This is a genomic window from Buttiauxella sp. BIGb0552 (assembly GCF_004366275.1).
GTDB lineage: Bacteria > Pseudomonadota > Gammaproteobacteria > Enterobacterales > Enterobacteriaceae > Buttiauxella > Buttiauxella gaviniae.
The window spans coordinates 576,250-633,920 of record NZ_SODY01000001.1; the positions used below are offsets into that span (position 1 = coordinate 576,250).

Consider the following 57,671-nt stretch of genomic DNA (forward strand, 5'->3'; position numbering starts at 1 on the left):
TTCATTCAGGTAGTCATCAAAGCGTGCGCGCAACTGACTATCCAGTGCTTCACCCGCCTCCACTTTGTCGGCACGATCCATATAAATATCGAAACTGGCCTGTGCTTGTTTAATCAGCTTTTCTGCCTCAGCGATATTAAATTTCATATCATCCATGTCGGCCACACGCCCAGCGGCCCCTGCATGAATGATATTCAGTCGCGCGCTACGCAAATTGGTAGAGCTTTCCGAAAGCCCAATCCGCACCTGGATTTCGTTGGTCACGTCCTGTAGCGCTTTGTCGCTCTGGATCAAAAAATAGCTCGCAAGCCCTACGCATAAAGCGAACAGCACTAAAATTCCAACCAGAATAGAGGTAAACAGCGGCACTAATCGGATGTTGTGCCAGAAACGAACAGCCCCTTGTGGGGAGATTTTTGTAGTTGCCATGTCCTTGGTTTCTCTTTTTGTAAAAAGGTGTTTCTGTAAAAGAGTCATCGGCCATGAAATACAAAAGATTGAACAAAAAGTTGTCGTTTTGTGGAGGGGTTAACAAATCATCGATGAATAGTTATACAGATCACAGTTTAGCCCTGAAATTAGTAAGGCTTACATTCAGGTTAAACCGGAGTAAACTGACTGTAACAGTAAATGGCGTAACCGCGTGCGGTCGCTCAAAGGACAACAATTAAGCGTTATGAAATTTAAATCTGCAATCAAACCCTATCGCGCTGCAGCCGGTGGCTGGGGCTCTCTTGAAGCAACTACCCGCTTTGTTATCGACAGCAAACATGCCATAAAAAACCTGCGCAACCTGATGCGCATGAACAAAGCCAAAGGGTTTGACTGCCCAGGCTGTGCATGGGGCGATGACAATAAAAGTACTTTTAGCTTCTGCGAAAATGGTGCGAAAGCAGTGACATGGGAAGCAACTCGCCGTTTTATCGATAACGAGTTTTTTGCTAAACACAGTGTCAGCAATCTGTATCAACAAAGCGATTATTTCCTTGAGTATCAAGGACGATTGACTGAGCCGTTGCGTTACAACCCGCAGACTGACCATTACGAAGCAATTAGCTGGGATGACGCACTGGCGCTTATCGGTCGGCATATTAAAGCACTGGATAATCCCGACCAGATGGAACTGTACACCTCAGGACGCGCCAGTAACGAAGCGTCTTATCTGTACCAGCTATTCGGTCGCATGATGGGAACCAATAATTTCCCAGACTGCTCGAACATGTGCCATGAAGCCAGCGGCAGCGGGCTTAAACGCAGCATTGGCGTCGGCAAAGGCACCATTCATTTAGATGATTTTGATAAGGCCAACGCCATTTTTGTGTTTGGCCAAAACCCCGGTACTAACCACCCACGTATGTTGCATAGCTTGCGTCACGCTGCTGAAAATGGCGCACAAATTGTGACCTTCAATACCCTGCGTGAACGCGGTCTTGAACGTTTTGCCGATCCGCAAAAGCCGTTAGAAGTAGTGACACCACTGGCCGGTAAAATCAGTAGCTACTATTACCAGCCGAATCTGGGCGGTGATATGGCAGCGATTCGCGGTATGGCAAAAGCGCTGCTGGAAACCCATCGTCAGAAACTTGAGAACGGTGGCACGGGTATTTTCGATGAAACCTTTATTGCTGAACACACTCATGGCGTGGACGCATGGTTTGCTGAAATCGACAACACATCCTGGGAGCATATTACCCATCAATCTGGATTGAGCGAACAGCAACTACGTGATGCCGCGACTATCTGGCAGCAGGCCGAACGTGTGATTTGCACCTGGGCAATGGGCATTACCCAGCACAAACACTCCCTGAACACCGTACGTGAAATCGTTAATCTGCAACTTCTGGGTGGCCATCTCGGAAAACCTGGTGCGGGCCTGTGCCCAGTGCGCGGTCACAGTAATGTGCAGGGCAACCGCACGATGGGCATTGATGAAAAACCATCGGCTGCATTACTTGATAGTCTTGCCGCACATTTCGGTTTTGAACCTCCGCGCGCGCAAGGCCATAACACCGTTGAAGCTATTGCGGCAATGCTACGTGATGAAGTCAAAGTCTTGATTACACTTGGTGGCAATCTTGCAGCAGCCGCACCAGATAGCCCTCGCACCGAGGAAGCTCTGCAACGTTGCGGCCTGACGGTACATATCAGCACCAAACTTAACCGCAGCCATGTCGTACCCGGCAAAGAGTCACTAATTTTGCCAACGCTTGGGCGTACTGAAGAAGATATGCAGGCCAGTGGGCGGCAGTTCATCACCGTTGAAGACTCATTCAGCATGGTGCACGCATCTGAAGGTATCGGGAAACCGATTGCTGCAACACAGCGTTCAGAAACCGCCATTGTTTGCGGGATTGCTAACACGGTTCTGGGGCAAGAAAAGCTCGACTGGCTGGCATTATCAGCGGATTACAATCTGATTCGCGACCATATTGCGGCCACCCTTCCAGGCTTTAAAGATTTTAACCAACAATGTGAAAAACCAGGTGGTTTCTACCTTGGTAACGCAGCGGCGGAATTACGTTTTAATACCCCAACGGGGAGAGCAGAATTCAGCGCGGCCCCTCTTCCAGAATCATTATTTGGTGATTTAAAAGCCCCGTTTGCGCTGCAAACTTTACGTTCGCACGATCAATATAACACCACAATTTATGGGTTGGACGACCGTTATCGCGGTGTTTACGGCCAGCGTGAAGTCCTGTTTATTAACCCGGAAGATCTTGCGGCACTTGAGTTGCACGAGGGTGACCTGGTAGATATCGAAACGATATGGAACGATGGCATCTCGCGCAAAGTCAGCGGTTTTAAAATCGTGCCTTACAACATCCCACGCGGCAATCTGGCAGCCTATTACCCTGAAACGAACCCATTGGTTCCTCTGAGCAGCGTCGGCGACGGCACCGGGACACCAACGTCGAAATCAGTACCGGTAAAAATTTGCCGTACTGCTCCTGTTGAAAGCCTGCGTATAGCTTAAACCTCCAGTTCCTGTGCATTTGTCGGGTAGCCCACGCCACCCGACCTCTCAACCCAATACGCTACCAACTCGCAATAAATGCGAGATTTTCCATTAACAACTTTGCAATACCATAACGGAAGATTATGATACCCCCAGCATTAACCATTTGGTTCATTGTGCATAGATTGCTTTCGAGTTAACGCTAAGCACAGTCACCATATGCGTTTTTGTTTATACCAAAAGGTACAAATCAGACGATCTCCTGCAACAAGGAGACGTTGTTGCATATGAAGCTGAAGGAACACGCTTCAACAGGAGAATGTTATGGCAAATCTTACTCCCCCGCGCGGCCTGGCTCTTGGGCTGCTGTGGGTTCTTGGCGGGTTAATGGCACTTATTGGCCTCGCGATCGGTATTGGCGGGGCTTATTTAGTTGCCCTTGGCGGCAGCTGGTATTTCTTGCTGATGGGCATTGTGATGCTCGTTTCCGCCATTTTGATTATCAAGAAGAAAATCACCGGGCTGGTGCTCTATAGCCTGGCATTCGTCTGCTCAATATTTTGGGCGATTAGCGATGCCGGCTGGGACTTCTGGCCGCTGTTCTCGCGCCTGTTTACCTTTGCGGTGCTCGCCTTCCTGGCTGCCATTGCGTGGCCCATTTTACGCACAGCCAAAAGCACGGTTCCGGTAAAAAAAGGGCCGGCCTATGGCATTGCCGCTTTGCTCGCGGTTTGTATGTTGGTAAGCGCAGGCTGGATGTTTGTGCCGCAGGTGCAGGTTGCCGCCAATGAAGACGTCCCGGTAAAACCCGTCGCACCTGATGAAGTACAAAAAGACTGGAAGCATTGGGGTAACACAACCCATGGCGATCGTTTTGCCGCTCTTGATCAAATCAACAAGGGTAATGTCTCGGAGTTGCAAGTAGCCTGGACTGCGCACACGGGTGATATACCCCAAAGTAACGGCTCAGGCGCTGAAGACCAGAACACACCGTTACAGGTTGGCGACACACTTTTTGTCTGCACACCGTACAGCAAGGTTCTGGCGCTGGATGTCGACTCAGGTAAAGAAAAATGGCGCTATGACAGCAAAGCCACTGCACCAAACTGGCAGCGCTGCCGTGGTTTAGGCTATTTCGAAGAAACGACTCAACAAGCTGCCGCTACTCTTGCCGAACCAGCGCAGCCCGCAGCTTGCCCTCGCCGTCTGTTCCTGCCTACTACCGATGCGCGCTTAATTGCGATCAACGCTGACAACGGCAAGCTGTGCGAAGACTTTGGCGACCACGGTACGGTCGACCTGAAAGCTGGCATGGGTGAAGTTAAACCGGGCTATTACCAGCAAACCTCTACACCTCTTGTTGCAGGTAACGTGGTGGTAGTTGGTGGCCGTGTGGCAGATAACTTCTCCACCGGTGAGCCTCCGGGTGTGGTACGCGCTTATGACGTTCACACCGGTAAACTGGCGTGGGCATGGGATCCGGGTAACCCGGCAATTACCGGTTTACCGCCAGAAGGACAGACCTACACACGTGGCACGCCAAACGTATGGTCAGCCATGTCTTATGACGCAAAACTGGGGCTGATTTATCTGCCAACCGGTAACGCCACGCCTGACTTCTTTGGCGGTACGCGTACTGCACAGGACGATAAATACAGCTCATCTATTGTTGCAGTTGAAGCAACAACGGGCCAGGTGCGCTGGCATTTCCAGACTACCCACCACGATTTGTGGGACTTCGATTTACCCTCACAGCCACTGCTTTATGATTTACCAGACGGTAAAGGCAGCACTACGCCAGTGATTGTACAGACCTCCAAACAGGGCATGATTTTCATGCTCAACCGCGAGACTGGCGAGCCGGTAGCTAAGGTAGAAGAAAGACCTGTGCCACAGGGTAAAATCGAAGGTGAGCGTTATTCAAAAACCCAGCCGTATTCAGTCGGGATGCCAATGATTGGCAACGAAACCCTGACAGAATCGGATATGTGGGGTGCGACACCAATCGATCTGCTGATTTGTCGTATCGAGTTTAAAGGGATGCGCCACGAAGGGGTTTACACGCCACCGGGCCTTGACCGCTCCTTGCAATATCCAGGTTCGCTGGGTGGGATGAACTGGGGCAGCGTTTCTGTTGACCCGAATAACAGCCTGATGTTCGTCAACGATATGCGTCTGGGGCTGGCGAACTATATGGTTCCACGCGCCAACGTGGCGAAAAACGCCAGCGGTATCGAGATGGGTATCGTTCCAATGGACGGCACACCGTTCGGCGCAATGCGTGAGCGTTTCCTCTCACCACTGGGTATTCCATGCCAGAAACCACCGTTTGGCACCATGTCGGCAGTTGATCTGAAGTCGGGGAAAGTCGTCTGGCAGGTTCCGGTGGGTACGGTACAAGACACCGGGCCACTCGGGATTCGTATGCATTTACCGATTCCAATTGGCATGCCTACGCTTGGTGCATCGCTGTCGACTCAGTCGGGCCTGTTGTTCTTCGCAGGTACGCAGGATTTCTATCTGCGTGCGTTTGATACTGCAAACGGCAAGGAAATTTGGAAATCCCGTCTGCCTGTTGGTAGCCAATCAGGGCCGATGACCTATGTGTCACCAAAAACCGGTAAACAATATATTGTGATTAACGCAGGCGGTGCACGTCAGTCTCCTGACCGTGGTGATTACATCATTGCTTACGCGTTGCCAGACGCGAAATAAACCATAAAAAAACGGGTGCTTATCGCACCCGTTTTCAGTTACTTCACATCCACCTGATAGAAAATGTGCTTACCAAATGGGTCGACTTCATAGCCGGTCACTTCTTTGCGCACCGGTTCGAAAATCGTCGAGTGCGCAATCATCACCGCAGGCATTTGATCATGCATCATCTGCTGTGCTTCTTTATAAAGTGCGACGCGTTTTTCGTGATCGCTTGAAGTACGGGCTTCAAGAATCAACTTATCAAACGGCTGATAACACCATTTTGCCGAGTTGGAACCGCCATCCGCTGAACGACAAGTAAACAGTGGGCCGAAGAAATTGTCCGGATCCCCTGTGGCCGTGGTCCACCCCATCAGCGCCGCCTGGTGCTCGCCACTTTTCACACGTTTTAAATACTCGCCCCACTCAAAGGTGACAACTTTTGCCGTGACGCCAATTTTCGCCCAGTCAGCCTGAATCATCTCCGCCATACGTTTAGCGTTAGGGTTATACGGGCGCTGTACCGGCATTGCCCACAGATCGATGGTCAGGCCATTAGCAAAGCCCGCCTCTGTGAGTAACGCTTTGGCTTTTTCCGGGTCGTATTCGTAATCTTTGAGCGAATCATCAGCACTCCACACACCTGGTGGCAGCAGATTTTTTGCAGCCGTTCCGGTGCCACGGAATACCGCGTCAATAATCGCCGGCTTGTTAATAGCCATTGCCAGCGCCTGGCGCACTTTCACATTATCCGTTGGTGCTTTTTGGGTATTGAATGCGAGGAAACCAGTATTCAACCCCGCTTTTTGCATCAGGTTGATGTCAGCATTTTCCTTCATGCGCGGCAAATCGGCTGGATTTGGGAATGGCATCACCTGGCACTCATTTTTCTCAAGCTTTGCTAGACGCACTGAGGCGTCCGGGGTAATGGAAAATACCAGCTTGTCTATTTTTGCCTTTCCCTGCCAGTATTCAGGGAATGCGGTGAACAGAATACGTGAGTCTTTTTGGTACTGCGCCAGGCGGAAAGGCCCGGTGCCGATAGGGTCCATATCCACACGCTCTGGAGTACCTGCTTTTAGCATCGAATCAGCGTACTCGGCGGAAAGTATCGAGGCGAAATACCAGCCAAGGTCAGCAATAAATGGTGCTTCTGGGTGAGTCAGCGTGAAGTGAACGGTATTATCGTCAACTTTATCAATCGAGGTAATTAATTTGCCAAACTCGAGACTTTCAAAATTGGAATAGTTTCCGTTAGAAACGTTGTGATAAGGATGTTTTGGATCTTTCTGGCGCATAAACGAAAAAATGACATCGTCAGCGTTAAAATCACGGCTTGGTTTAAAGTATTTATTGCTCTGGAATTTCACCCCTTTGCGCAGATGGAAGGTATAAACTTTGCCATCTTCGCTAACATCCCAGCTTTCTGCGAGGCTTGGCTGTAACTCGGTAGTGCCTACTTTAAAATCCACTAAGCGGTTATAAACCGGTACGGCGCTCGCATCAACACTGGTTCCCGATGTATATAACTGCGGGTTAAAGTTTTCCGGTGAGCCTTCGGAGCAATAAACTAGTGTTTTAGCTGCAACAGTAGAACTGACTGTCAGCGCGGCTATTATCAATGCAAGTTTTGTGGTTGTTGTTGTGATGGAAGTTTTCATGCCTGCCCTATTATTTATAATTTTCACCCAGGATAGTGCTTGTACAAAGCGACTTAATAAATAACATTAAAAGTCGATTTCAAACAAATGAATATATCCAGTAAAGAGGAAGTCATGGCATCACAACTCTCAGAACAATTAACGCAACGTTTCTTCCGTTATCTGGCGATCACCAGCCAAAGCCAGGCTGGTGCCAACACCCTACCAAGCACTCCAGGTCAACATGAAATGGCACAATTGCTGGCAAGTGAACTCCGCGAACTCGGTCTTGACGATGTGGTTATCGACGAACATGCCACTGTTACTGCGGTCAAAAAAGGCACGATTGACGGCGCGCCACGCGTTGGGTTTATCACACACATCGACACCGTCGATGTCGGGCTGTCGCCGGATATTCACCCGCAAGTGCTGCGCTTTAATGGCGAGGATCTTTGCCTTAACCCACAACAAGATATCTGGTTGCGCACCGCTGAACACCCGGAAATTTTGGCCTATCCAAACGAAGAGATCATTTTTAGCGATGGCACCAGTGTGCTCGGCGCAGATAATAAATCTGCCGTAACCGTGGTGATGACGCTACTGGAAAACCTGACGCCTGAGATGAAGCACGGTGATATTGTCGTCGCCTTTGTACCTGATGAAGAAATTGGTCTGTGTGGCGCAAAAGCCTTAGATCTGGCCCGTTTTGACGTTGATTTTGCCTGGACTATCGACTGTTGCGAATTAGGTGAAGTGGTATATGAAAACTTTAATGCCGCGCATGCTGAAATTCGTTTTACAGGTGTGACCGCGCATCCGATGTCTGCAAAAGGCGTCCTGGTGAACCCGCTATTAATGGCGCATGATTTCATCAGCCATTTTGACCGCCAACAAACGCCGGAAAATACCGAAGGCCGCGAAGGATATATTTGGTTTAACGGCATGAACACCACGCAAAATGACGCCATACTGAAAGCCAATATTCGTGATTTTGATACTCAGAATTTTGAAGCGCGTAAACAGCAATTACGCGATGTAGCCGAAAAAATTGCCGCGCAACATCCAACCGCAAAAGTAGATGTATCAATCAGCGATACCTACAGCAATATCAGTAATGCCATCAAAGAAGATCGCCGGGCAATTGATTTAATTTTTGACGCCATGAAAGAGTTGAATATCGAACCTAAGATCATTCCAATGCGTGGCGGCACCGACGGCGCTGCCCTTTCTGCAAAAGGGTTATTAACGCCAAACTTCTTTACCGGCGCGCATAATTTCCATTCTAAATTCGAGTTTTTACCACTACGCGCATTTAAAGCTTCTTATAACGTGGCGCTGAAGTTGTGTTTGTTAGCGGCTAAATAAGTCTGATCTTTGGCAACACGGTGGATGAATCCGCATTCATCCACCTTACGAAAAGAATAATGGCTATACGCCGTTAATCGATGCCCCTCCGTCCACTAAGGACGCGGTGCCCGTCACAAACGAAGATTCATCAGACGCGAGCCATAATACCGCTCGCGCTATTTCTTCTGGTTTCCCTACCCGTTTGAGCGCGTGCAACTCGGTAATGAATGCCTGCGATTCCGCCGTATCATTCATATCGCGATACATATCGGTATCCACCGCGCCCGGTAAAACAGAGTTAACGCGAATATTTTGCGGGCCATATTCTGAAGCTAATGCCTGAGTCAGGCCAATTAATCCGGCTTTGCTGGCAGCATAAGAGGCCACTTGTGGGAATGCGAAGGAGTAGCCGACGAACGTCGAAGTAAAGATGACCGAGCCACCGCCGTGTTTGAGCATTTCGGCAATTTGATGTTTAGCTCCGAGGAAAGATCCGGTCAGATTGATGGCAACCGCATTGGCAAACCCTTCCGCTGAGACTTCAGTGCTCGGGCCATTTTCACCTAACGTCCCCGCATTATTGAAGGCAATATCGAGTCGCCCCCACGTTTCCACCGCTTTCGCTACCAACGCTTTGGCGTACGCTTCTTCGCGCACATCACCGCTAACTGCAACGGCGTCACCACCGGCAGCCTTGATTTCATCAACCAGCTGAGCCAGTTCGGCTTCACGTCTGGCACCGACGACCACTTTTGCGCCTTCAGCGGCGAACAGTTTGGCGGTGACATATCCGATGCCAGAACTGGCTCCGGTAACAATGGCAACTTTATCGGCTAATCGTTTCATGAGAGGACCCCAGTGGAGCGGTCAGAATTTGACCGCTCATGGAGTATAGAAGCGGAGTTGGGCTTACGCCGTAATCTGATCCATCGCCTGCAAAATTCGCTTATCAGAAATCGGATAAGGCGTACCCAGCTGTTGAGCAAAGAAGCTGACGCGCAACTCCTCAATCATCCAGCGGATCTCCTGCACGTCTTCATCAACCCGGCGTGCTGGCGGCAATTTATTTAGCCACTGCTGCCAGGTTTGCTGCACATGCTCAACTTTCAACATTTGCACACGGTCGCGGTGTGGATCGACGGCCATTTTCTCGAGGCGCTTCTCAATAGCATTCAGATAACGCAGCGTATCACCAAGGCGTTTGTAGCCGTTTCCGGTAACAAAACCGCGATAAACCAGCCCGCTCATCTGCGCTTTCACATCCGACAGACCCAGCGCCATGGTCATATCCACGCGCCCTTTCAGCCGCTTGTTGATATTGAAAACAGCCGTCAGTATCTGTTCAACCTGTTTGGCAATTTCCACCACGGTTTCGTTGAGTTCTGCACGCACTTGCTCATGCAAAGCCGCAAAGCCCTCTTCGCTCCAGACCGGGCCGCCCGCTTTCGCAATCAGCTTGTCCACACCGCAAGAAATACAGTCGTCGATCAAATCCATGACTTTGCCGTACGGGTTGAAGTACAGCCCTAGTTTGGCTTTATTCGGCAGTTTTTCATGCAGATATTTGATCGGCGAGGGAATGTTCAGCAGCAGTAAGCGGCGCAAACCACGCCACATCGCCTGCTGCTGTTCGAGCGGGTTATCAAATAGTTTGATAGCCACGCTCTCTTTTTCATCGACCAGCGCCGGGAAGGCCTTCATGCGGTAATTGCCGCGTTTCTGCTCGTAGCTTTCCGGAAGCTTACCAAAGCTCCAGATATGCAGGCCGCTTTGTTCAATACCGTCATCGGCAACCGCCGAGAGCGTTTGCTGGACTTTATCTTTCAGGCCGCCTTTTAACTCGGTGAGGTCTTTACCCTCTTTGAGCTTTTTATTGTGCTCATCGACGATGCGGAACGTCATTTTCAGGTGATCGGGCACCTGATCCCAATGCCAGTCTTCGCGGTCGATAGTAATGCCCGACATGCGGCGGAATTCACGCTCTAAACTTTCCAGCAGCGGCAATTCCAGCGGCTTCGCACGGCCTAAAAACGCTTCGGCGTAGTTTGGCGCCGGCACAAAATTGCGGCGTACCGGTTTTGGCAGCGATTTAATCAGCGCAATCACCAGTTCACGGCGCACACCTGGAATTTGCCACTCAAAACCGGCCTCTTCGACCTGGTTTAACAACGGCAGCGGGATATGCACCGTCACACCATCGGCGTCAGCACCTGGTTCAAACTGGTATGTCAGGCGTAGCTTGAGATTGCCCTGATGCCAGAAGTTCGGATAGTCGAGCTTGCTGACTTGCTCCGCACCCTCTTTGATCAACATGCTCTTTTCGAAATTGAGCAGATCCGGCGTTTCTTTGCTGGCCTGTTTCCACCAGTTATCGAAATGACGTGCAGAAATGACGTCATGCGAAATGCGTTGATCGTAAAACTCAAACATCGTGTCGTCGTCGACCAGAATGTCGCGGCGACGGGATTTATGCTCAAGCTCTTCAATTTCATTGCGCAGCTTAAGATTGTCGCGGAAGAACGCGTGGCGCGTCTGCCAGTCACCTTCCACCAGCGCATGGCGAATAAACAGCTCGCGACACAATGCCGGGTCAATCTGGCTGTAATTGACGCTGCGCGCCGCAACAATTGGCAAACCGTAGAGTGTGACTTTTTCGGTTGCCATCACCGCGCCCTGCGATTTCTCCCAGTGCGGTTCGCTGTAAGAACGTTTTAATAAATGCTGCGCCAGCGGCTCTACCCATTCCGGGTCGATGCGGGCGGCGATGCGCCCCCACAGGCGGCTGGTTTCTACTAGTTCGGCGACCATTGTCCATTTTGGCGGTTTCTTGAATAAACCGGAGCCTGGGAAGATAGAGAAACGGGCGTTACGCGCCCCGGTGTATTCCTGTTTATCGGCATCTTTCTGACCGATATGGGAAAGCAAACCGGTCAGCAAGGCACAGTGAACGGAGCGGAAATCCGCAGGTTCGCTGTTAATCGGCAAGCCCAGCTCTTTCACCACCTGGCGCAATTGGGTGTAAATATCCTGCCATTCACGCACACGCAGGTAGTTCAGATAATCGAGTTTGCACTGGCGACGGAACTGGTTCGACGACAGCTCTTTTTGCTGCTCGCCAAGATAATTCCACAGGTTCACAAAGCTAAGGAAATCAGACTCTTTGTCCTGGAAGCGGCGGTGTTTTTCATCCGACGCCTGCTGTTTGTCCATCGGGCGTTCACGCGGGTCCTGAATCGACAGGCCAGCGGTGATGATCATCACTTCACGCACACAGCCAAATTTCTGCGCTTCCAGCACCATACGCGCAAGACGCGGGTCGACCGGCAGTTGTGCAAGCTGACGGCCAGAAGGCGTCAATTTGTAGACGCTGAGATCGGCTTCGCTGGTAATCGCGCCAAGTTCTTCAAGCAGGCGCACACCGTCCTGAATATTGCGTTTGTCCGGCGCTTCCACAAACGGGAATGCGGCGATGTCACCCAGCCCAAGCGATGTCATCTGCAAGATAACGGACGCAAGGTTAGTACGCAGAATTTCCGGGTCGGTAAATTCCGGGCGTGACAGGAAATCATCCTCCGAATAAAGACGAATACAGATCCCGTCAGAAACACGCCCGCAACGGCCTTTACGCTGGTTGGCCGACGCCTGCGAAACCGGTTCAATCGGCAAGCGTTGTACTTTGGTGCGGTAGCTGTAACGACTGATACGCGCGGTACCCGGGTCGATAACGTATTTGATTCCCGGCACGGTCAGCGAGGTTTCCGCAACGTTGGTCGCCAGCACAATACGACGCCCGACGTGCGACTGGAATACGCGGTTTTGCTCGCTATTGGATAAACGTGCGTACAACGGCAGCACTTCGGTGTGCGGCAGATTCAGCTTGTTTAATGCATCAGCGGTATCACGGATTTCGCGCTCGCCGCTCATGAAAATCAGAATATCTCCGGCACTTTCGTGGCCGAGTTCATCTACCGCATCGAAAATAGCCTGCAACTGGTCGCGATCGGTATCGTCAGCATCTTCAACTATCGGGCGATAACGCACTTCCACCGGGTAAGTACGGCCTGACACTTCGATGATTGGCGCGTTGTTGAAATGGCGCGAGAAGCGCTGCGGGTCGATGGTCGCAGACGTAATAATGATTTTCAGATCCGGGCGACGCGGCAGCAACTCACGCAAATAGCCCAGCAGAAAATCGATGTTCAGGCTGCGTTCGTGCGCTTCATCGATGATGATGGTGTCGTACTGCATCAGCAGGCGATCTTGCTGAATTTCCGCCAACAGGATGCCGTCGGTCATCAGTTTGACCATGGTATTTTCACTGACGTGGTCAGTAAAACGCACCTTATAACCTACGCACCCACCCGGTTCAGTTTGCAACTCTTCGGCAATACGGTTGGCAACGGTTCGCGCTGCAAGGCGGCGAGGCTGCGTATGGCCGATCAGCCCTTTAACGCCACGCCCCAGTTCCATGCAAATTTTTGGCAGCTGCGTAGTTTTACCCGAACCGGTTTCACCCGCCACGATAACAACCTGGTGGTCACGGATAGCGTCGAAAATGTCCTGTTTTTTCTGACTTACAGGCAGGTTTTCTGGGTAGGTGATTTTTGGGCGCGAAGCTTCACGCAGCAGAACCTTACCGGCGGCGGAGTCAATCTCTTGCGCCAGTGAATCAAGCACAGCTTGCTGCGATTCAGGATTTTTCACCTTCTTCGCGCCATGTAAGCGGCGCGAGAAGCGTTGTCTGTCGCGTAGCATTAAGCCATCGAGGCGAGAGAATAATGAGGACAGTGAGGGTTTTATGTTTTCCATTACGTAATCATCACGGCAGCGCACTGCCTGGTAAGTCTGTATCGTCAATTGGCGCTAGATTAGCACATCACACCTTTCAACGCCTTGTTCAATAAAATCGAACATTGAGTTCGATATATTGCGCTATCACTGCAATCGGATTGTGAATAAAGTACTTCACAGCGAACGGGCAATCAGTCCCGAATGAACACAACAAAGGAATCACCCATGAGCAAAGTATTAGTCCTGAAGTCCAGCATCCTGGCAGGTTACTCACAGTCAAATCAGCTGTCTGACTATTTTGTAGAGCAATGGCGTGAAGAGCATAGCGCAGATGAGATTACCGTGCGTGATCTGGCTGCTAACCCAATTCCAGTACTGGATGGCGAGTTGGTCGGTGCGTTGCGCCCAAGTGATGCGCCACTGTCACCACGTCAGCAAGAAGCTCTGGCGCTGTCTGACGAACTGATCGCTGAGCTTAAAGCTCACGACGTGATTGTTATCAATGCACCAATGTACAACTTCAACATTCCAACACAGTTGAAGAACTATTTCGACCTGGTAGCCCGTGCTGGCGTGACTTTCCGTTACACCGAAAAAGGCCCAGAAGGTTTGGTAACCGGCAAACGTGCTGTGGTTCTGACCAGCCGTGGCGGTATTCACAAAGATACCCCAACCGATCTGTTGGTTCCGTATCTGAACCTGTTCCTGGGCTTCATCGGTATTACTGATGTGAACTACGTGTTCGCTGAAGGTATCGCATACGGTCCTGAAGTAGCGACTAAAGCGCAAACTGACGCGAAAGCGGCAATTGACAGCATCGTTACTGCGTAATTTCTAGATGTTAATTTTTGAAAACGGCAAACATCATGCATGTTTGCCGTTTTTTATTGTATTTATTCGCAAGGATTCACAGCACCAATCACGTCCGCAGCGGCTTCAAACACTATGCAAATTTGCGTGAGCCCACTACGCAAGCAATGACTCCAAGTGTGACGATTAGCATCAACACACTGACCGTTTCATGAAGCAGTGTTGCCGAAAGTGCAAGACCAAAGAAAGGTTGCAGTAGTTGTAATTGGCCTACGGCTGCAATGCCCCCCACCGCGAGCCCTTTGTACCAGAATATGAAACCGATAAGCATGCTAAAAAATGAGACATAACCAAGCGCAAGCCATGCTTGAGTGCTGATGCTGGAAAATGTTGCTGGCATCGTCGCCCCTGAGGCTATCAGCATAAAGGGAAGTGAGATAAGCAGTGCCCAACTGATAACCTGCCACCCTCCCAGCTCTCTTGAGAGTTTCGCCCCCTCGGCATAACCTAGGCCACACACCGCAATAGATGCCAGCATCAGTAAATCACCCGTTTGCGAAATCGAAACGTTCTGGGAAAGAGCAAAACCCACCACCAATAAACTACCAATAATTGAAAACACCCAAAAGGCCTGGTGAGGACGTTCACCACCACGAATAACGCCAAAGATGGCGGTAGATAACGGTAATAGTCCAAGAAAAACAATCGAATGGGCTGAGGTGACATATTGTAAGGCCATCGCTGTCAATAATGGGAAACCAATAACCACGCCCAATGCGACAATCACCAATGAACCAATTTGAGACGTCTTCGGACGTTGCTCCCTGAAACTCAGTACCAATATCAGCGCTAACACACCCGCAATAGATGCGCGGATAAACGTAAGGAATAAAGGATCGATTTCGTGTACTGCCAAACGTGTTGCCGGGAGCGAACCACTAAAAATAACCACGCCAATCAATCCGTTTAGCCATCCTGATAATGAACCTGCACTCTTTTTATAAACCACATTCACCTCAATCTCAGCAGTACGTGAAGGGTGCTCCACGGCATCTCCTATATAGACAGGTTGCATGATAGGCGGCACAATCCATGACAATCAAAATATTGTCATGGATACATTCAGTGAAAGCGCGATATAAAGCGATTGTTGATGACTATGCTGCTGCCATCCGTTTAGGCCAACTGGCAGCAGGAACCCAGTTACCTACTCACCGGGCATTATCTGCTGAAAAGCATATTTCGCTCGCTACGGCGACTCGCGTATACGCTGAGCTTGAATTTATGGGATTGGTGAGCGGGGAAACCGGACGCGGCACTTTTGTCAGAGAAATATCTCTTCCCGCCGGATTGGGGATCGATCAGCAAATTGTGGCGACCGAAGTACTGGATTTGAACTTTAACTACCCCGCACTTCCTGAGCAAACTGAACTGTTGCGAGATGCTTTACGACAACTCACCACCACCGGTGACCTGGAAGCACTGTTGCGTTATCAGCCTCATGCTGGCCGTTGCAGCGAACGTGAAACCATAGCATCCCATCTGGTCCTCGCAGGGATAAACGCTTGCGCGGACGATATTCTTATTGTTAGCGGTGCCCAGCATGGCCTGGCCATTACCGTTTTAGGGCTTTTTAAACCTGGAGATGTGATAGCTGTCGACGCGCTGACCTATTCAGGCTTTAAGACGCTGGCGGTAGCATCTAACCTCGAACTGGTAGCAATTCCTGTATCTTCCACAGGCCCGGACCTGAATGCTTTGCGCAAAATATGCCAGCACAGGCGAGTACGCGCCGTCTACACTATGCCCACTCTACATAATCCACTGGGGTGGGTACTCAGTTCCGATCAGCGTAAAGAAATCGCAGCTATCTCCAGAGAACATGATCTGCTGGTGATTGAGGATGCGGCGTATGCTTTTCTGGTCAGTGACCCGCCCCCGCCTTTGGCTACTTTTGCTCCAGAGCGGACTATTTATGTCACTGGTTTTTCAAAGAATATTGCAACCGGTTTGCGCGTCGGGGCTGTTGTCTGCCCTGCTCCATACCGAGCGGCGCTGGAACGAGTGATTAGGGCAACCACCTGGAATACGCCTGCCCTTATGACATCAATAGTATGTGGCTGGATACGTGATGGAACGGTCAACAGACTTGAATCACTCAAGCGAGAAGATGCTCAAAAACGTCAAAACATTGCCCGCGAAGTATTTGGGTCGCTGCCTTATATCAGTCATCCAGTATCTTATTTTTTATGGCTGCCGCTGGCTGAAGAAGTGCGCGCAGAAAGTGTGGTACGCAGCTTGCTGGAGAAACATATTTCAATCTCAACTGCAGAGCCTTTCAGTACTTCGCAAAATGTTCCCCACGCCATTCGTATAGCACTCGGGTCCGTCAGTGAAGATCTTCTTTATCAGGCGCTGATCACGGTGCGTGAAACAATTGAATATGAACAATATCGTTAATAGTAAAAAGAAGTGGGAGACAGGAAAAAAATGTTTTGCGAGGGAAATATAAATGGGCGGTATTTACCGCCCATTTACTTTATTTAGCCAACCAGCAACGGTTGTGCTGTTTTCTCAACCAACGCCAGCAGGACTTTAATATCCTCAAGCGTAACGGTCGGATTCAGCAGAGTCAGCTTCAGGCAAGTCACGCCGTTATGCTCAGTCACACCTACGTTTGCGCGGCCAGAGTCCAGCAATGCATCACCAATTTTCTGGTTCAGCAGTGCAATTTCTGCGTCGCTAGTAGAAGCCATTTGCTCAGGACGGAAACGGAACAGAACGCTCGCCAGTTGTGGTTTCATCACCAGTTCCAGAGACGGTTCTTCAGTAACGTACTGCGCAACTTCTTGTGCAAGTGTCACACCATGATCGATGATCGCGGCATATTGCTTCTGACCTAATGCTTCCAGACCCATCCACAGTTTCAATGCGTCGAAACGGCGAGTGGTCTGCAAAGATTTAGACACCAGGTTTGGCACGCCAGCTGCTTCATCGAACTCAGAGTTCAGATAAGCCGCCTGATAGCGCATCAACTCGTAGTGGCGTGCTTCTTTGAGCAAGAAAGCACCACAGCTGATGGTCTGGAAGTACTGTTTATGGAAGTCCAGGGTGATGGAGTCCACTAACTCAATACCGTCCAGATAGTCGCGATATTTCTCGGACATTAACAACGCACCGCCCCACGCTGCATCAACATGCACCCAAATCTGGTGCTCTGCTGCCAGGGTGGCGATTTCACGCAGCGGATCAATTGCGCCAGCATCGGTAGTACCCGCTGTTGCAACAATCGCCAGGATCTGTTCGTCGTTAGCCTGAGCCTGCGCCAGTTTCTCACGCAGGTCGTTAATATCCATACGCGCGAATTCGTCAGTTTTCACCAACGTCACTGACTGGTAACCGAGGCCCATTAAAGCCATGTTCTTCTGCACTGAGAAGTGCGCGTTTTCAGAACACAGGACTTTAATCTTTTTCAGGTTGCCGACCAGGCCATCTTGCTGGATGGAGTGGCCCTGGCGCGCAAAGAACGCGTCACGAGCCAGCATCAGGCCCATCAGGTTGCTCTGGGTGCCACCACTGGTGAACACGCCAGCATCGCCTGCCTGATAACCCACTTGAGCACGCAGCCATTCAATCAGCTTCATCTCAATGATGGTCGCAGACGGGCTTTGGTCCCATGAGTCCATGCTCTGGTTAGTGGCGTTGATCAACACTTCTGCTGCCTGGCTGATAACCAGACTCGGGCAATGCAAATGCGCGACACACTGCGGGTGATGCACCGACAGGCTGTCTTTTAAGAAGTATTCGATCGCACGTTCAATAGCGACCTGGTTGCCCAGGCCCTGAGGATTAAAATCCAGTTGAATGCGTTCACGCAATTCAGCAACAGATTTACCCTGATACATCTCAGGTTGCTGCAACCACTGCACAACAGCCGCGCTGGTCTGTGCAATGGCCTGCTGGTAGGCTTCAGTGCTTTGCGCTGAGCCTGCCAGGATAGGATTTAATTCAGACATCGAGGTCATTAACTCCACTCAAACAGGCTTGATGCCAGCCGCTAACAGCGCCTGCTCAAACTTATCGAGGAAAATAGCCAGCTCATCATTAGTGATAAGCAAAGATGGTAGCAGACGCAGCACGACGCCATTACGGCCACCACGCTCCAGAATCAATCCTGCTTTGAAGCAGTTTTTCTGCAGCAATGCGGATAACTCAGCATCAGCTGGGTAGCAACCCATATGATCTTTGGCTTCGTTTGGTTTAACGATCTCAATACCGATCATCAAGCCCAGACCACGAACCTGGCCAATGACCGGGTAACGTTTTTGCAGCTCAGCCAGTTGGCCTTTCAGCCACTCGCCCTGTGCTGCAACTTTGTCAGCAATCTTGTTTTCGGTCAGATGCTTCAGAGTTGTCAGACCGGTTGCCATCGCCAGTTGGTTACCACGGAAAGTACCGGTGTGGTGGCCAGGTGACCATGCATCAAACTCTTTCTTAATACCCAGAACAGCCAGTGGTAAACCACCACCAACCGCTTTAGACATAACAATGATGTCCGGCTCGATACCAGCATGTTCGAAGGCGAACAATTTACCAGTACGGCAGAAGCCAGCCTGAACTTCATCGATGATCAGCAGAATGCCGTGTTCTTTGGTGACTTTGCGAATGCGCTGCAGCCACTCAACAGGCGCCGGATTCACGCCGCCTTCACCCTGAACCGCTTCCAGAATGACTGCTGCAGGTTTGCGCACGCCACTCTCAACGTCGTTGATCAGGTTTTCGAAGTAGTAAGTTAATGCTTTCACGCCAGCTTCACCGCCAATACCCAGCGGGCAGCGGTACAGGTGCGGATAAGGCATAAACTGAACTTCAGGCATCATGCCATCAACCGCTTCTTTCGGTGACAGGTTACCTGTTACGGAAAGTGCGCCATGAGTCATGCCGTGATAGCCGCCGGAGAAGCTGATGATGCCTGAACGACCGGTAACTTTCTTAGCCAGTTTCAGTGCCGCTTCAACTGCATCCGCACCGGATGGACCGGTGAATTGCAGGCAATATTCTTTACCCTGACCAGGCAATAAAGAGAGAAGATATTCAGAAAACTGATCTTTCAACGGAGTTGTAAGATCCAGTGTATGTAACGGCAAGCCGCTGGTAATGACATTTTGGATGCTTTGCAGCACGTCAGGATGGTTATGCCCAAGAGCAAGCGTACCCGCACCGGCCAAGCAATCAAGATATTGATTATTCTCAACATCAGTGATCCAAACACCGTTGGCCTGCGCAATTGCTAAAGGCAATTTACGTGGATAACTTCTGACATTCGATTCAAATTCAGCTTGACGCGCCAAATAGGTTTCATTGTTACCATTGAATGAATTTGCACCTAAACTATCAATACGGACTTTATCCGTCATCATATCTCTCCCACAGCTGCCGGTTCGTTAATTTGGCAGTTGAATTAATGAATGTAGAAAAACTGAGCACCATGTAAAAAACGCCGTCAATATAGGTTCTTTTTACTCTCTACTCAATATTTTATTTTGTGAATGTCTGTATGTTGCCCTAATGTTTTTATCTTGTACTTATTTTATGAAAATCAGTGTGTTATCTACACTCCAGCCACTTGTGCTGTATATTTGCTTTTGAGTGGTCATTAACTTCGCATATTTACATTTTTACAGCCAAATGATTCAATGCGCGCACTTTCAGTATGAGATGCAAACAGGTACTGTCACGTAAATCCTACTTAACGGATATGACACTTTATGAGGGCCTTTTTTCTTAATTGAAAATGTACTTAAAAAATATAGGGTGAATATTTTAAATAGAATAAAAACCAATCACTGGTTTTAAATTAACCTGCTGAGAAAATAAGCTTTTTATTTCAGATGCTATATAAATATACGTTAATAGCGTCTAAACGAGACCTGCATTCAAAAGTATGACGGTTACAACCTTACGTTAATATCCAGCATTCATCCTTTCTCGTAAGACACTGGTTGGTAACCGTTTGATGTTCTACAACAGCTGATCCACTTTTTCCTTAATGACGGATTGAACCAGGTTGCCTGAGGTTGCCCGTGTGCCCAAAAGCCGGCATTGGCGAGGATGAAGATGTAGGGTTGATAGTTTGCGAATCGCTCCCACTAAGACCAGCCACGGTATCGCTAGTCCCAAGGCCGGCAACCGTATCACTGCCGAGCAAGTCGACGGTGCCTGTTTGCTGGCTACTGCTCGATGAACTGCCTGAACTCGTATTACTTGCACCAGAATTCATCGTTAATTGCGCGAACGCCGCTGTGGTAACCAGAGATAGCACTACGGTCAAAATAATCTTTTTCATCAGTTGTTCCTCATCCAGTACCCATAGTTGTATCCATAGTACGGAATAAAAGAGTGACTTTTTGTCCCTATACTATTTCACGCATACAGGTAAATGAGCGGATTTCAGAACAACGGGATAGCTAATACATGCGTGTACAATCCATGTCATCAAAGCAACTTCAGTGTAGCCCAGCGCCTTGTGTCACGGGTTATTTTTTCATCCATTGACCGTTAATGCCGCGCACGTACTCACCCGGTTGTGCTCTTGCCACCAGCTTCTGCCCGGCCAATTCTGCGACCTGGTTTGCTGAGATATTGTTGCTGTCTGCCAGTTTCTGATAATTTTCCGCCCGCGCTTCATTAATGCTTTTCACCAACGCCAGCGTCTCTTTATCTTGTTTGATTGGCGCAACATAACCGCTTAATGTCTCTCCCACTCGCCCTTGCTGGCGTGCTTCCGACAGGGTTAATGCCAATGTCTGTTGGCTAAATAAGATGCTTGCCAGTAAAACACTCTTAACGATTTTGCTCATGAGCTTCACTCCTGGCCAAACAAATCGCTGCGGTTTTTAAGCAACGTTTCAACGTCTTTATCTACTTTAATATGAATCTCATGCTCGATTTTCACGTTCATATTAATGGTGATAGGTTCTTTTGGCGCCGCGACTTCAATACGCGGCGTGCATCCCGTTAACCCAGCAATCCCTGGCACCAGGAGCATAGCGATGACGATTTTCATTGTGTTTCCTCACAAGCTTTATCGCGAGTCTGGCAGCGCACATCCGGCAGTTCGGTATGTTGCTCAAGCCAGGTTTGCAAATTGTCCCCAAAACGCAGGCTGCGCCAAAGCGTAAAGAGGTTTTCCTGATGGCTGTAGTTCAGCCGCACTTCATTCCTTTTCCCTTCAACCTGGCTTGTGCCCCGCACATTCGCCCGCAAAGTTAGCACGCCAAGATTATCTAAATTGATATCTGTCCAGGAATGAGAAATCTCCATATAACGCAGCCAGTTAACTGCAACACCTGCAGCAATATTGTTCTCAACAATGGCATCAGCCATATCTTTATCCAGCCGCAATGTCAGTGGCCCCGGGTTTGTCAGCCAGCCATCTTTAATGATCCATTGTGGATGGTTAAGCCACAGCGGCAAGGCACCATTCACACGCCCGGACATAGTGAACTGCTTGGGATTGACCGCAGTAATCAATTCGCTCGACGAGATATTTTCTAAGCGTAGCAAGGCTGCATCGCGTTGCGGCAGGCGTAATTGTTGCACACGCATTTTGCCGCCCAGAATATCGACATTCACGTTACTGAGCGTCAACGGCTGCGTGTCACTCCACGGATACCAGCCTTCGAGGTCAGCAGTGATATTCGACGAGGTCACCTGGTTTTTAACTTCCGCGATACGCAAGGTCACCGGGCCGTCTGTTCCCAGTTGCCATGTGCTGTTGCCAAAGCGGAATGGCAGCACAAAGTCGACACCGTTAATTTGGTTATCCGGCATCCAGACGCTGCCACTTTTCACCACGCCATGGCCACCGGCTTCAAACCCTTGCCCTGCGGCTGCGGAAAAGGCCACCTGTGAATAGAGCGAGCCATCTTTTAAAGTCATTTTCCAGTCAGCGGGGATAAGCGGCTGGAATACTGTCAGTCCTTGCTGTGGCCACCACGCATTACCGCGCAGGCGCACACCATCCCAGCGACCACTCACACGTACCGGGCCAATACTCCCTGCGTGCAGGTCACCTTTATACTGGAATGAAGAAGGATCTTTGCCCGTGACGCTAAAGGTTAATGTTGACGGCGGTAACGTACTGCCACCGCTGAAAGTCGTTTCTCCCGCATTGAGGATAAACGCGCCGTCAAAAGTAGGAGCTGTTTGCGCACGCTGCCAGTGTAAAGGCCTCTCCAGTTTCAAACGTGGTTCAGTGACCAGCATTGAGCCATACTCAAGCTTATCAAAGCCGGTAGAAAGCGAGCTAAGTTCAATCACGCTGTCGCGCCACTCTCCTTGCCCACGCACATCCCACTTTGCCTGCATCGGGGTAAACTCACCCTTGCCCCAATACTTCCACCGCCATAACCCAGCATCTGGCAAAAAGTCATTCGCTTTGCCATCCAGATGCAACACGAAATTACCCCTTTGGTTTTCGTGTGCGCGAACTATCGCCTGCAACCGCCCATCAACACCGCGTTGCGTGACACTGACTCCCGCCAGTGGCCAACGAATTTCGTCAACATCGATAGAGTCGATGACACGCCCACGCGAACGCAGTAGAGCGCCTGGACGGAACAATAATTTAGGATCGGCAATCGCCCCGCTAATTTCACCCGGCAGCACTGCGTAAAACACCATGCCATCTTGTTTTGCTTCACCGGTTAATTGCATCGGCAAGGAGCTGTTGATCAAGCTGAGCTTACCGGGACCAATATTTAGCACCGCGTTAGCTTTCCCGGCGCTACCTTGCGTGACGACGTTCATACGCCCGCTGATTAAGGCCTTTTCCAGCCCTTGCTTCCAGTCATCAATCCGTAAAGCAATGCCACCACGCAGCGGGAACCCAGCATAGGGCCAGAACCACTGCCCACCATTGACTTCAAAAATGTTCTCACTGATGGTCCATGGCAGCGTCATTAATGCCTCAGGTGCAGCTGGGTTCTTCAGTGAGAATGTACCCTGATCATCGTTCCAGTTCAGAATGACATCGACTAATTCTGGCTCTTGTGGAATGCGTAATTTAGTCGCGAGATGGCCCTGTTCAGGCAGTTCATCGGTAAGTGGAGGTAAGGTAACGGTGCCGACAAGTTCCAGCGGGTCCATGCCCGCAAACGCCTGAATTTTCAACTTTTGCAGATCGAGCATTTGACCGTTTAGCTGAGCATCAACGCTGAGCGATGGGCCTTGGTAATGAACCGTTTGCTGCTGCGGCGTTAACGTTAAACGTAACCCCCCCGAGAACTGTTGAAAGGGCGTTACATTGACCCTATCTATAGTAAGCAGGCTTTCAGGCAGCAGTGATTGCCACTCGGCCAAAGTACGCGGTGCGGCTGGGCCAGATTCGTCGAGAGGAATTTTACTCAGGCAATCAACGTTAAGATTGAGCGTATCAAGATGAATGCGCCAGCGTTTAGGGTGGCTAAGAGTGGCATCTTTTATCGTCGCCAGTTCGCAATCCCCGGCAAGATAACGCAAATCAGGAACGATTATCGCACCACGCGTAAATCGCGGGCTGGCTTCCATAGCAATGCGTGTCCCTTGCGGCAGCCAGATACCGGCAAGCGTTGGCAGCCAATGGGCTATAGTCATCAGAAGCGTTAACGGCAGCAGAATGAGTATTAGTACCAACGCAATAATGGCTTTATATTTACCCTTCATGGGTGGTTAATATCCTGATTCTGCGACAATTATGTGCCCATTTAAACAACATATGCGATCATTCTTGCATTATTTGGACCGGGCGTGAAGGTCGTGCCTGGTATAAGCGTAGCCAACCTTGAGTTAGCAGTAGAATTTCATGCTTGAAAATAAATTTTAATATTTGTAAGAATATTTTAAGCGTGATAATTTTACATCAATATCATTCTGGAGATAAGTCTCATGAAACTGGCAGTGTATAGCACAAAACAGTACGACAAAAAGTATCTGGAGCAGGTTAACAATGAATACGGCTTTGATCTTGAATTTTTCGACTTCCTGCTAACCGAAAAAACAGCCAAAACTGCTCATGGTTGCGATGGTGTTTGTATCTTCGTGAATGACGATGGTAGCCGCCCTGTTCTCGAAGAGCTCAAAAGGCACGGTGTGAAATTTATCGCATTGCGCTGCGCGGGCTTTAACAACGTCGATCTCGACGCTGCAAAAGAGTTAGGCCTGCCGGTGGTGCGCGTTCCCGCTTATTCACCAGAAGCCGTAGCTGAACATGCACTCGGCATGATGATGTGCCTGAACCGTCGTATTCACCGCGCTTACCAGCGTACCCGTGATGCGAACTTCTCTCTTGAAGGGCTGACTGGTTTCACCATGTACGGCAAAACCGCCGGTGTGATTGGCACGGGTAAGATTGGTATTGCCGCGCTGAGAATTTTAAAAGGCTTCGGCATGCGCTTGCTGGCGTTCGATCCGTACCCAAGTGCTGCAGCACTTGAACTGGGTGTGGAATATGTCGATTTGCCAACGCTGTTTGCGCAGTCCGATGTTATTTCACTGCACTGTCCTCTGACGCCTGAGAACTATCATTTACTTGACCAGGCTGCATTTGCACAGATGAAAGATGGCGTGATGATTATCAACACCAGTCGTGGCGCTTTAATTGATTCACAAGCCGCTATTGATGCACTGAAAAATCAAAAAATCGGTGCGTTAGGTATGGATGTGTATGAAAACGAACGTGATCTGTTCTTTGAAGATAAATCTAACGATGTCATTCAGGATGATGTATTCCGTCGCCTGTCTGCCTGCCATAACGTGCTGTTTACTGGCCACCAGGCATTCCTGACCGCGGAAGCATTAACCAGCATTTCCGAGACGACGCTAGAAAACTTACGCCAGTTAGAGAATGGCGAGCCTTGTGTTAATCAGGTGAGTTAATAGACAGGCCCTCTTTCTGTTAGAGAGTCTGGTTTGATCGTCCCCTTCTCCCTCAGGGAGAAGGGCGGGATGAGGGTCGTTTTAAGATTATCCTTACAGCTTCACAGCAAACTTTTTGACAAAGTATCGCCAACTCATTGATGACATGAATAACTTAAGGACAAGAGATGAAAAAATTAGCTGCAGTAGCGCTGGCTGCAATGGTACTGGCCGGCTGCGCACAATCAGGTGATAAATCGGCAGTTACCGCACAAGACCTGCAACACCACCGCTATGTTCTGCAAAGTGTTGACGGCAAGCCATTAACCGGCATTGATCGCACTCCAGAACTGAGTTTCGGTGAGAACATGCACATTGCAGGCAGCATGTGTAACCGCTTTATGGGCCAGGCGACGCTTGAAGGCGATACGCTGAAAGCGAAAGGTCTGGGAATGACCATGATGATGTGTGCAGAACCGCAGCTTAATGGGCTGGATCACATGATTAACGACATGCTGACTACAGGCGCAAAAGTTGACTTAGCTCCGCAACAACTGACGCTCAAAACCAGCCAGCATACCTTAGTTTATAAACTGGCCGATCTGGTCAACTGATTAGGCTAGTACGCCCCACAAGTTCCGGCGGCAAGCGCATTTTCACTACAGCGTTTGCCGTTCGGCATCGCGCACATACCGATTGCCGAACCATCAAGTTGACGAGCAACACTCAACGTCCCACCAATCATTGCACAACTCGCCTGACCTTGATTTGACATTGCTGCACGCATACCAGGCGGTACGTGAGCTGCAGTGGCTTGTTGAGGTGGTTCACTACTACATGCCGACAATAACAGTGCGGCAAATCCCGCTAAAAACGCAGCTCGCATTACTCTTCTCCCCCTGAACGTTGCAAAACCTAAGAATCATAAGCGCAGGCGTTGCGTTACGTCGAGGCCGTAACGCCATAAAATGTGTGTGATTTTGCAATAGGGATCACTTTATTGCACAAAACATAACCACCCGCCCCTTTTGACGACTTCAATCAAGGTTCAACACAGGACACAAAAGCGAAAATCACCTTCTGTGGGCTTTGCTAGAATTAAAAGATTATTCTTCGATTCGCGTAGGTATGCGGGTCTATTCGTTTTCATTTATACCTGAGCTACTTGAAGGGTGACAGGTATATTGCGCAATGTAAGGGTGTCTCCATGATCACAATCGACGGCAACGGTGCAGTCGCGTCAGTGGCGTTTCGCGCCAGTGAAGTCATTGCCATCTACCCGATTACTCCCAGCTCAACCATGGCAGAACTTGCTGATGCATGGTCAGGGGACGGTCGCAAAAACGTGTGGGGCGATACGCCACGCGTTGTAGAAATGCAGTCTGAAGCGGGCGCAATCGCTGCCGTTCATGGCGCGCTGCAAACCGGCGCACTTTCCACATCATTTACGTCATCGCAGGGTTTACTGCTGATGATCCCGACACTCTACAAACTGGCCGGGCAACTCACGCCGTTTGTATTGCATGTGGCTGCGCGCACTGTTGCCACCCACGCGCTCTCGATTTTTGGTGACCATTCAGATGTGATGGCGATTCGCCAGACCGGTTGTGCGATGCTGTGCGCCAGCAGTGTTCAGGAAGCACAAGACTTCGCGCTGATTTCGCATATCGCCACCCTGAAGAGTCGCGTGCCATTTATTCATTTCTTCGATGGTTTCCGTACATCACATGAAATCAATAAAATTGTCCCGATGGCTGACAGCACCATTCTGGAATTGCTGCCGCAAAAAGAGATTGATGAACACCGCGCTCGGGCATTGAACCCAGAGCATCCGGTGATTCGTGGTACCTCCGCTAATCCGGATACTTATTTCCAGTCCCGCGAAGCCAGTAACCTGTGGTACGACGCAGTGTATGAACACGTTGAGAAGGCAATGAACAGCTTTGCGGCAACAACGGGGCGCCAGTATCGCCCGTTTGAATATTACGGCCACCCGCAAGCCGAACGCGTGATTATCCTGATGGGTTCTGCAATTGGCACCTGCGAGGAAGTGGTTGATGAACTGTTGACGCGCGGCGAAAAAGTCGGCGTGCTGAAAGTTCGCCTGTTCCGCCCTTTCTCCGCCGACCATTTATTAGAAGTGCTGCCAGAAAGCGCACGCCAGATTGCCGTGCTCGACCGTACCAAAGAACCCGGTGCGCTGGCAGAGCCGCTGTATCTCGACGTGATGACCTCTCTTGCCGAAGCCTTCAACCGTGGCGAGCGCGAAAGGCTGCCGCGCGTGATTGGCGGGCGCTATGGTTTGTCATCGAAAGAATTTGGCCCGGATTGTGTGCTGGCAGTATTTAACGAGCTAAAAGAAGCCAAACCGCGCCCACGCTTTACGGTCGGTATTTACGACGACGTCACCAATTTGTCTCTGCCATTGCCAGAAAATACTCTGCCAAACCGCGCCAAACTCGAAGCGCTATTCTACGGTCTTGGCAGCGACGGCAGCGTGTCTGCCACCAAAAACAACATCAAAATCATCGGTAACTCGACGCCGTTCTTCACCCAGGGTTATTTCGTCTATGACTCGAAAAAGGCAGGCGGCCTGACGGTTTCCCACCTGCGTGTCAGCGAGCAGCCGATTAACTCGACCTACCTGATTGATAAAGCCGACTTTGTGGGCTGCCACCAGTTGCAGTTTATCGACAAATATCAGATGACCGAGCGCCTGAAACCGGGCGGTATTTTCCTGCTCAACACGCCTTATGGCGCGGACGAAGTGTGGCACCGCCTGCCGCAAGAAGTTCAGGCGGTTCTGAATCAGAAGAAAGCCCGTTTCTTCGTGGTCAACGCGGCGAAAATCGCCCGTGAATGCCAGCTTGGCGCGCGCATCAACACCGTTATGCAGATGGCGTTCTTCCATCTCACCAATATTCTGCCGGGCGACAGTGCACTGGCGGAACTACAAGGTGCGATAGCTAAAAGTTACAGCAGCAAAGGTCAGGAACTGGTCGAGCGCAACTGGCAGGCTTTAGCCTTAGCCCGTGAGTCGCTTGCCGAAGTGACCTTGCAGGAAGTGAACGAAAGCAGCCCAATGCGCCCGCCGGTGGTTTCCGATGCGGCACCGGATTTCGTCAAAACCGTCACCGCCGCGATGCTCGCAGGACTTGGCGACGCGCTTCCTGTTTCTGCACTGCCACCAGACGGCACCTGGCCGATGGGCACCACGCAGTGGGAAAAACGCAACATCGCCGAAGAAATCCCTATCTGGAAGCCGGACATTTGTACCCAGTGTAACCATTGCGTTGCCGCCTGCCCGCACTCGGCGATTCGCGCCAAAGTCGTGCAGCCAGAAGCGATGGAAAACGCTCCTTCTGCCTTGCAGTCTCTGGATGTGAAATCCCGTGATATGCGTGGGCAGAAATACGTGCTGCAAGTGGCACCGGAAGATTGCACTGGCTGTAATTTGTGTGTGGAGGTTTGCCCGGCCAAAGACCGCCAGAACCCGGAAATCAAGGCCATCAATATGATGTCGCGCCTTGAGCACGTCGAAGAAGAAAAAGAGAATTACGATTTCTTCCTCAAACTACCGGAAATGGACCGCACCAGCCTCGAGCGTATCGACATTCGGACTTCCCAGTTGCTGACGCCGCTGTTCGAATACTCCGGCGCCTGTTCTGGTTGTGGCGAAACCCCGTATATCAAACTGCTGACCCAGCTTTATGGTGACCGCATGTTGATTGCTAACGCCACCGGTTGTTCATCAATTTATGGCGGTAACTTGCCTTCAACACCGTACACCACCGATGCCAACGGTCGCGGTCCGGCCTGGGCGAACTCGCTGTTTGAAGACAACGCCGAATTTGGCTTAGGTTTCCGTCTGACAGTCGATCAGCACCGCGCCCGCGTGATGCGCTTGGTTGGTAAGTTTGCTGACAAACTGCCTGCTGAACTGAACGAACAGCTTCATGCTGAGGCCACACCAGAAGTGCGCCGCGAACAGGTTATCGAACTGCGCAAACATCTGGCGGATATCGACGACCCGGACGCGCGCCAGCTCATCACCGATGCCGATGCAATGGTTGATAAATCTATCTGGCTGATTGGCGGTGACGGCTGGGCGTATGACATCGGCTTTGGCGGCTTAGATCACGTGCTTAGCCTGACCGAAAACGTCAATATTCTGGTGCTTGATACGCAGTGTTATTCCAACACGGGCGGCCAGGCATCCAAAGCCACGCCGTTAGGCGCGGTGACGAAATTTGGCGAACACGGCAAGCGTAAAGCACGTAAAGATCTCGGCGTCAGCATGATGATGTACGGGCATGTTTATGTGGCGCAGATTTCACTCGGCGCGCAGCTTAACCAGACGGTGAAAGCCATTCAGGAAGCGGAAGCCTATCCCGGCCCGTCGCTGATTATCGCCTACAGCCCATGTGAGGAACATGGTTATGATTTGGCACTCAGTCACGATCAGATGCGCCAGTTGACCGCGACCGGCTTCTGGCCACTTTATCGCTTCGACCCACGTCGTGCCGATGAAGGTAAATTGCCGCTGGCACTCGACTCTCGCCCACCGTCTGATGCATTGGCTGATACGTTAATGAAAGAGCAACGTTTCCGCCGACTCAATGCGCAACAACCGGAAGTCGCCGAGCAGTTGTGGAAAGATGCTGCCGTCGATTTGCAAAAACGCTACGACTTCCTGGCGCAGATGGCAGGTAAAGCGGAAAAGGCTGACAGCGAGTAACCGCTTTGTTTCGCGCTTATCTTCCACTCAATAATAGAGTGAAGGTAAGCGCGAAAATCATTTCAAAACGATATTTCAATTTAACCAGCATCATGATTCATAAATGAGCACCACCTCGCCTTTTTTATATTAACGGTATGTTATATCTCAGTTAATCATTCGAAAAAGGAAAGGTTATGTTAGGTCGCTCTCTGCTTGCTAGTTCGATATTACTGTCCATGTGTGGTGCCGCGCAGGCACTACCTGAATTTCCCGTCTGGCCCCAGGGTGAAGCACCGGGTGCAAAAAACAGTCCGGTTAAACAAGAAACGGTCGACAGACGCAAGGATGGCGGGCTGGCTGACCGCGCGGTAACAGGTATTCGTTCCCCAACCATCACCGCTTATTTGCCTAAAAAACCCAATGGTGTGGCGTTATTAGTCACGCCTGGCGGTTCCTACCAACGCGTGGTTCTGGACAAAGAAGGTAGTGATCTGGCCCCCATTTTCAATGCCCAGGGCTACACCCTGTTTGTGATGACTTACCGTATGCCGGCTGATGGACATGCGGAAGGCTCAGATTCGCCGCTGGTCGATGCTCAGCGGGCCATTCGCACCCTGCGTGCCGATGCTGAAAAGTGGAAAATCGATCCTCACCGCATTGGCGTGCTGGGGTTTTCGGCAGGCGGGCATGTCGCCGCAAGCTTGGGGACGCGCTACAACGAGTCCGTTTACCCGGCAACGGATGAAACAGACAAACTCAGTGCGCGCCCTGACTTTATGGCGCTGATGTATCCGGTGATCACCATGCAGGAAAGCATCGCTCATCCGGGATCGCGCAAAGCCCTGATTGGTGAGAAACCCACGCCTGAGCAGATAAAGAAATATTCACCGGAGCAAAATGTGACGGCCCAGACGCCACCAACGTTTATCGTTCATGCGGTGGATGACCCTTCCGTGCCGGTTGATAACAGCCTGGTAATGTTCTCGGCCTTACGCGCCCAGCACGTTCCGGTGGAAATGCATCTTTTCCAGGAAGGTAAACATGGGTTTGGGATCCGCGGTACGGTCGGTTTACCTGCTGCCAGCTGGCCGGAATTATTGATGAACTGGATTAAGGCGTTGCCCGCTTCTGAATAATTCGAGTTGCAGCCAGGCTACAAGGGAACATAGCCAACACGGCTGCAACTCGAGGTAAGACGGGAATTACTTGAAGCTTATACGCACGATATCATCCGGGCTGGTCGGCTCTTTTTCGCGACTGCCCGGTTGTTTCACGCTGACAAACAGCTGCTGCCCATCAGTAGACAACGCAAGGCTATTTGGCAATGCAGGTGTGTCGATAGTCTCCAGCACTTTGTAGCTCTTCGCATCAATCACGCTGACTTTACCGGCTTTACGATGCGTCACGTAGACTTCGTTGCGCGTCGGGTTAAACAACACGTCCAGACCCAGCGGCACATCCACTTTGTTCAGCACTTTGCTGGTTTTGGTATCCACAACCAGTAGCTGCGGTGTCTTGGAATCGCTGACAAACGCGCGGTTATTAGCGGTATCCAGCGCAATATTCAGATAGAAATGCTCGCCTTCGGTGTCCAGTCTGGTGCGCGAGATAACCTTATTGGTTTTGCTGTCGATAACGATAAATTCGTTGTCGGCGTTAGTCATGTAAATGCGTGATGCTTGCGCATCAATCGCCAGCCCCGTCGCCATTTTGCCGAGATCTTTAATGGTATCGCGCAATTCAAGCGTTGCTCCATCAATCACCCACAGCACGCTGGACTCACCCAACCCGCCCATATACAGCGTGTTGGTGGCCTCGTTAACCACTAACTGGCGCGGCATCAGCGGGCGCACGGTTTCGGTACGTTTGGTTTCATCCACTACAAGCGTTTTAATCACATCACCGGTTTTGCTGTTAATCGCCGTCACCGCACTGCTGGTGGTGTTTCCGAGGAACAGCGTGCCTGTTGTTTTATTGAGGGCCACACCGAACGGTTTCAGGTTGTTATGAATAGCCTGAGTCACTTCGAGCGTTGCCGGGTCAAGGCGATAAACCACCCCGCCTTTATCCAGTTTGCGGCTTTGGGAAGTGGCAACGTACAGCGCGGATTGGTCTGCGCTATAGGCCATTTCATACGCACCTTTGCCAACGGGTTTTCTTTCAACCGTGAATGAAGTATCGGCAAACAGTGAACTGGAAAACAGCAGGCTGGAGAGCATTAAAGCAGGCAATGCACGCAGGCGGGTTTGTGGTAAAGCAGACATAAATATCCTTATCAATAGCACGGACAAACCCTTTGCTAACAGGACGTTAGCAAAGGGTGAAAAATACCATTGATAATTATTATCATTTATAAATGAGAAAGTAAATCATTACACCTGCAAATAGACCACCTGGGTTTGCAGATATTCATTCAAACCGTGGCGGCCATCCGCTCCCCCAATGCCTGATTTACGCCAGCCCGCATGGAAGCCCTGCATCGCTTCAAAGTTTTCACGGTTGATATAGGTTTCGCCGAATTTCAGCCCTTTAATTGCCTTCATTGCGACATTTAAATCACGCGTATAAACCGAAGATGTCAGGCCATAATCGCTGTCATTTGCCATTTCAAGCGCCTGCTCCAGTGTTTCAAAGGTGGTGACGGGCAGCACCGGGCCGAAAGTTTCGTCATGCATGATGGCCATATCCTGGCGCACATCCACCAGCAGCGTTGGCGGGTAGAAATACCCTTTCCCTTCTGGCGCTTTACCACCCAGCACCACGCGTGCGCCTTCGCTAACAGCTCGCGCCACTTTTTGCTCAACACGCTCAAGTGCGGCGGCGTTAATCAACGGCCCCATCGACACATCGTCACGCTCGCCGGTATCACCAAAACTCACCTGTTTGAATGCTTCGCTCAGGCGGGTAATAAATTCGTCGTAAATACCTTTTTGCACATACACGCGTTCCGCACAGTTGCACACCTGGCCGGTGTTGATCATGCGTGAATCGACAATCGCTTTCACGGCGATATCAAGGTCAGCATCGTCCATCACAATGGCAGGCGCTTTGCCGCCAAGCTCAAGGCACACTTTGGTGATGTTTTTAGACGCCGCCGCCATGATTTTTTCACCCGCGCCAACGCTCCCGGTCATGCTAACCATCGCGACTTTCGGGTTACCTGCCAGTTCTTGCCCTACCGTTTCACCGCGCCCCAGCACCAGGTTAAACACCCCTTTTGGCAGCCCGATATCATGGACAATCTCGGCAAAAGCGATGGCGTTATTTGGCGTAAATTCGCTGGGTTTGATAACGATAGTGTTGCCGGTAATCAGCGCTGGCGCGAGTTTGCGGGCAATCAGGAAGAACGGGAAGTTCCACGGCAAAATCCCGGTAGTCACGCCAAGCGCACGTTTGAACACCAGAATGTTTTCACCCGGGCGGTCACTTTGCAGAATTTCACCTTCGTAACGACGCGCCCACTCAGACATATAATCGAGATAATCTGCGGTGAAGGCCACTTCCACTTCAGCCAACTGTTGGGTTTTTCCGCCTTCCGCAACAATCAGTGCGCTGATGGTTTTTGCACGCTCACGAATACCGGCAGAGATCTTACGCAACCACCCTGCGCGCTCAATGGCGGGTAGCGCTTCCCAACCGGCCTGTGCTTTATGCGCCGCATCAATGGCATCACGGGCGTGTTTCGCGTCTGCGTCAGGAATGCGAGAAATAAGTTCTTCTGTTGCAGGGTTAATCACATCAATCCACTGCTCGCCCTGCCACTGAACAAATTGACCATCAATATACATCGGGTGTTGTACAGGTGCTGTCATGACCGGCTCCTTTGTGTTTACTGTTTTATTGTTTCAAATATGTAAAATACATGTGAACACTTTAGGTTTATAAAACAGCTAACCGGGCAATATGGTGATGAACTGTGATGGTTCTCAATAAAAATGACTGAAAAGAACGTTTTTTGGGAATGGCTTAAAACTGAAAATGACCGTTTTCAGCATGCGGGTACGAAAACGGTCATCAAAGGGGAATTACAGCAGCTCGCGAGCAGTCGGATAGTCGGTGATCAGCACGTCGATATAACCGCCGTGTAGCGCACCACGAATGGCATTGGCTTTGTCATTCCCGCCTGCAAGTGCTACCACATGCGGGCAGTCGCGCACCTGGCTCAGTTCCATACCGATAACCGGATCTTCTTCTTTGCTCAAAACCGGCTCGCCCTGTGCATTGAAATAATGCAGGCAGATATCCCCCACCGCACCGCGTTCGGCCAGCGTTTTCAGCATCGCTTCGCCATAATAGTTGCCCGAATTTTTCAGCAGCTGGGACGGCTCAAGCTCACCGATACCGAGAATAGCCACGTCCACTTCGGCGAATTTATTCACCACTTCGGCGACATCGTCGCTGGCGACCAGTTTTGCTCGCTCTTCAACGGAATGCTCAATACTTTGCGATGGCAGCAGCCAGGCAGGGCAATCCAGTTGCGCCGCCAGGTTTTGCGTCAGAATGGTTGCTTGCACGTTACCGTTCGGCCCCACGCCACCGAGCAGTTGAATCACGCCGCGCGCTTTAATGCTCTGCGGGTGCAGCTCATCGACCATTGCACGAATGGTGGAGCTCCAGGAGGAAATCCCCACCAGATCGTTTGGCCGTAAACGTGTTTCCACATAATGCGCCGCCGCGCTGCCTATCGCGTGTTTGATTTGCGAGGCGGGCGCTGACTCATCGACATCCACCACAATCGCCTGGCGAATACCGTATTTTTTCTCCAGCGCCTGTTCGAGCGAGAGAAAAATATTGGCGGGCTGGATAACACTGATTTTTACCACGCCTTCTTTTTGGCAACGTGTGATAGCGCGTGAGACAAATGACTGCGACAGGTGCAATAGCCCGGCAATCTCCGACTGCTTCATCCCTTCTACAAAGTAGAGCGTCGCGATCTTGACCAACAAACGTTGTTCGTCCTGCTTTGACATAAGCGCCTCCTGATTCTCTACCTGATATTTTTATTCAAGCCTGCATAAATAACAAGACAGCATTCCTTTTGCCGTTAATTCGTACGATTTGTGATCACATTCGCCTTTTTATCATTTTGCTCAATTCCGCATGGACAGAACCATAATCGCGGCATATCGTTACATTGAATAATAAATCATGTTTGAATATATATTCAATGTGGAGATAAAAATGAAATTTACCCTACTGAAGACCTCGCTCGTTGCCGCTCTATTTGCTTCATCTGCCAGCCTGTATGCCGCTGATAACGGGCTGATTGCCATTATTACCCCATCGCACGACAACCCATTCTTTAAAGCTGAAGCCGATGGCGCGATGGCGAAGGCAAAAGAGCTGGGCTACACCACGCTGGTTGCCTCTCATGACGATGATGTAAACAAACAAAACCAGCTGATTGAAACCGCTATCGCCCGTAAAGCGAAAGCCATCATTCTGGATAACGCGGGAGCGGATGCCACCGTCGGCCCATTAGAAAAAGCCAAAGCCGCTGGAGTCCCTACTTTCCTTATCGATCGTGAAATCAACAAAACTGGCGTCGCCGTGGCGCAGATTGTTTCCAATAACTACCAGGGCGCACAACTAGGGGCAGAGAAATTTGCCAAATTGCTCAACGGCAAAGGCAAATACGTTGAATTGCTGGGCCGCCAGTCAGACACCAATGCCCACGTGCGTTCGCAGGGCTATCACGACATTCTCGACGACTACCCGGATATGAAAATGGTGGCGCAGCAAACCGCAAACTGGAGTCAGACCGAAGCCTTCACCCGCATGGAATCCATCTTACAAACTCAACCTGACATCGTCGGTGTGATTTCGGGTAACGACACTATGGCCCTGGGTGCAGAAGCCGCCTTAAAAGCCGCCGGGAAAACCAATGTCATCGTGGTGGGTTTTGACGGTAGCGACTATGTACGCGACTCGATTATCGCGAAGAGCAATATCAAAGCCACCGTGCTGCAACCCGGTTGGGAACAAGCACAAATGGCCGTGGTGCAAGCCGATTTCTACCTGAAAAACGGTAAACCGCAATTGCAGGAAAAACAGCTGATGGACTGCGTGTTAATTGACGACAGCAATGCCAATCAGCTGAAAACCTTCAAGCTGGCTAAGTAATCCGGGAGGCTGTATGTCGCTCAAACAATGGGGTATTGGCCTGTTATGTTGCAGTGCCCTGTTGCTCACTGCCTGCCGGGTGGTGGATCTGGATGAAAACGGGCAACCGATTATTCCTCCCGATCCGAATGCGAAAGCGAGTTTCGCAAACCAGACACCCACGCAGATAGCGCAACAAACCTGGAACAGCAAAGTGATGACGCCCGCGCAGAGCCATGCGCTGGATAGCAGCACGCTGAAAACCCGTGCCGCCAGCGCCAATAACGAAAGCGTATTCGTGAAAGTTCAGGGCAAAGTCGACAGCGTTTCTCTGGATAACGAACGTGAACGCACATTGACCGTCACCGTTAATGATCAGCCACTGCAAGTGCAGGTCGGGCCGATGATTCGTGGTAACGCAATCCGTGATGCGACTGGCTACAAATTCGAAGATTTCACCAACCAGGTGCAGTTCGCGCAGCTTTCAAAAGCCTATAACCGTGAAGCCGCAAAACACCTGCCAAAAGTTGATGAAAGCTGGCAGCAACAGCCCGTCACCGTGGTGATGGCCGTCACCCTGCGCAACGGCACACTGAGTGACGCAGCAGCTATTTCACTGGAACGGGGGCAACCATAATGTCGCAAGATCCTGTCATTCTGCGCACCCGTGGTATTTCGATGCTGTTCCCAGGCACCGTGGCGCTGGACAACATCGATTACAACGTCTGGCGCGGCAAAGTGAATGTCATCATCGGTGAAAACGGTGCGGGTAAATCGACGCTAATGAAGATTCTGGCGGGCGTTCAGCAACCAAGTCTGGGTGAGATTCGCCTGAACGGTGAAGTGGTGCAATTTAATAGCACCCGCCAGGCCGCCGCGCATGGCATCGGCATGGTTCACCAGGAGCTGAACCTGTTCGAAAACCTGACCGTTGCCGAAAACATTTTCCTCGGGCGCGAACTGCAACACGGTTTGTCGCCGATTGATGAGGCGACGCAACAGGCACGCAGCGCGGAATTGCTCAAACGCCTGGATCAGCCTATTTCTCCGAAAGAGATTGTGGCAAACCTGAAAGTTGGCCAACAGCAGCTGGTGGAAATCGCCAAAGCGCTGGCAGAAGACGCCGACATTTTAATTCTTGATGAACCGACTTCGGCATTAAGTAAAACCGAAGTGGAAATTCTGTTCCGGGTGATTCGCGAACTCACCCGCCAGGGCGTCACCATTATTTATATCTCCCACCGTCTGGAAGAGTTAATGGCGATTGGCGATGTGATAACCATTCTGCGCGATGGCAAATTCCAGGCCGAAGCGCAGGTCAGTGATATCGACGTGCCGTGGATTGTGCGCGAAATGTTGGGCAGCGAGCCGGTGTCCAGCTTCCTGAAACCCGGGCGTGATTTTGGCGCGGCTATTCTGGAAGCGGAACACATCACCTGCGTCAATTCCGCAGGAAACACGGTGGTGAACGACGTCAGCTTCCAGGTCCGTGCGGGCGAAATCGTCGGTATTTATGGGCTGATGGGGGCCGGTCGCACCGAATTGTTTGAGTGCTTACTGGGCACACAACGCAATTATCTGGGCAAATTATGGCTCGACAGCAAACCCGTGCCGCCGCGCCTTGCCACCGCCGAGCGCATTCGCATGGGCATGAGCCTGGTGCCGGAAGACCGTAAACGTACCGGGATTTTCCCGATATCCTCGGTCGCCAGCAACCTGACGATTGCCAGTTTATGGCGGCGTTTGCAGCGTGGTTTTGCGATTTCGCAGGCCGATGAAACAGCGGTGGTAGCCAGCACTATTGGCAACCTCTCCATCAAGGTTTCATCGCCGGATGTGGAAATTCAGGCGCTTAGCGGCGGGAACCAGCAAAAAGTGGTGATTGGCCGTTCACTGCTGACCAACCCGAAACTGCTGCTGCTCGATGAACCGACGCGGGGAATAGACGTGGGTGCGAAAGCCGACGTGTTCCGCATGATGGTTCAGCTTTCCGAACAAGGGATTGCGGTGGTGTTTTCCACCTCCGATCTCAAAGAGATCATGGCGGTTTCCGACCGCATTCTGGTGATGTCAGGTGGGAAAATTACCGCTGATATTCCCCGCGAACACGCCGAAGAATCGGCATTGGTTTCCGCTAGTGCACAAGGGTTCTGATATGAAAACGAATGATACTGTTGCGCTCAACGCCAGACCAGGCTCGCCGTTCAGCTCGCGGGAAAATCTGCTGCTGTTACTGCTCAAACTCCGCACCTTTATTGCGCTGTTTTTGATTGTCGGCTTCTTCGCCATCATGGTGCCGGATTTCCTCGCCATGGGCAGCCTGGTGATCATGATTAAACACATTGCCATCAACGCCTTTCTGGCACTCGGCATCACCTTTGTCATCATCACTGCGGGCATTGATTTGTCGATTGGCGCCACGCTCGGGCTGTGCGGCATGATTGCCGGTTGGCTGATAACCAAAGGTATTGTGCTGCCGATGTTCGGTATCGCTATCTTCCCAAGTGTGTGGGTGATTGTGCCACTAGTGCTGCTGGTTGGCGGGCTGATTGGCGCGGGTAATGGCTGGATTATCACCCGCTACAACGTCGCGCCGTTTATCTGCACCCTGGGCACCATGTACATCTTGCGCGGGGCCGCCATGTTGACCTCGGGCGGTGAAACCTTCCCCGGACTTTCCGGCAACCCGCAACTTGGTAATACCGGGTTTGACCTGATTGGCTCCGGCACGCTGTTCGGTATTCCGTGGGCTATCTGGATGATGATTGTGCTGGCCGTCGCCATTGCCTATGTCGCCCGCCGCCTGCCGTTTGGCCGCCATGTTTACGCCATTGGCGATAACGAACGCGCCGCTGAACTTTCAGGCGTCAAAGTCCGGCAGGTGAAGATTTGGGTCTATACGCTGTCCGGTTTTTGCGCCGCCATTGCCGGGATCGTGGTTTCCGCTCAACTGGTTGCCAGCCACCCGGCAAACGGCACAGCGTTTGAAATGAACGCCATCGCCGCTGTGGTGCTCGGCGGAACATCGCTGGCAGGCGGGCGCGGCACCATTCTTGGCACCCTCGTCGGCGCATTCGTGATTGGCTTCCTGGCTGACGGTCTGGTGATGATGGGCGTAAGTGAATTCTGGCAAATGGTCATCAAAGGCATCGTGATTATTGTGGCGGTCATCATCGACCAGATGCAAAACCGCATGCAGCAAAAAGCGGCGGTCGTGGCCCAGAAAGCGATTATGGAAAGCAGCGGGAAAGTGTAGCGCATCACAAATCCTGAACGGCGGGTATTTTTTTACCCACTAGGAATAATTATTCATCTATGATTTTTAATGCAAGGGGTAACACTATGAATCCGTTCGCACTGTCTGTTACGGATCTGGAAAAGAGAGCGCGCGCCGTCCGTCGCCGCATCGTCCTGCTCAATGCCAACAGCCCGGCTGGCGGCCATACCGGGGCGGATTTATCGCAGGTAGAAATCTTAACCGCCCTGTACTTCCGGATACTGAATTGTTCGCCGCAGCTGATTAACAGCGACGAACGTGACATCTACATTCAGTCCAAAGGCCATGCGGTTGGCGGTTATTACTGCGTGTTGGCTGAAGCCGGCTTTATTCCCGTGGAGTGGTTGCCGACTTATCAGCATGCCGACTCTCACCTGCCCGGCCACCCGGTGAAACACAAAACGCCGGGTGTGGAACTTAACACCGGCGCGCTCGGCCACGGTCTGCCGGTCGCCGTTGGCATTGCACTGGCAGCCAAACGCGACAACAGCAAACGTCGCGTCTTTGTGGTGACCGGCGATGGCGAGCTGGCAGAAGGCAGCAACTGGGAAGCGGCGTTAGTCGCGGCGCATTACCAGCTCGATAACCTGATCATTATTAACGACAAAAACAATCTGCAACTCGCAGGCTCGACCAAAGAGATCCTCAATACCGACCCGCTCGATGAGAAATGGCGCGCGTTCGGCATGGAAGTCACCGAGTGCCGTGGCAACGATATGGCTGATGTGGTCACAACACTTGAAGGATTACAACCGCACGGCAAACCGCACGTCGTGATTGCCAACACCACCAAAGGCGCGGGCATCTCCTTTATTCAGGGACGCGCGGAATGGCACCACCGGATACCGAAAGGTGACGAAATCGAACTGGCGCTGGAGGAACTGAAAGATGAGTAATAGCGAACACCTGGCAACCGTAATGGTGAATGCCTTTATTGACGCCGTCGAACGTGGCGTAGACCTGGTGCCGGTCGTGGCCGACTCAACTTCTACGGCAAAAATATCCCCATTTATGAAGCAGTTTCCCGACCGGCTGGTGAACGTCGGGATTGCCGAACAGACGCTGGTAGGCACGGCGGTGGGCTTGTCGATGGGCGGGAAAATAGCCGTCACCTGCAATGCGGCTCCGTTTTTAATCTCACGCGCCAATGAACAGATCAAAGTCGACGTTTGCTACAACAACAGCAACGTCAAACTTTTTGGCCTCAATGCCGGAGCCAGTTATGGCCCGCTCGCCAGCACCCACCACAGCATTGACGACATCGCCGTGCTGCGCGGTTTTGGCAACATTGAAATCTATGCGCCATCGTGCCCGATTGAATGCCGCCAGATTATTGACTACGCACTGGAACACATTGGCCCGGTCTACATTCGTCTTGACGGCAAAGCATTGCCGGAACTGCACGACGCAGATTATCAGTTCAAACCAGGTGCCATTAATCAGCTGCGCGAAGGCGACGATGTGGCCTTAGTGGCAATGGGTTCAACGGTGCATGAAGCTGTCACGGCGGCGGCACAACTCGCAGATTTGGGTATTAATGCGGCGGTGATCAACGTTCCGTCTATCCGCCCTTGCGATACCGCGCAACTTCTCACCATGCTTAAAAATTCACGCCATGTGATAACCGTTGAAGAGCACAACGTGAATGGCGGTGTTGGCAGCCTGGTCGCTGAAGTGTTAGCGGAAGCCGGGTGTGGCATCCCTCTGTTGCGGCTCGGTATTGCAGACGGTAGCTATGCTATTGCGGCGGATCGCAAGGAGATGCGTGCCCATCATGGAATTGATGCCGCAGGGGTAACACGTTCCGCCACGGCGCTTTGCAAAGGAGCATAGCCATGTCCAGCCCGATAATTCTGGCTATTGATGAGGGCACCACCAACGCCAAAGTGGTGGCGGTGGATAGCAACGGGCAAATCTGCGCCCGTTGCAGTGTCGGCGTGGCAATGACGCACCCGGCTCCAGGGCTTGCAGAACAAGACCCCATTGCATTGTGGCATGCAGTTTGCGAAGCGCTGTGCGGCTGCCTGCAACAACTTGGCTCCGCCACCATCGCAGGCATTGCGATAAGCAACCAGCGTGAATCCGTGTTGGTGTGGCAGCGCCATGATGGCAAAGCGCTCACGCCCGTCGTGAGCTGGCAGGACCGCCGCTCAGAACAGATATGTGAGCAACTTTTAGCGCAAGGCCACGGTGAACTGATCACCCGTCTGACGGGCCTGCCCGTTGATCCTCTGTTCCCGGCGGCAAAAATCCGCGCCCTGCTCGATGCTATTCCCGACGGCATGAAGCGTGCCGCAGCGGGTGAGCTGTGTATCGGGACCATCGATTCCTGGTTGAACTGGCAACTGACTGCCGGACACTCGTTTACCACCGACTACTCGAATGCCGCCCGCACGCAGCTGTTCAATATTTATCAGGGGGAATGGGACGACGAATTACTCAAATTATTCGGCATTCCGCGTGCGGCACTTGCTGAAGTGCGCGCATCTTCCGGTCATCATGGCGAAGTGCAAATCAACACCATTCCCGGTTTGCCGATTGGCACGCCGGTGCTGGCATTGATCGGTGATTCACATGCGGCACTGTACGCCCAACGCAGTGTTTGCGGGCAGGTGGTTAAAGCCACTTATGGTACCGGCTCGTCATTGATGCTTTCGCTTCCTGAACCGGCAACCCGCAGCAATCGCCTGAGCACCACGCTTGCCTGGCACGACGGTGAGCTGAATTACGCGCTGGAAGGCAACATCACCCACACCGGCTCAGGTGCCGCATGGCTGGGAAAAATGCTGGGCATCAGCGACCCGGCAGAACTGACCCGGCTTGCACAATCCGCAGAAAGTAACCAGGGCGTCTATTACGTGCCCGCGCTTTCCGGACTGGGTGCACCGTGGTGGGATCTCCATGCACGCGGCATGATTTGTGGCCTGACGGACGCCGCTACCCCTGCGGTGCTGGCGCGAGCCGCACTGGAATCACTGGTTTATCAAATTGCCGATGTCTTTTTCGCGATGGAACAGGCAACCGGCCAGCACCTCGAATCGCTGTGCGTTGATGGCACCGCCACCCAGAATCACTGGTTGATGCAGTTGCAGGCTGATGTACTGCAACGCCCGTTAATCATTCAACCCGCGGCTGAAATATCCGCACTCGGCGCGACGCTGTTAGCAGGTAAAACTCTCGGCTGGTGGCAAGACGGCACACCGCTTGCGGCATTGGCCAACTGTGGCGAGCGTTTGCTGCCACAGGCAGAACAACAAAAAACAATGCAACAAAACTATAAACAATGGCTTGAAGCAGTAGCGCGCTGCCGCTTTATGCCGAATTAAATCTATTTTGAGCGGAGTGAAGCTATGTCCAGAATCCCTAAACAACTGACCTTCGGTGTGATCATCGGTAACCGCGGGTTCTTCCCAAGCTATTTAGTGGCGCAGGCGCATGAACAAGCCGAAGCCCTGTTTGGCAAACTGGGTATCAAAACCGTGATGTTAAAAGATGGTCAAACGCATCTCGGCGGTGTGGAAACCCGACAAGACGCCAAGTTCTGTGCCGAACTGTTCCGCCAGCATCGTGACGACATTCACGGTGTGGTGGTGTTATTGCCAAACTTTGGCGATGAAAAAGCAGTGGCCGAAGCGATTCGTCTTTCCGGCCTCAAAGTGCCGGTGCTGATTCAGGCAGAAGAAGACAACCTCGACAAAATGGGCCTGGCGACACGCCGCGATAGCTTCTGCGGGAAAATTTCCCTGTGCAACAACCTGCGTCAGTACAACATCCCCTTCACGCTCACCACGCAGCATGTGTGTGCGTTAAGCGGTGAAGTATTCGAACAAGATTTACAGCGTTTTGCGCAAATCTGCCGGGTGGTGAAATCGATGCAGGGCGTGCGTATCGGGGCGATTGGTGCGCGTCCGGCCAGTTTTAACACCGTGCGCTACAGCGAAAAACTGCTCGAAAAAATGGGCGTGGCGGTTGAAACCCTCGACCTGTCGGAAATCTTCACCCGCATCAAACACATCAGCGATGACGATCTGCGCGTGCATGAGAAGCGCGGCATCTTAATTGAAAACGCCGATGCCAGCGGCATTCCCGCCGATAAGTTAACCCAAATGGCAAAACTGTTTGTGGTGATCAGCGAATGGGTAGTGGCAAACGACATCGACACCACCGCGATCCAGTGCTGGACCTCGCTTCAGGAAAACCTCGGCATTAACGTTTGCTCGATTATGAGCGTGATGTCCGGGCAGTTAATGCCAAGCGCCTGCGAAGTGGACGTGATGGGCGCACTGTCGATGTATGCCCTTGCCAGCGCGTCGCTTAATCCTGCCTCAATTGCCGACTGGAACAATAACTTCGGCGACGATCGCAACAAATGCGTGCTGTTCCACTGCGGGAACTTTGCCAGCAGCAGCCTGGAATCTCCGTCGATGGGTACCGCCGATATTATTGGCACCACCGTCGGCAAAGAGAACACCTGTGGCGCGGTGCATGGCCGCCTGAAAAGTGGCCCGCTCACCTATTTCCGCCTCTCTTCCGATGATTTTACCGGGGAAGTGAAAGCGTATGTCGGTGAAGGGCAATCCGTTGACGATGCGTTAGATACCGTTGGCTGCCGCGCGGTGATTGAAGTGCCACATCTGGAGAATTTACTGGCGTGGATTTGTAATAACGGCTTTGAACACCACGTCGCCATGAACCACTCGGCGACGGGTGTAGTATTGCAGGAGGCGTTCAGCAAGTATTTAGGGGTGAACTGTTACCTGCATCGTTAATGACTTATAAGCCGCGCTCGCGCATTAATTGCGCCAGCGCGGCGTCATTGGCGAGAATTTCCCAGGCATTCATTACCGCAGTCGGAATATCAACATGGCTAATAAAGTCACGCCCATTCGGCCCGTAGCCCTGCGCATCATCTCTGATACGCGGGATCTCCCCCAGTGCCAGCGAAATATACCGCTCAACCGGCCATAAGCCCTTTTCATGCAGGCTAAAAGCGGTATGAGTTTCGTCACTGACTAAGTGCGGAACAAAACCCGGCCAACTACGCCATTGTGGTTTATGCAAGTCGCTTTGCCAGACGCGTTCAAACGTCGCGACGGTACGGCGCTGCATGGTCGGATCCTGAATGATAATCGCGCGAGCGGGCGTTATTTCCAGTGTTTGCAGCAACTCATAAGTGAAACGCGCATTCTCGCCACAGTTGGTGGACTTCTCCTCCGTCAGCACTTTTTCTGCCGGGACTTTCCAGAATTCGGTGGCAATATCTTTGATGATGGCGGCTTCCGCGCGACCAGTGGTGGGAATCGTGTTGTAGCGCGGGTGCTTAGCAATCGCCGCGTATAAAAAAGTCGTTGAATGGCCAATTCCGCCGGTAATCAGCAGCGGCAATTCACTATTGGCGGCAAGCTCACAGGCTGCGTCAATGGTTGGGATAACGGCATTACCCGCGAGGATAATCAATTGACCATCGCAAACCGCAGGTGGCGCGGCAAACTCATTGTGAGAAAGCCATTCGCCAAGCGTATTAATGGCATTGATGGTTGTCGGCTGCAAAGCTGGAAATGTTGTCGTCAACATAACCCCTCCTTGTTAAAAACCAGCGCACATCATACCGCAGGCAATGCCGTTACTACATCAGGTTGCTCTGAGACTTTCATCGTTCGTGCAGCAGAGACATCCGGCTGGACCGGAGTCAACGGTGGATGGCGCTATTCGCTAATCCACCCTACAAAACAAAGCCTTCTGAAATCGCGTAGGTCGGATTAGCGTAGCGACATCCGACAAAATTGTTTACGCGAGCTTATAAACCCGCGCCTCCCACGGGTGCAGCCGATAGAGTTCATCAACCTGCGGATAATTCCCCAACACGCATTCTGCCCATTCGAGCGGTAATTCTTCTGCCGTCCAGCGTGCCGATTTCGAGGACATATTGCACAGCACTACAAACTCCGCGCCGTCGAGCACGCGTCGGTAAGCGTAAATTTGCGGGTTGTCTGCCAGTTCCAGCTCATAACGCCCATAAATCAGCGCGCGCTCCTGTTTGCGCAGTTTGATTAACGCACGGTAGAAGTTCAGCACTGAGTCCGGGTCTTGCTGCTGGCTGGCGACGTTAATCATTTCAAAGTTGGCATTCACCTTAAACCACGGCTCACCATCGCTGAATCCGGCGTTCGGCCAGGCATTCCATTGCATTGGCGTGCGGGAATTGTCGCGCCCGGTATTGGTGAGAAACGCGATAATCTCTTCTTCGCTTTTGCCCTGCGCTTCCATTTCACGCCACATATTTTTTGCTGACACGTCATCAAAATCGTCGTGGCTGTTAAATCGGGTATTGGTCATACCGATTTCCTGCCCCTGGTAGATAAACGGCGTGCCCTGCATCAGAAAATAGAGCGCGGCGATGCAGGTCGCACTTTCCCGCCAATGGTGCTCGGTGTCGCCCCAACGCGAGGTAATGCGCGTCAGGTCATGGTTTTCCACATACAGCGCATTCCAGCCTTTTCCTTCCAGCGCTTCTTGCCAGGCGGTGAAGATTTTCTTTAATACCCCTGGTTCCGGGCGCAAACCGGCTTCCGGTTCCCACAGCCGCACGTGTTCAAACTGGAACACCATACTCAAGCGGTTACGATGTTCCCCTACCCATTCTTCGGCGTGGTCGGCAAACAGACCGTTCATCTCACCAACGGTGACAATATCGTAGTGCTGCAAAACGTTACGGCTCATGTCATCGACATAATCGAGCAGCCCATCGTAGTTCAGATGACTTTTCATCGACGGCGCATAGCGCAGTTTGTCAGGGTTAGGCACATCGGCCAGCAGCGGCTCTTTTTTCAGGTGCGCGATGGCGTCGATACGGAACCCGTCAATACCTTTATCCAGCCACCAGCGCATCATGTCGTACACGGCACGGCGTACATCGTGGTTTTCCCAGTTCAGATCCGGCTGGCGGCGGGTAAACAGATGCAGAAAATATTGCTCGGTTACCGGGTCAAACTCCCAGGTTGAACCTTTAAAAATCCCTTCCCAGTTATTGGGTTCTGCACCATTTTTACCGTCGCGCCAGGTGTACCAGTCGCGTTTTGGGTTATCGCGTGAGGAGCGAGATTCAAGGAACCACGGGTGTTCATCGGATGTGTGGTTGACCACTAAGTCGATAATCAGCCGCATTCCGCGGGCGTGAACTTCGGTCAGAAGGCGGTCAAAATCGGCCATTGTGCCAAATTCTGCCATGATCTCCTGATAATCGCTGATGTCGTAGCCGTTATCATCATTCGGCGATTTGTACATCGGGCAGATCCAAATCAGATCGATGCCGAGGTCTTTCAGGTAATCGAGTTTTTCGGTGATGCCGTTCAGGTCACCAATGCCGTCGCCGTTACTGTCCTTAAAACTGCGCGGATAAATCTGGTAGGCCACCGCCTCTTTCCACCAGCTCGCCATCGTTTACCTCCCGATTAATAAAGCAAAAGATTCATAAGGTTGTAGCTCGAGACTCACCGCAAGCTGGTCGCGCGGTGCATAGTTGCTGATCAAACACTCGCCATGCCAGTTCTGCATTTCAGGCGGAATGTCGAGCGTCAGGTGTTCAGCGGTAAAGTTGTTCACCACCAGTAACCGCTCATCACCAAGCGTTCTCAACCACGCAAAAACCTGCGGGTGTTCGCGCAAAACAGGCTGGAAATCGCCATAAACCAAAACCGGGTACTGTTTACGCAGCGCTACCATTTTCTGGTAATGCCACAATATTGAATCGGGTTCGGCCAGCGCTGCGGCCACGTTGATCTCGTGGTAATTAGGGTTCACCGCAATCCACGGACTGCCTGTGGTAAAACCTGCGTTTGGGCTGTCGTCCCACTGCATCGGCGTACGGGCGTTATCGCGCCCGTTAGCATGAATGCCGAGCATCATCTCTTCATGGCTGACGCCTTGCGCCAGCCGCTCGTGATAAAGATTCAGGCTTTCAATGTCACGGTATTCGTCGATGTTGGCGAACCGCACGTTGGTCATTCCGATCTCTTCACCCTGATAGATATATGGCGTGCCCTTCAGGCAGTGCAGTGCGGTGGCGAGCATTTTGGCTGACGGCTCACGAAACTCTCCTTCATCGCCAAATTTAGACACCGCGCGCGGTAAATCGTGGTTGCTCCAGAACAAGGAATTCCAGCCCTGGTGCGACAGTGCGGTTTGCCACTTCTCAATCACCGCTTTGAAACTTGCCAGTTCAAACGGCTTGCTACGCCATTTCCCGGCGTGCTCATCCCAGAACTGTTTGATGTGGTCGAACTGGAAAACCATAGAGAGTTCTTCGCGCTCGGCACCGCTATACAGCAGCGCGTCTTCAGGCGTGGCGCTCCAGGCTTCACCGACCGTCACGTAATCCCCTTTACCAAAGGTGGCGCGGTTCATCTGGCGGATCAACATGTGCAGATTTTTGCCGTTCGCCATAATCTGTGCGTCCACTTCTTTACCAATCAGGTCGATAACGTCCATACGGAAACCGCCGATGCCTTTAACAAGCCAGCGGTTCATCATGGCGTGGACTTCATCGTGAACGCGCGGGTTGTCCCAGTTAAGATCCGGCTGGCGTTTTGAGAACTGGTGCAGATAATATTCGCCACTGGCCGGGTCAAACTTCCAGCCGCTGCCGCCAAAGTACGAGCGGAAATCGTTCGGCGGGCCGCCGTCTGGCGCAGCTTGACGCCAGATATAAAAGTCACGATACGGGTTATCTTTCGATTTCAGTGCTTCGATAAACCAGGGGTGTTCGTCGGAGGTATGATTGACGACCAAATCCATCAGGATGTGTATATCGCGCTGTTTCGCCTGGGCAATAAGGGTTTCCATTTCCGCCATGGTGCCAAATTCGGCGGCAATATCTTCATAGTCTGAGATGTCGTAGCCGTTGTCATCCATCGGCGAGCGATAAACGGGTGAGAGCCAAATCAGGTTGATGCCGAGCTGTTGCAGGTAGTCGAGTTTACTGATGATGCCGTTAATGTCACCGATACCATCGCCATTGCTGTCCATAAAACTACGCGGATAGATTTGGTACACCACCGCATTGTGCCACCATTTTTTTTCCACTGATTTCTCCTTGTTTTGTCAGTCCATTCACCTTAAATTCGCACAAACGCCCGCCCGTCGCTGTTAAACAAGTAGCAATTCTCAGGCGGCAGCCGCAGACCAATGCGTCGGTCAGCTTTTATCTCAAGCCTGAAAGTATGGCGCATCACCAGCGGTTCGCTACCGTAACCGCTATTTACGTAGAGCAAAGTCTCGTTGCCCATCTGCTCAACAAATAAAATTTCCCCTTCGATATCCGCCTGTGCCAGTTCGGTTAGCTGGATATGTTCCGGGCGAATCCCAAGCTGTACCGTCTGCCCCTCCGGCACTCCCGCGCCGTTAACCGGCAGCGAAATAAGCTGGCGGTTTTCCAGCATTACATCGGTGCGCTGGGCGTTGCCAGAAACCAAAACGCCGGGGATCAGGTTCATTTTTGGTGAACCGATAAACTGCGCGACAAACACATTTGCCGGGCGGTCATACAATTCCAGCGGAGTTCCCACCTGCTCAATTTGCCCCTGATTAAGCACTACGATGCGATCGGCAAGCGTCATCGCTTCGACCTGGTCGTGGGTGACGTACAAAATGGTGGCATTAATTCGTTTATGCAGCGCCGCGATTTCCATACGCATCTGCACGCGCAGCGAAGCATCAAGGTTTGAAAGCGGTTCATCGAACAAAAACAGGCTCGGCTCACGCACGATTGCCCGCCCGATAGCGACACGCTGGCGCTGGCCGCCGGAGAGATCTTTGGGCCGACGGTCGAGCAGATGCTCCAGTTGCAAGATACGCGCACTTTCGCGCACTTTTTCGTCGATGGTTTTGAGCGGCAACTTTGCCATTTCCAGCGCAAATGCCATGTTCTGGTACACCGTCATATGCGGGTAGAGCGCGTAGGACTGGAACACCATGCCGATGCCGCGCTCTGACGGAGAATCGTCATTGACGCAAACCCCGTCAATGCGCATCTCGCCGCCGCTGATTTCCTCAAGGCCTGCGACCATACGCAACAGCGTTGATTTCCCGCAACCGGACGGCCCAACCACCACCACAAATTCCCCGCTGTTCACTTCCAGATCGAGCGGTTTAATCACCTCAGATGCCGTGCCGTAACGTTTTTGAATTTTATCGAGTACGAGTTGCGCCATGGTTATCCCTTAATCGCTCCGCTGGTCAGCCCGCTGACAATGCGTTTCTGGAAGATAAGTACCAACACGATAATCGGCAGCGTCACCACCACTGACGCCGCCATAATGCTGCCCCACGGCAGCTCAAATGTAGACGCGCCGCTGAACATACTGATAGCGACCGGCACCGTGCGTTTGTCGCCGGAAATAATAAATGTCAGCGCGAACATGAACTCATTCCACGCACCGATAAACGCCAGCAGTCCGGTGGTCACCAGCGCGGGGGCGAGAATCGGCGCAAACACGCGACGGATAATGGTCCAGGTTTTGGCGCCATCAACAATCGCCGCTTCTTCCAGCTCAATAGGAATCGACTTCATAAAGGTGGTGAGCACCCAGACGGTAAACGGCAGCGAAAACGTGGTGTACGACAGCACCAGCGCACCGAGCGAATCATAAAGCCCGAGAAAACGGACCAGCTCAAACATGCCCGTCAGCACCGCGACCTGCGGGAACATCGAAACACACAGAATGGTGAACAGCAGGAATTTACGCCCACGGAACGGCACCCGTGCCAGTGCAAAAGAGGCGGTAATCGACACCAGCAGGCAGATGCCGACGGTTATTGTCGCCACCAGTACCGAGTTAAGCAGGCTGCGGGCGATACCGTTATCGACCAGTGCGGTGACGTAGTTGCCCCAGTGGTAACCGCTCGGTAAATAGGCGGGTAAAAACAGCTCCTGCCCAGTGCGTAACGACGTAATAATCGCGTAGTAAAACGGGAACACGCAGAACAGCACGGCGCAGGTCGCGCCTACGAAGATAACCATGCTATGGCCGAATTTGCGCTGCCGACGGGTTATTTTCATCACCGCTTCTCCTTCTCGTTTAAACGTGAGACGCGGATAAAGCAGGCCGCAATACCTGCCACCATCATAAACACCAGCACCGATGCCGCCGAACCCATCCCCATATCCTGATAAGAGATAATCTGCTCGCGGGCGTATCCGGAAACGGACATCGTGGCCTCGCTGTTTGAGGTCAGCACGAAAATCAAATCGAAAATTCGCATCGCATCCATCACGCGGAAAATCAGCGCCACAATCATCGCCGGCATAATCAGCGGCAATGTAATGCGCTTAAATCGCTGCCACGGGCTGGCACCATCCACGCGCGCCGCCTCGTAAAGATCATTGGGGATCAGCTGTAGTGCGGCCAGTAACATCAGCGCCATAAACGGCGTAGTTTTCCAGACATCGGCAATCACCACTGCCCACATCGACAGCGAAGGTTCTGCAATCCATGCCAGATGCGCCTGATAGCCAAATATTTTCGCCAGCAAATCGTTCACTACGCCGTACTGGTCGTGGAACATCCAGCCCCACATTTTGGCGCTCACAATGGTCGGAATCGCCCACGGCACCAGAATCGCGGTGCGCACTAAGCCCTGGCCGCGAAATTTCTGGTTCATTAGCAACGCGAGCAACATCCCGAGAAATAGCTCGATGCCAACCGATACCACGGTAAACCACAAAGTGTTGCCGACAGCCTGCCACCACAACGGGTCAACCAGCACGCCGCTGGTGTCGCCATCATGTGTAGCGTAATAGTTTGCCAGCCCCACCATCTGATACTCCGATGGGTTGTCGAGCATCGCGTTGGTGAAGCTGAAAAAGAAGGTACGCACCAGCGGCCATCCCGCCGCCAGTGCCAGAAGTAACAGCGCTGGCGCCACCAGTATCCACGCGATACGGCGACGCCGTTGTTGGTAGCCTGTATGCGCCAATTAATGCCAGTCCTTACCTTTGACGCGCTCCAGACGTTTTTGCAGATCGGCGACCGCTGTTTTGCCGTCGCTGCTACCGTTGAGCACTTTAAAGGTCACGTTATAGATGGCATTCGAGACGCGCGGATACTGGCTTTTGGTAGCGGTTGCCGGGCGAGGTACAGCGTTGGCAAAGATCTCTTTAAACATCGTCAGATGCGGTGCGGCTTCCAGCACGGCTTTGTCTTCATACAAGGCTGAACGAGTCGGTGCAAAGCCGAGATATTTCAGCTGCATTTTCTGCGAATCTGCATCGGTGAGGATTTTTAGCAACGCAATGGCCGCATCTTTATTTTTGGTATTGGCGTTAACCGACCATTGCCAGCCGCCCAAAGCGTTGGCAGACTTCCCGTCCGGCCCGGCAGGAAGCGGAGCCACGCCCACTTTGCCTTTCAGCGGGCTATCCGCGCCCTGTGAGAGCAGATATGCATATGGCCAGTTGCGCATAAACAGCGCATCGCCGTTCTGGAATACCGCTCGCGACTCTTCCTCTTTGTAGCCTAACGCCCCTTTCGGCGTGATTTTGCCAATCCAGCCTGCGACCATATCCAGTGCTGCCGCCGCTTTCGGATTATTAACGGTCACGTTCCCTTTTTCGTCGATAAATGTGCCGCCGCCGTAAGAGTCAATCCACTCCAGCGCGTTACAAGTCAGCCCTTCATACGACTTGCCCTGGAAGATCATCCCCCAGAAGTTTTTGTGCCCCGCTTTGCGCTCTTCGTCCTGAATTTTGGTCGCGATACGCGTCATGTCTTCCCAGGTTTTTGGTGGCTGTTCATTGTATTTTTCCAGCAGGTCTTTGCGGTAATACAACACGCCAGTATCGAGGTACGCAGGCACCGCTTTCACTTTGCCGTTCACCGTGTCATTCGCCCACGGGCCGGGGAAGAAATCACCTTTCATATCGCTGACTGCATCGGTTAAATCGAGCGTTTGCTTATCGAGCAGCCCCACCCAAATGGTGTCTGACTGGAACAAGTCCACGGCTTTCTCATCTTTGGCGGCAAACAGTTGTTGTAGCAGAGCCAGCTTTTCGTCAGAAGCTGCCGGGAACTCGATAAACTCCAGCTTGTTGCTGGTCTGCTTTTCAAAACGGTCTTTGACGTATTTGCAGTATTCCTTACCGCCAGGAGAGATTGGGCATTCCATGCGCAGGGTATCGGCAAACGCAGCGTTAGAAACGCCCGCAAGCGCTAAGGTAATAAGACTTAACGTCAGCTTTTTCATTATTTCCTCTTTTGTTCAGACCAAACCTGAGGGAAAAACAGCGATACCCAAAAGATTTCGAGGTGCAGGAAGGCAGCAAACGAGTGAATCCCGATGAGCTTACTCAAGTAAGTGATTCGGGTGAACGAGAGCCGCTAACGCGCCTGCAACTTGAAAGATGGGGTATACACCATTTGAAAAGCTAGTTAAGAATTAACCCAAGCGACAACTTAGCGGCCTAACCTTTGTACGAATTCTCGACGTGGTGCACGTAACGCTATTTTTTATTTCACTTTTGCGCAGGACGCGCTATGCGGTGAATTTTTGCGCAAAATCTCAATTCGTGGATACTGGCTGGCAATACATACGGTCATAAGCCGTACATCTTGTTGACGGAGCCGTTATCATTGGCGTAGATTGTTACCATACGGCTCATGGCCGTATATAAATGCAAAATGAAAGAGGTAAAAATGTCCAAAGTAGCCGTATTTCCCGGTGACGCTCGAAGCGTCAAAAGTGCGAGAGTCGAACTAAAAACCAGCCCTGACTTAAAAGATCTACTTCGTGAAGCAGCTGCGGCTGCGGGGTTAGATTTGAGTGCATTTATTTTAAATGCAGCTCTGGAACGAGCAGAAAGCGTGCTGGACAATCAGCGTCGCCGACAGCTTACCGCCCAAAGCTGGCAGCAAGTAAATCAACTCCTGTCCGAACCTGCTGAGCCTACGCTTGCCTTACAAGCGTTAATGCGGAGAAAAAAAGATGGAAGAGAGTCAAAGTAATGTCAGTGGCGTGATGGTATGTGCCTACCAGGCTGATATCACCTACCCTGGTAATAAGCATTTTGATTGCGGGAATGCAGTCATTAACTCTTATGTCCGTAATTCTTTAAAGAAAAGCGTTAAAGATGGGAATTGTGCAGCGAAAGCATTGATTGATGCGACAACAGGTGAGCTGCTGGGTGCCTGTACTTTTACTGGTTACTCGCTTGAAAAGGGAAAGTTGGCGGGGGTAATAACAAGTTCATTACCCAATGAAGTCAGTGTAGTACGCCTGATTATGTTAGGCGTCGCCACAAAAGAGCAGAAAAAAGGCTACGGACAAGACTTGCTTATGGAGTTTTTTGAGCAAGTAAAACTGATCCACCACTCACTCCCTGTAAAAGGTGTGTACCTGGATGCCGATCCCCTGGCGATTAATTTTTATGCCCGCCTTGGGTTTGTACAACTCAATGAGCCACCAAACGTATTTGGTGCAGTCCCTATGTTTCTGGCTATTCAGCATATCCTTGCGGCTTAGCGAAAAAACCCACGTCGGCGTAACACCGTTTACTTAAGCCAATAAATTAGGGGAAATGCCGGGATTTGGTTCCCGGAGGGGCGCCAAACCCGGTGGTCGCCCCGGAAATCTCGGTCTTAAATTAACGGCGTTACGCTTCGGCGGTTTTTTCATCTCCACTACTTGGCTGAGTGAAACACGAGACTCACCATTCCAGCCATTCCCCCCCGAGCTTACTGCTTTCACGCACCGTTTCGATGAACTTCATCCCCGCAATCCCTTCGGCAATACCCGGCAACCACGGGGCATCGCCGCCACGAATTTTCACCGCCGCTTCGCGGTAGATTTGCGCGAAACCTTCCAGATACCCTTCCGGGTGTCCGGCGGGGGTGCGGCACTGATGGCGCACGGAGTCGTGGTTATTTACACCATTTCTCGTGACAGTGTAACTATTGCCATGATGCGGATGAATTTCCAGAATTTCAGGTTGTTGCTGGCGGAAACTGATAGTCGCCCTGCTGCCAACGATACGCAGGCGCAGATCGTTTTCAAAACCGGGTGCGACCTGGCTTGCCCACAAACGCCCGCGCGCACCGTTGGCGTAGCGCATTTCAGCGTACACTTCGTCGTCCATCACTCGTCCCGGAATGCGCGTCAAAAGCTCACCGCGCACGGTATCGGGTTCCATGCCGCTAACAAATGCCGCGAGTTGCCAGGCGTGGGTACCGATATCACCAATCGCTCCGGCTCCCGCCATGGCCGGATTTGCGCGCCAGCTCGCCTGTTTGTTGTCGGTCAATTCCAGTCGGTCGTTCAGCCAGTCCTGCAAATACTCTACTTCGATGGCGCGAATATCGCCGATTTCGCTGTTAGCGATTCGTGCACGGGCCTCGCGCACCATCGGAAGTGCGCTGTAGTTATGGGTCAGAATAAATTGCAGGCCGGTTGCATGGATAATCTGCGCAAGCTCCTGCGCCTCGGCAAGCGTAACCCCGAGCGGTTTGTCGCAGATAACGTGAATACCGTGTTCTAGAAACATTTTTGCCACCGGAACGTGCAAATGGTTAGGGGTGACTATCGAAACCGCTTCAATACCGTCCGGGTGTGCTGCCTCGCTTTGCGCCATCTCCTGCCAGCTGGCATAACAGCGGTCGGCTGCGATAAACAGCGCTTCACCGCTGCGCTTTGCCACTTCCGGTGAGGACGAAAACGCCCCCGCCGCCAGTTCGAACTGGTCATCAAGACGAGCTGCAATACGGTGCACGCCACCAATAAACGAGCCTTCACCGCCACCGACCATGCCTAACCGAATACGTTTCATGTTTACTCCTCCAGCCCGAGCATGCGACGCACCGCGGATCTCTCGCTGTCATGATGCGCAAAGTCGTCAAAGGCATATTCGGCAACCGGAATGATATGCTCAGCGATAAAATTGGCCCCTTCGCGCGCGCCCGCATCGCCTGCTTTCAGGCAACACTCCCATTCAAGCGTAGCCCATCCGCTGTAGTCGTATTGCGCCAGTTTGCTGAAGATCCCGTTGAAATTAACCTGCCCGTCGCCGAGGGAACGAAAACGCCCCGGGCGTTCAATCCACGGCTGGTAACCCGCGTAAACACCACTTTTTGCCGACGGTAAAAACTCAGCATCTTTGACGTGAAAGGCTTTGATTCGTGCATGGTAATGGTCGATAAAACCGAGGTAGTCCATGTGTTGCAGCAGCATATGGCTTGGATCGTAGAGAATATTGCAGCGCGGGTGGTTATCAACCAGCGCCAGAAAACGCTCGAATGTGACGCCATCATGCAGATCTTCGCCGGGATGCAGCTCGAAACAGACATCAACGCCTGCTTCGTCAAAACAGTCCAGAATCGGTTTCCAGCGCGCAGCGAGTTCATGAAACGCTTCATCCAACAGTTGCTCATTGCGTGGCGGCCAGGGGTAAAAATAAGGCCAGGCCAGTGCACCAGAAAACGTGGCGTGCGCCTTTAGCCCGAGATTTTGCGAGGCTCGAGCGGCTTGTTTCAGACTATCAACCGCCCACTGCTGACGCGCAACGGCATCGTGCGCCAGTTCCGGCGGCGCAAACCCGGCGAATGCGGCGTCATATGCCGGGTGCACCGCCACCAGTTGCCCTTGCAGATGCGTCGAAAGCTCGCTGATTTCCAGCCCAACATTTGCCAGCAGATTGCGAATTTCCGCGCAGTATTCCAGGCTTTCAGCGGCTCTGGCGAGGTCAAAAATATGCGGCAAGTGCGTGGGGATTTGCACCGCTTTATAGCCCAGACCCGCAGCCCACGCGGCTATTGTTTCGAGCGAATTAAACGGTGGCTGGTCGGAAATAAACTGTGAGAGAAATATGGACGGCCCTTTCAGGGTTTTCATTACAACATCTCCTTAATTAAAACCGTGCGCTGCTCGCGAACGGCCCGGTCTGCCGCCAGCACCACAGCCAGGCTTTCGATCGCCTGCTGCAAGTGCTGCGACAAATCGCTATCGTCGAAAATGGCACGGGCAAAAAACTGCTGTTCGCGTTGGCACAAGGCAAAGTGATCGGGCTCATCGCTTGCCGTCACCCATTCATCCTGGTGGACAAACTCGCCCTGGGCGTTTAATTCGCCATGATGGATACGCAGTGATTCGGTGCGCGTGTGCGCTTCAACATTGGCGGATTGCCCTTCGCCAGCGGCTTCGCGGGCGACAATAGAAACAGAACCTTGCGGGCCAATCACATCTTTAATAAAGAACGCCGTCTGGCTCATCATCGGCCCCCATCCCGCTTCGTACCAGCCAACGGAGCCCTCTTCAAAACGCACCTGTAGCTGGCCGTAATTAAACTGTTCGGGGGCGATTTCGTCGCTTAAGCGCACGCCAATCGCACTCACCGACAGCGGGCTGGCTTGCACCATCTGGCACATCACATCCAGATAATGCACGCCACAATCCACAATGGGTGAAAGCGACTGCATCAGCATTTTGTGGGTGTGCCAGGCGCTACCGCTACTTTGCTGGTTGAGGTTCATGCGCATCACCAGCGGCTTGCCCAGCCCGTGCGATAACGCAATAAACTGCCGCCACACCGGGTGGTGGCGCAAAATGTACCCGACCACCAGTTTTTTACCCGCCAGATGCGCCGTGGCAACCACCCGTTTCGCCCCGCTCACCGTGGTGGCGAGCGGTTTTTCGAGAAACACATGGCAGCCTGCGGCGAGTGCGGTCAGTGCCAGCGCTTCGTGCGAATCAGGCCAGGTGGAGATGCACACCGCATCGGCGTGCGTTTCGCTAATCGCCCGTTTGAGATCGTCGAACAGTGGAATATCTGCCGCGAGTTGTGCTTTGAGGCGGGTTTTTGAATCCCCACGGGCCACCAGCCCGCAAAGGGTAAACTCGTCAAGTTGCTGATACGCAAGGCTGTGGGCAGCCCCCATATTCCCGCAGCCCACAACCAGTACGCGCAGCGGCTTATTTGCCATGCTGCTCGCCCTCTTTATAGTTGAAACTAAAGAAGAAGATGGCGGCAATCACCACCGCCGCAATTGCCGGCATCCACCAGAATTGCTGCCATTGCAGTAAGCCTTCAGCACCTTGAGCGGTAACCGAACGGTTAAACACCGCACCGCTGATTTGCGAACCAATCAGCATGCCAAGCCCGTAGGTAAACAGCACCAGCAGACTTTGCGCCTGCCCCTTCACTTTGTTGCCTGCAACTTTGTCGGTATAGATAAAGCCGATAACAAAGAAGAAGTCGTAACACACCCCATGCAGAATGATGCCGATGTAAATCATCCAGCGGGTTTCTTCGGTGATGCCCAGGGCAAACATCGCGTAACGTGCAAACCATGCCAGCATACCAATCAGCAGCATCATTTTGATGCCCAGACGGCGGAAGAAGAACGGAATCAAGAGCATAAACAGCAGTTCAGACATCTGCCCTAATGCCATCAC

General features: G+C 51.9%; 45 protein-coding genes (2 of these 45 only partly in view). 19 read left to right on the forward strand and 26 right to left on the reverse strand.

Features of this window, described 5'->3' with window-relative positions:
* Nucleotides 1-429, reverse strand: partial view of a methyl-accepting chemotaxis protein gene (locus tag EDF88_RS02700; protein ID WP_134182727.1) — the 5' portion only. It extends 1,263 nt beyond the left edge of the window; 429 of the gene's 1,692 nt are visible here — the first part of the coding sequence; the start codon lies at nt 427-429; the stop codon falls past the left edge of the window.
* Between the two features lie 247 nt (nt 430-676).
* Between EDF88_RS02700 and EDF88_RS02705 the strand changes: the two genes are divergently transcribed.
* Both EDF88_RS02705 and EDF88_RS02710 read left to right on the forward strand, forming a co-directional pair.
* Nucleotides 677-2,974 carry an FdhF/YdeP family oxidoreductase gene (locus EDF88_RS02705; protein ID WP_134182729.1) on the forward strand — a complete coding sequence of 766 codons (2,298 nt, stop codon included), beginning with the start codon at nt 677-679 and terminating at the stop codon, nt 2,972-2,974.
* Nucleotides 2,975-3,280: 306 nt separating this feature from the next.
* A complete protein-coding gene (locus EDF88_RS02710) occupies nt 3,281-5,671 on the forward strand; it encodes a glucose/quinate/shikimate family membrane-bound PQQ-dependent dehydrogenase (protein WP_134182731.1) in 2,391 nt (796 codons plus the stop codon).
* A 38-nt stretch (nt 5,672-5,709) separates the two neighbouring features.
* Here EDF88_RS02710 and EDF88_RS02715 read toward each other — a convergent pair whose 3' ends face one another.
* The gene (locus EDF88_RS02715; RefSeq protein ID WP_134182733.1) at nt 5,710-7,314 is read right to left on the reverse strand and encodes an ABC transporter substrate-binding protein; all 1,605 of its coding nucleotides are present in this window, start codon (nt 7,312-7,314) and stop codon (nt 5,710-5,712) included.
* Nucleotides 7,315-7,428: 114 nt separating this feature from the next.
* On the opposite strand from EDF88_RS02715, the gene pepT reads away from it, so the two are divergent.
* Nucleotides 7,429-8,658, forward strand: coding sequence for a peptidase T (gene pepT / locus EDF88_RS02720; protein WP_134182735.1), 1,230 nt, complete (start codon nt 7,429-7,431; stop codon nt 8,656-8,658).
* Nucleotides 8,659-8,721: 63 nt separating this feature from the next.
* Here the strand turns inward: pepT and EDF88_RS02725 are convergent, their stop codons facing one another.
* Nucleotides 8,722-9,486: an SDR family oxidoreductase gene (locus EDF88_RS02725; RefSeq protein WP_134182737.1), complete on the reverse strand. Its 765-nt coding sequence runs from the start codon at nt 9,484-9,486 to the stop codon at nt 8,722-8,724.
* Nucleotides 9,487-9,549: 63 nt separating this feature from the next.
* Nucleotides 9,550-13,449: an ATP-dependent RNA helicase HrpA gene (hrpA, locus tag EDF88_RS02730; RefSeq protein WP_134182739.1), complete on the reverse strand. Its 3,900-nt coding sequence runs from the start codon at nt 13,447-13,449 to the stop codon at nt 9,550-9,552.
* A 207-nt stretch (nt 13,450-13,656) separates the two neighbouring features.
* On the opposite strand from hrpA, the gene azoR reads away from it, so the two are divergent.
* Nucleotides 13,657-14,262, forward strand: coding sequence for an FMN-dependent NADH-azoreductase (gene azoR / locus EDF88_RS02735; protein ID WP_064518757.1), 606 nt, complete (start codon nt 13,657-13,659; stop codon nt 14,260-14,262).
* A 112-nt stretch (nt 14,263-14,374) separates the two neighbouring features.
* On the opposite strand, the gene EDF88_RS02740 is transcribed toward azoR, so the two are convergent.
* Nucleotides 14,375-15,262, reverse strand: a complete 888-nt coding sequence (locus tag EDF88_RS02740) for a DMT family transporter (protein ID WP_243839584.1) — start codon at nt 15,260-15,262, stop codon at nt 14,375-14,377.
* Nucleotides 15,263-15,366: 104 nt separating this feature from the next.
* On the opposite strand from EDF88_RS02740, the gene EDF88_RS02745 reads away from it, so the two are divergent.
* Nucleotides 15,367-16,701 carry a PLP-dependent aminotransferase family protein gene (locus tag EDF88_RS02745; protein ID WP_134183244.1) on the forward strand — a complete coding sequence of 445 codons (1,335 nt, stop codon included), beginning with the start codon at nt 15,367-15,369 and terminating at the stop codon, nt 16,699-16,701.
* Nucleotides 16,702-16,784: 83 nt separating this feature from the next.
* Here EDF88_RS02745 and EDF88_RS02750 read toward each other — a convergent pair whose 3' ends face one another.
* The 6 genes from EDF88_RS02750 to EDF88_RS02775 form a co-directional block, all read right to left on the reverse strand.
* Nucleotides 16,785-18,257, reverse strand: a complete 1,473-nt coding sequence (locus tag EDF88_RS02750; RefSeq protein WP_134182743.1) for an aspartate aminotransferase family protein — start codon at nt 18,255-18,257, stop codon at nt 16,785-16,787.
* 18 nt (nt 18,258-18,275) lie between these two features.
* Nucleotides 18,276-19,661, reverse strand: coding sequence for a diaminobutyrate--2-oxoglutarate transaminase (locus EDF88_RS02755; RefSeq protein ID WP_064518752.1), 1,386 nt, complete (start codon nt 19,659-19,661; stop codon nt 18,276-18,278).
* A gap of 626 nt (nt 19,662-20,287) precedes the next feature.
* Nucleotides 20,288-20,587, reverse strand: a complete 300-nt coding sequence (locus tag EDF88_RS02760) for a hypothetical protein (RefSeq protein ID WP_064518751.1) — start codon at nt 20,585-20,587, stop codon at nt 20,288-20,290.
* A 190-nt stretch (nt 20,588-20,777) separates the two neighbouring features.
* Nucleotides 20,778-21,101: a YdbL family protein gene (locus EDF88_RS02765; RefSeq protein ID WP_064518750.1), complete on the reverse strand. Its 324-nt coding sequence runs from the start codon at nt 21,099-21,101 to the stop codon at nt 20,778-20,780.
* Nucleotides 21,102-21,106: 5 nt separating this feature from the next.
* A complete protein-coding gene (locus tag EDF88_RS02770) occupies nt 21,107-21,307 on the reverse strand; it encodes a YnbE family lipoprotein (RefSeq protein WP_064518749.1) in 201 nt (66 codons plus the stop codon).
* Nucleotides 21,304-23,946: a YdbH family protein gene (locus tag EDF88_RS02775; RefSeq protein WP_134182745.1), complete on the reverse strand. Its 2,643-nt coding sequence runs from the start codon at nt 23,944-23,946 to the stop codon at nt 21,304-21,306. The genes EDF88_RS02770 and EDF88_RS02775 overlap by 4 nt, the downstream gene beginning before the upstream one ends.
* 222 nt (nt 23,947-24,168) lie before the next feature.
* On the opposite strand from EDF88_RS02775, the gene EDF88_RS02780 reads away from it, so the two are divergent.
* Nucleotides 24,169-25,158: a 2-hydroxyacid dehydrogenase gene (locus EDF88_RS02780; protein ID WP_064518747.1), complete on the forward strand. Its 990-nt coding sequence runs from the start codon at nt 24,169-24,171 to the stop codon at nt 25,156-25,158.
* A 167-nt stretch (nt 25,159-25,325) separates the two neighbouring features.
* On the forward strand, nt 25,326-25,751 hold the full coding sequence (gene hslJ / locus EDF88_RS02785; protein ID WP_134182747.1) for a heat shock protein HslJ: 426 nt from the start codon (nt 25,326-25,328) through the stop codon (nt 25,749-25,751).
* Between the two features lie 5 nt (nt 25,752-25,756).
* Here hslJ and EDF88_RS02790 read toward each other — a convergent pair whose 3' ends face one another.
* The gene (locus EDF88_RS02790; protein ID WP_034455667.1) at nt 25,757-26,023 is read right to left on the reverse strand and encodes a DUF333 domain-containing protein; all 267 of its coding nucleotides are present in this window, start codon (nt 26,021-26,023) and stop codon (nt 25,757-25,759) included.
* Between the two features lie 321 nt (nt 26,024-26,344).
* Between EDF88_RS02790 and nifJ the strand changes: the two genes are divergently transcribed.
* Both nifJ and paeX read left to right on the forward strand, forming a co-directional pair.
* Nucleotides 26,345-29,875 carry a pyruvate:ferredoxin (flavodoxin) oxidoreductase gene (gene nifJ, locus EDF88_RS02795; RefSeq protein ID WP_134182749.1) on the forward strand — a complete coding sequence of 1,177 codons (3,531 nt, stop codon included), beginning with the start codon at nt 26,345-26,347 and terminating at the stop codon, nt 29,873-29,875.
* Between the two features lie 176 nt (nt 29,876-30,051).
* A complete protein-coding gene (gene paeX / locus EDF88_RS02800; RefSeq protein ID WP_134182751.1) occupies nt 30,052-30,993 on the forward strand; it encodes a pectin acetylesterase PaeX in 942 nt (313 codons plus the stop codon).
* A 66-nt stretch (nt 30,994-31,059) separates the two neighbouring features.
* Here paeX and EDF88_RS02805 read toward each other — a convergent pair whose 3' ends face one another.
* From EDF88_RS02805 to EDF88_RS02815, 3 genes are all read right to left on the reverse strand, one after another.
* Entirely contained in the window at nt 31,060-32,121 is a 1,062-nt protein-coding gene (locus EDF88_RS02805) for a YncE family protein (RefSeq protein ID WP_134182752.1), read from the reverse strand.
* Between the two features lie 108 nt (nt 32,122-32,229).
* Entirely contained in the window at nt 32,230-33,669 is a 1,440-nt protein-coding gene (aldA, locus tag EDF88_RS02810) for an aldehyde dehydrogenase (protein ID WP_134182754.1), read from the reverse strand.
* A gap of 213 nt (nt 33,670-33,882) precedes the next feature.
* Complete coding sequence (locus EDF88_RS02815) at nt 33,883-34,827, reverse strand: sugar-binding transcriptional regulator (RefSeq protein WP_064518741.1); 945 nt, start codon at nt 34,825-34,827, stop codon at nt 33,883-33,885.
* A 211-nt stretch (nt 34,828-35,038) separates the two neighbouring features.
* Here EDF88_RS02815 and EDF88_RS02820 point away from each other — a divergent pair, with 211 nt between their 5' ends.
* From EDF88_RS02820 to EDF88_RS02855, 8 genes are all read left to right on the forward strand, one after another.
* A complete protein-coding gene (locus EDF88_RS02820) occupies nt 35,039-35,980 on the forward strand; it encodes a D-ribose ABC transporter substrate-binding protein (protein WP_064518740.1) in 942 nt (313 codons plus the stop codon).
* Between the two features lie 13 nt (nt 35,981-35,993).
* Entirely contained in the window at nt 35,994-36,596 is a 603-nt protein-coding gene (locus EDF88_RS02825) for a DUF2291 family protein (protein ID WP_134182756.1), read from the forward strand.
* Nucleotides 36,596-38,113: a sugar ABC transporter ATP-binding protein gene (locus EDF88_RS02830; RefSeq protein ID WP_134182758.1), complete on the forward strand. Its 1,518-nt coding sequence runs from the start codon at nt 36,596-36,598 to the stop codon at nt 38,111-38,113. Before EDF88_RS02825 ends, EDF88_RS02830 begins: the two co-directional genes overlap by 1 nt.
* 1 nt (nt 38,114) lies before the next feature.
* Nucleotides 38,115-39,215: an ABC transporter permease gene (locus EDF88_RS02835; protein ID WP_064518738.1), complete on the forward strand. Its 1,101-nt coding sequence runs from the start codon at nt 38,115-38,117 to the stop codon at nt 39,213-39,215.
* An 86-nt stretch (nt 39,216-39,301) separates the two neighbouring features.
* Entirely contained in the window at nt 39,302-40,132 is an 831-nt protein-coding gene (locus EDF88_RS02840; protein WP_064518737.1) for a transketolase, read from the forward strand.
* A complete protein-coding gene (locus EDF88_RS02845) occupies nt 40,125-41,069 on the forward strand; it encodes a transketolase C-terminal domain-containing protein (RefSeq protein ID WP_064518736.1) in 945 nt (314 codons plus the stop codon). The genes EDF88_RS02840 and EDF88_RS02845 overlap by 8 nt, the downstream gene beginning before the upstream one ends.
* Before the next feature lie 2 nt (nt 41,070-41,071).
* Nucleotides 41,072-42,562, forward strand: coding sequence for an FGGY-family carbohydrate kinase (locus tag EDF88_RS02850; protein ID WP_134182760.1), 1,491 nt, complete (start codon nt 41,072-41,074; stop codon nt 42,560-42,562).
* A 24-nt stretch (nt 42,563-42,586) separates the two neighbouring features.
* The gene (locus tag EDF88_RS02855; RefSeq protein ID WP_134182762.1) at nt 42,587-44,005 is read left to right on the forward strand and encodes an L-fucose/L-arabinose isomerase family protein; all 1,419 of its coding nucleotides are present in this window, start codon (nt 42,587-42,589) and stop codon (nt 44,003-44,005) included.
* A gap of 4 nt (nt 44,006-44,009) precedes the next feature.
* Here the strand turns inward: EDF88_RS02855 and EDF88_RS02860 are convergent, their stop codons facing one another.
* The 7 genes from EDF88_RS02860 to EDF88_RS02890 all read right to left on the reverse strand — a co-directional run bounded on the left by EDF88_RS02860 (nt 44,010) and on the right by EDF88_RS02890 (nt 52,475).
* On the reverse strand, nt 44,010-44,810 hold the full coding sequence (locus EDF88_RS02860; RefSeq protein ID WP_134182764.1) for a YdcF family protein: 801 nt from the start codon (nt 44,808-44,810) through the stop codon (nt 44,010-44,012).
* A 213-nt stretch (nt 44,811-45,023) separates the two neighbouring features.
* Nucleotides 45,024-46,673: an alpha-glucosidase gene (locus EDF88_RS02865; protein ID WP_134182766.1), complete on the reverse strand. Its 1,650-nt coding sequence runs from the start codon at nt 46,671-46,673 to the stop codon at nt 45,024-45,026.
* 3 nt (nt 46,674-46,676) lie between these two features.
* Nucleotides 46,677-48,317, reverse strand: a complete 1,641-nt coding sequence (locus tag EDF88_RS02870) for an alpha-glucosidase (protein WP_134182768.1) — start codon at nt 48,315-48,317, stop codon at nt 46,677-46,679.
* Nucleotides 48,318-48,349: 32 nt separating this feature from the next.
* Complete coding sequence (ugpC, locus tag EDF88_RS02875) at nt 48,350-49,444, reverse strand: sn-glycerol-3-phosphate ABC transporter ATP-binding protein UgpC (RefSeq protein ID WP_064518730.1); 1,095 nt, start codon at nt 49,442-49,444, stop codon at nt 48,350-48,352.
* 2 nt (nt 49,445-49,446) lie between these two features.
* Entirely contained in the window at nt 49,447-50,292 is an 846-nt protein-coding gene (locus EDF88_RS02880; RefSeq protein ID WP_134182770.1) for a carbohydrate ABC transporter permease, read from the reverse strand.
* Nucleotides 50,292-51,209: a sugar ABC transporter permease gene (locus EDF88_RS02885; protein ID WP_243839569.1), complete on the reverse strand. Its 918-nt coding sequence runs from the start codon at nt 51,207-51,209 to the stop codon at nt 50,292-50,294. Before EDF88_RS02885 ends, EDF88_RS02880 begins: the two co-directional genes overlap by 1 nt.
* Nucleotides 51,210-52,475: an ABC transporter substrate-binding protein gene (locus tag EDF88_RS02890; protein ID WP_134182772.1), complete on the reverse strand. Its 1,266-nt coding sequence runs from the start codon at nt 52,473-52,475 to the stop codon at nt 51,210-51,212.
* Between the two features lie 449 nt (nt 52,476-52,924).
* Here EDF88_RS02890 and EDF88_RS02895 point away from each other — a divergent pair, with 449 nt between their 5' ends.
* Together EDF88_RS02895 and EDF88_RS02900 are read left to right on the forward strand one after the other, a co-directional pair.
* Nucleotides 52,925-53,233, forward strand: a complete 309-nt coding sequence (locus EDF88_RS02895) for a DUF1778 domain-containing protein (RefSeq protein ID WP_134182774.1) — start codon at nt 52,925-52,927, stop codon at nt 53,231-53,233.
* Complete coding sequence (locus EDF88_RS02900; RefSeq protein WP_134182776.1) at nt 53,214-53,750, forward strand: GNAT family N-acetyltransferase; 537 nt, start codon at nt 53,214-53,216, stop codon at nt 53,748-53,750. Before EDF88_RS02895 ends, EDF88_RS02900 begins: the two co-directional genes overlap by 20 nt.
* 184 nt (nt 53,751-53,934) lie before the next feature.
* On the opposite strand, the gene EDF88_RS02905 is transcribed toward EDF88_RS02900, so the two are convergent.
* The 4 genes in view from EDF88_RS02905 to EDF88_RS02920 are tightly spaced (at most 2 nt apart) and all read right to left on the reverse strand, a layout consistent with a single transcriptional unit that may run on beyond the window.
* The gene (locus EDF88_RS02905; protein ID WP_134182778.1) at nt 53,935-55,050 is read right to left on the reverse strand and encodes a Gfo/Idh/MocA family oxidoreductase; all 1,116 of its coding nucleotides are present in this window, start codon (nt 55,048-55,050) and stop codon (nt 53,935-53,937) included.
* A 2-nt stretch (nt 55,051-55,052) separates the two neighbouring features.
* Nucleotides 55,053-56,111, reverse strand: a complete 1,059-nt coding sequence (locus EDF88_RS02910) for a sugar phosphate isomerase/epimerase (protein ID WP_134182779.1) — start codon at nt 56,109-56,111, stop codon at nt 55,053-55,055.
* Nucleotides 56,111-57,199 (reverse strand): Gfo/Idh/MocA family oxidoreductase, encoded by a 1,089-nt coding sequence (locus EDF88_RS02915; protein ID WP_134182781.1) that lies wholly within the window; start codon nt 57,197-57,199, stop codon nt 56,111-56,113. Before EDF88_RS02915 ends, EDF88_RS02910 begins: the two co-directional genes overlap by 1 nt.
* On the reverse strand, nt 57,189-57,671 hold the 3' portion of the coding sequence (locus tag EDF88_RS02920) for an MFS transporter (RefSeq protein ID WP_134182783.1). It continues 765 nt past the right edge of the window; 483 of the gene's 1,248 nt are visible here — the last part of the coding sequence; the start codon falls outside the window, past its right edge — the gene reads right to left on this strand; its stop codon occupies nt 57,189-57,191. The genes EDF88_RS02915 and EDF88_RS02920 overlap by 11 nt, the downstream gene beginning before the upstream one ends.

Coding starts and splice junctions, on each gene's coding strand:
- EDF88_RS02705 (WP_134182729.1), top strand. CDS start 677: ATGAAATTTAAATCTGCAATCAAACCCTATCGCGCTGCAGCCGGTGGC.
- EDF88_RS02710 (WP_134182731.1), top strand. CDS start 3,281: ATGGCAAATCTTACTCCCCCGCGCGGCCTGGCTCTTGGGCTGCTGTGG.
- EDF88_RS02715 (WP_134182733.1), bottom strand. CDS start 7,314: ATGAAAACTTCCATCACAACAACAACCACAAAACTTGCATTGATAATA.
- pepT (WP_134182735.1), top strand. CDS start 7,429: ATGGCATCACAACTCTCAGAACAATTAACGCAACGTTTCTTCCGTTAT.
- EDF88_RS02725 (WP_134182737.1), bottom strand. CDS start 9,486: ATGAAACGATTAGCCGATAAAGTTGCCATTGTTACCGGAGCCAGTTCT.
- hrpA (WP_134182739.1), bottom strand. CDS start 13,449: ATGGAAAACATAAAACCCTCACTGTCCTCATTATTCTCTCGCCTCGAT.
- azoR (WP_064518757.1), top strand. CDS start 13,657: ATGAGCAAAGTATTAGTCCTGAAGTCCAGCATCCTGGCAGGTTACTCA.
- EDF88_RS02750 (WP_134182743.1), bottom strand. CDS start 18,257: ATGTCTGAATTAAATCCTATCCTGGCAGGCTCAGCGCAAAGCACTGAA.
- EDF88_RS02755 (WP_064518752.1), bottom strand. CDS start 19,661: ATGATGACGGATAAAGTCCGTATTGATAGTTTAGGTGCAAATTCATTC.
- EDF88_RS02760 (WP_064518751.1), bottom strand. CDS start 20,587: ATGAAAAAGATTATTTTGACCGTAGTGCTATCTCTGGTTACCACAGCG.
- EDF88_RS02765 (WP_064518750.1), bottom strand. CDS start 21,101: ATGAGCAAAATCGTTAAGAGTGTTTTACTGGCAAGCATCTTATTTAGC.
- EDF88_RS02770 (WP_064518749.1), bottom strand. CDS start 21,307: ATGAAAATCGTCATCGCTATGCTCCTGGTGCCAGGGATTGCTGGGTTA.
- EDF88_RS02775 (WP_134182745.1), bottom strand. CDS start 23,946: ATGAAGGGTAAATATAAAGCCATTATTGCGTTGGTACTAATACTCATT.
- EDF88_RS02780 (WP_064518747.1), top strand. CDS start 24,169: ATGAAACTGGCAGTGTATAGCACAAAACAGTACGACAAAAAGTATCTG.
- hslJ (WP_134182747.1), top strand. CDS start 25,326: ATGAAAAAATTAGCTGCAGTAGCGCTGGCTGCAATGGTACTGGCCGGC.
- EDF88_RS02790 (WP_034455667.1), bottom strand. CDS start 26,023: ATGCGAGCTGCGTTTTTAGCGGGATTTGCCGCACTGTTATTGTCGGCA.
- nifJ (WP_134182749.1), top strand. CDS start 26,345: ATGATCACAATCGACGGCAACGGTGCAGTCGCGTCAGTGGCGTTTCGC.
- paeX (WP_134182751.1), top strand. CDS start 30,052: ATGTTAGGTCGCTCTCTGCTTGCTAGTTCGATATTACTGTCCATGTGT.
- EDF88_RS02805 (WP_134182752.1), bottom strand. CDS start 32,121: ATGTCTGCTTTACCACAAACCCGCCTGCGTGCATTGCCTGCTTTAATG.
- aldA (WP_134182754.1), bottom strand. CDS start 33,669: ATGACAGCACCTGTACAACACCCGATGTATATTGATGGTCAATTTGTT.
- EDF88_RS02815 (WP_064518741.1), bottom strand. CDS start 34,827: ATGTCAAAGCAGGACGAACAACGTTTGTTGGTCAAGATCGCGACGCTC.
- EDF88_RS02820 (WP_064518740.1), top strand. CDS start 35,039: ATGAAATTTACCCTACTGAAGACCTCGCTCGTTGCCGCTCTATTTGCT.
- EDF88_RS02825 (WP_134182756.1), top strand. CDS start 35,994: ATGTCGCTCAAACAATGGGGTATTGGCCTGTTATGTTGCAGTGCCCTG.
- EDF88_RS02830 (WP_134182758.1), top strand. CDS start 36,596: ATGTCGCAAGATCCTGTCATTCTGCGCACCCGTGGTATTTCGATGCTG.
- EDF88_RS02835 (WP_064518738.1), top strand. CDS start 38,115: ATGAAAACGAATGATACTGTTGCGCTCAACGCCAGACCAGGCTCGCCG.
- EDF88_RS02840 (WP_064518737.1), top strand. CDS start 39,302: ATGAATCCGTTCGCACTGTCTGTTACGGATCTGGAAAAGAGAGCGCGC.
- EDF88_RS02845 (WP_064518736.1), top strand. CDS start 40,125: ATGAGTAATAGCGAACACCTGGCAACCGTAATGGTGAATGCCTTTATT.
- EDF88_RS02850 (WP_134182760.1), top strand. CDS start 41,072: ATGTCCAGCCCGATAATTCTGGCTATTGATGAGGGCACCACCAACGCC.
- EDF88_RS02855 (WP_134182762.1), top strand. CDS start 42,587: ATGTCCAGAATCCCTAAACAACTGACCTTCGGTGTGATCATCGGTAAC.
- EDF88_RS02860 (WP_134182764.1), bottom strand. CDS start 44,810: ATGTTGACGACAACATTTCCAGCTTTGCAGCCGACAACCATCAATGCC.
- EDF88_RS02865 (WP_134182766.1), bottom strand. CDS start 46,673: ATGGCGAGCTGGTGGAAAGAGGCGGTGGCCTACCAGATTTATCCGCGC.
- ugpC (WP_064518730.1), bottom strand. CDS start 49,444: ATGGCGCAACTCGTACTCGATAAAATTCAAAAACGTTACGGCACGGCA.
- EDF88_RS02880 (WP_134182770.1), bottom strand. CDS start 50,292: ATGAAAATAACCCGTCGGCAGCGCAAATTCGGCCATAGCATGGTTATC.
- EDF88_RS02890 (WP_134182772.1), bottom strand. CDS start 52,475: ATGAAAAAGCTGACGTTAAGTCTTATTACCTTAGCGCTTGCGGGCGTT.
- EDF88_RS02895 (WP_134182774.1), top strand. CDS start 52,925: ATGTCCAAAGTAGCCGTATTTCCCGGTGACGCTCGAAGCGTCAAAAGT.
- EDF88_RS02900 (WP_134182776.1), top strand. CDS start 53,214: ATGGAAGAGAGTCAAAGTAATGTCAGTGGCGTGATGGTATGTGCCTAC.
- EDF88_RS02905 (WP_134182778.1), bottom strand. CDS start 55,050: ATGAAACGTATTCGGTTAGGCATGGTCGGTGGCGGTGAAGGCTCGTTT.
- EDF88_RS02910 (WP_134182779.1), bottom strand. CDS start 56,111: ATGAAAACCCTGAAAGGGCCGTCCATATTTCTCTCACAGTTTATTTCC.
- EDF88_RS02915 (WP_134182781.1), bottom strand. CDS start 57,199: ATGGCAAATAAGCCGCTGCGCGTACTGGTTGTGGGCTGCGGGAATATG.